At 67.4% G+C, this 54,215-nt stretch carries 57 protein-coding genes and 1 riboswitch (1 of these 58 running past the window's edge); of the genes, 31 read left to right on the plus strand and 26 right to left on the minus strand.

The genetic code is table 11. The annotated features are described in order from the left end of the window. The 8 genes from selB to ACFOMP_RS18715 all read right to left on the minus strand — a co-directional run. Positions 1 to 1,125 (minus strand): selenocysteine-specific translation elongation factor (gene selB, locus ACFOMP_RS18680; RefSeq protein WP_379033364.1); only part of this gene is annotated, 1,125 nt, incomplete at its 3' end. Then, entirely contained in the window at positions 1,122 to 2,456 is a 1,335-nt protein-coding gene (gene selA / locus ACFOMP_RS18685; RefSeq protein ID WP_379033367.1) for an L-seryl-tRNA(Sec) selenium transferase, read from the minus strand. The genes selB and selA, both read right to left, overlap by 4 nt. Next, the gene (gene fdhE, locus ACFOMP_RS18690; RefSeq protein ID WP_379033370.1) at positions 2,456 to 3,364 is read right to left on the minus strand and encodes a formate dehydrogenase accessory protein FdhE; all 909 of its coding nucleotides are present in this window, start codon (positions 3,362 to 3,364) and stop codon (positions 2,456 to 2,458) included. The genes selA and fdhE overlap by 1 nt, the downstream gene beginning before the upstream one ends. Positions 3,365 to 3,406: 42 nt before the next feature. Next, positions 3,407 to 4,093 (minus strand): formate dehydrogenase subunit gamma, encoded by a 687-nt coding sequence (locus ACFOMP_RS18695; RefSeq protein WP_019353303.1) that lies wholly within the window; start codon positions 4,091 to 4,093, stop codon positions 3,407 to 3,409. After that, complete coding sequence (gene fdxH / locus ACFOMP_RS18700) at positions 4,093 to 5,085, minus strand: formate dehydrogenase subunit beta (protein ID WP_379033374.1); 993 nt, start codon at positions 5,083 to 5,085, stop codon at positions 4,093 to 4,095. The genes ACFOMP_RS18695 and fdxH overlap by 1 nt, the downstream gene beginning before the upstream one ends. Next, entirely contained in the window at positions 5,082 to 8,165 is a 3,084-nt protein-coding gene (gene fdnG, locus ACFOMP_RS18705; protein WP_379033377.1) for a formate dehydrogenase-N subunit alpha, read from the minus strand. The genes fdxH and fdnG overlap by 4 nt, the downstream gene beginning before the upstream one ends. A gap of 161 nt (positions 8,166 to 8,326) precedes the next feature. Further along, entirely contained in the window at positions 8,327 to 9,403 is a 1,077-nt protein-coding gene (locus ACFOMP_RS18710) for a hybrid-cluster NAD(P)-dependent oxidoreductase (RefSeq protein WP_289894641.1), read from the minus strand. Beyond that, positions 9,403 to 10,641: an aromatic ring-hydroxylating oxygenase subunit alpha gene (locus ACFOMP_RS18715; RefSeq protein WP_379033380.1), complete on the minus strand. Its 1,239-nt coding sequence runs from the start codon at positions 10,639 to 10,641 to the stop codon at positions 9,403 to 9,405. Before ACFOMP_RS18715 ends, ACFOMP_RS18710 begins: the two co-directional genes overlap by 1 nt. A gap of 559 nt (positions 10,642 to 11,200) precedes the next feature. On the opposite strand from ACFOMP_RS18715, the gene ACFOMP_RS18720 reads away from it, so the two are divergent. From ACFOMP_RS18720 to ACFOMP_RS18750, 7 genes are all read left to right on the plus strand, one after another. Next, positions 11,201 to 11,647 (plus strand): CopD family protein, encoded by a 447-nt coding sequence (locus tag ACFOMP_RS18720; protein ID WP_379033383.1) that lies wholly within the window; start codon positions 11,201 to 11,203, stop codon positions 11,645 to 11,647. A 120-nt stretch (positions 11,648 to 11,767) separates the two neighbouring features. Continuing rightward, positions 11,768 to 13,039 carry a transcription termination factor Rho gene (gene rho, locus ACFOMP_RS18725; RefSeq protein ID WP_028711757.1) on the plus strand — a complete coding sequence of 424 codons (1,272 nt, stop codon included), beginning with the start codon at positions 11,768 to 11,770 and terminating at the stop codon, positions 13,037 to 13,039. Positions 13,040 to 13,055: 16 nt separating this feature from the next. Continuing rightward, entirely contained in the window at positions 13,056 to 14,315 is a 1,260-nt protein-coding gene (gene mnmE / locus ACFOMP_RS18730; RefSeq protein ID WP_379033386.1) for a tRNA uridine-5-carboxymethylaminomethyl(34) synthesis GTPase MnmE, read from the plus strand. An 8-nt stretch (positions 14,316 to 14,323) separates the two neighbouring features. Continuing rightward, on the plus strand, positions 14,324 to 16,183 hold the full coding sequence (gene mnmG / locus ACFOMP_RS18735) for a tRNA uridine-5-carboxymethylaminomethyl(34) synthesis enzyme MnmG (RefSeq protein WP_379033389.1): 1,860 nt from the start codon (positions 14,324 to 14,326) through the stop codon (positions 16,181 to 16,183). Beyond that, the gene (gene rsmG / locus ACFOMP_RS18740) at positions 16,183 to 16,767 is read left to right on the plus strand and encodes a 16S rRNA (guanine(527)-N(7))-methyltransferase RsmG (protein WP_379033497.1); all 585 of its coding nucleotides are present in this window, start codon (positions 16,183 to 16,185) and stop codon (positions 16,765 to 16,767) included. Before mnmG ends, rsmG begins: the two co-directional genes overlap by 1 nt. Continuing rightward, entirely contained in the window at positions 16,760 to 17,536 is a 777-nt protein-coding gene (locus tag ACFOMP_RS18745) for a ParA family protein (protein WP_379033392.1), read from the plus strand. The genes rsmG and ACFOMP_RS18745 overlap by 8 nt, the downstream gene beginning before the upstream one ends. Positions 17,537 to 17,545: 9 nt before the next feature. After that, positions 17,546 to 18,424, plus strand: coding sequence for a ParB/RepB/Spo0J family partition protein (locus ACFOMP_RS18750; RefSeq protein WP_289894647.1), 879 nt, complete (start codon positions 17,546 to 17,548; stop codon positions 18,422 to 18,424). An 88-nt stretch (positions 18,425 to 18,512) separates the two neighbouring features. Here ACFOMP_RS18750 and ACFOMP_RS18755 read toward each other — a convergent pair whose 3' ends face one another. Both ACFOMP_RS18755 and hrcA read right to left on the minus strand, forming a co-directional pair. Further along, the gene (locus ACFOMP_RS18755) at positions 18,513 to 19,058 is read right to left on the minus strand and encodes a nucleotide exchange factor GrpE (protein ID WP_289894648.1); all 546 of its coding nucleotides are present in this window, start codon (positions 19,056 to 19,058) and stop codon (positions 18,513 to 18,515) included. A 7-nt stretch (positions 19,059 to 19,065) separates the two neighbouring features. Then, the gene (gene hrcA / locus ACFOMP_RS18760; protein WP_289894649.1) at positions 19,066 to 20,121 is read right to left on the minus strand and encodes a heat-inducible transcriptional repressor HrcA; all 1,056 of its coding nucleotides are present in this window, start codon (positions 20,119 to 20,121) and stop codon (positions 19,066 to 19,068) included. An 86-nt stretch (positions 20,122 to 20,207) separates the two neighbouring features. On the opposite strand from hrcA, the gene rph reads away from it, so the two are divergent. The 14 genes from rph to ACFOMP_RS18830 all read left to right on the plus strand — a co-directional run bounded on the left by rph (position 20,208) and on the right by ACFOMP_RS18830 (position 31,633). Beyond that, positions 20,208 to 20,930, plus strand: a complete 723-nt coding sequence (rph, locus tag ACFOMP_RS18765) for a ribonuclease PH (RefSeq protein ID WP_289894832.1) — start codon at positions 20,208 to 20,210, stop codon at positions 20,928 to 20,930. Next, positions 20,918 to 21,523, plus strand: a complete 606-nt coding sequence (gene rdgB, locus ACFOMP_RS18770) for an RdgB/HAM1 family non-canonical purine NTP pyrophosphatase (protein WP_289894650.1) — start codon at positions 20,918 to 20,920, stop codon at positions 21,521 to 21,523. The genes rph and rdgB overlap by 13 nt, the downstream gene beginning before the upstream one ends. Next, positions 21,516 to 21,890 (plus strand): RidA family protein, encoded by a 375-nt coding sequence (locus ACFOMP_RS18775; RefSeq protein WP_289894651.1) that lies wholly within the window; start codon positions 21,516 to 21,518, stop codon positions 21,888 to 21,890. Before rdgB ends, ACFOMP_RS18775 begins: the two co-directional genes overlap by 8 nt. Beyond that, positions 21,887 to 23,095, plus strand: coding sequence for a radical SAM family heme chaperone HemW (gene hemW, locus ACFOMP_RS18780; RefSeq protein ID WP_379033398.1), 1,209 nt, complete (start codon positions 21,887 to 21,889; stop codon positions 23,093 to 23,095). Before ACFOMP_RS18775 ends, hemW begins: the two co-directional genes overlap by 4 nt. A 7-nt stretch (positions 23,096 to 23,102) precedes the next feature. After that, a complete protein-coding gene (locus ACFOMP_RS18785) occupies positions 23,103 to 23,456 on the plus strand; it encodes a YbaN family protein (RefSeq protein WP_289894653.1) in 354 nt (117 codons plus the stop codon). A 116-nt stretch (positions 23,457 to 23,572) separates the two neighbouring features. Continuing rightward, a complete protein-coding gene (gene gfa / locus ACFOMP_RS18790; RefSeq protein ID WP_379033401.1) occupies positions 23,573 to 24,157 on the plus strand; it encodes an S-(hydroxymethyl)glutathione synthase in 585 nt (194 codons plus the stop codon). Between the two features lie 119 nt (positions 24,158 to 24,276). Next, entirely contained in the window at positions 24,277 to 25,404 is a 1,128-nt protein-coding gene (locus ACFOMP_RS18795) for an S-(hydroxymethyl)glutathione dehydrogenase/class III alcohol dehydrogenase (protein WP_379033404.1), read from the plus strand. A gap of 75 nt (positions 25,405 to 25,479) precedes the next feature. Continuing rightward, positions 25,480 to 26,118 carry an ATP-dependent Clp protease proteolytic subunit gene (locus tag ACFOMP_RS18800; protein ID WP_379033407.1) on the plus strand — a complete coding sequence of 213 codons (639 nt, stop codon included), beginning with the start codon at positions 25,480 to 25,482 and terminating at the stop codon, positions 26,116 to 26,118. 13 nt (positions 26,119 to 26,131) lie between these two features. Beyond that, entirely contained in the window at positions 26,132 to 26,650 is a 519-nt protein-coding gene (locus tag ACFOMP_RS18805) for a GNAT family N-acetyltransferase (RefSeq protein WP_289894657.1), read from the plus strand. Further along, entirely contained in the window at positions 26,647 to 27,486 is an 840-nt protein-coding gene (gene fghA / locus ACFOMP_RS18810) for an S-formylglutathione hydrolase (protein ID WP_289894658.1), read from the plus strand. The genes ACFOMP_RS18805 and fghA overlap by 4 nt, the downstream gene beginning before the upstream one ends. A gap of 176 nt (positions 27,487 to 27,662) precedes the next feature. Then, positions 27,663 to 29,465 (plus strand): methanol/ethanol family PQQ-dependent dehydrogenase, encoded by a 1,803-nt coding sequence (locus ACFOMP_RS18815; RefSeq protein ID WP_379033411.1) that lies wholly within the window; start codon positions 27,663 to 27,665, stop codon positions 29,463 to 29,465. A 103-nt stretch (positions 29,466 to 29,568) separates the two neighbouring features. After that, positions 29,569 to 30,276, plus strand: a complete 708-nt coding sequence (locus ACFOMP_RS18820) for a c-type cytochrome, methanol metabolism-related (protein WP_379033414.1) — start codon at positions 29,569 to 29,571, stop codon at positions 30,274 to 30,276. A gap of 5 nt (positions 30,277 to 30,281) precedes the next feature. Then, entirely contained in the window at positions 30,282 to 31,094 is an 813-nt protein-coding gene (locus ACFOMP_RS18825) for a substrate-binding domain-containing protein (protein WP_289894659.1), read from the plus strand. Further along, the gene (locus ACFOMP_RS18830; RefSeq protein ID WP_379033417.1) at positions 31,091 to 31,633 is read left to right on the plus strand and encodes a PQQ-dependent catabolism-associated CXXCW motif protein; all 543 of its coding nucleotides are present in this window, start codon (positions 31,091 to 31,093) and stop codon (positions 31,631 to 31,633) included. Before ACFOMP_RS18825 ends, ACFOMP_RS18830 begins: the two co-directional genes overlap by 4 nt. On the opposite strand, the gene ACFOMP_RS18835 is transcribed toward ACFOMP_RS18830, so the two are convergent. Together ACFOMP_RS18835 and ACFOMP_RS18840 are read right to left on the minus strand one after the other, a co-directional pair. Next, entirely contained in the window at positions 31,614 to 32,531 is a 918-nt protein-coding gene (locus ACFOMP_RS18835) for a YncE family protein (RefSeq protein ID WP_379033420.1), read from the minus strand. The genes ACFOMP_RS18830 and ACFOMP_RS18835 overlap by 20 nt on opposite strands. Next, complete coding sequence (locus tag ACFOMP_RS18840; RefSeq protein WP_289894662.1) at positions 32,528 to 33,079, minus strand: SRPBCC family protein; 552 nt, start codon at positions 33,077 to 33,079, stop codon at positions 32,528 to 32,530. Before ACFOMP_RS18840 ends, ACFOMP_RS18835 begins: the two co-directional genes overlap by 4 nt. Before the next feature lie 201 nt (positions 33,080 to 33,280). Here ACFOMP_RS18840 and ACFOMP_RS18845 point away from each other — a divergent pair, with 201 nt between their 5' ends. The 7 genes from ACFOMP_RS18845 to mobA are packed head-to-tail and all read left to right on the plus strand — an operon-like array spanning position 33,281 to position 38,844. Continuing rightward, the gene (locus ACFOMP_RS18845) at positions 33,281 to 34,474 is read left to right on the plus strand and encodes an ABC transporter substrate-binding protein (protein ID WP_379033424.1); all 1,194 of its coding nucleotides are present in this window, start codon (positions 33,281 to 33,283) and stop codon (positions 34,472 to 34,474) included. An 8-nt stretch (positions 34,475 to 34,482) separates the two neighbouring features. Then, positions 34,483 to 35,454: a YVTN family beta-propeller repeat protein gene (locus tag ACFOMP_RS18850; RefSeq protein ID WP_019352292.1), complete on the plus strand. Its 972-nt coding sequence runs from the start codon at positions 34,483 to 34,485 to the stop codon at positions 35,452 to 35,454. A 27-nt stretch (positions 35,455 to 35,481) separates the two neighbouring features. Beyond that, a complete protein-coding gene (locus tag ACFOMP_RS18855) occupies positions 35,482 to 36,060 on the plus strand; it encodes a hypothetical protein (RefSeq protein WP_289894665.1) in 579 nt (192 codons plus the stop codon). A gap of 33 nt (positions 36,061 to 36,093) precedes the next feature. Continuing rightward, positions 36,094 to 36,813 (plus strand): ABC transporter ATP-binding protein, encoded by a 720-nt coding sequence (locus ACFOMP_RS18860; protein WP_379033427.1) that lies wholly within the window; start codon positions 36,094 to 36,096, stop codon positions 36,811 to 36,813. Next, positions 36,810 to 37,646, plus strand: a complete 837-nt coding sequence (locus ACFOMP_RS18865; RefSeq protein WP_289894667.1) for an ABC transporter permease — start codon at positions 36,810 to 36,812, stop codon at positions 37,644 to 37,646. Before ACFOMP_RS18860 ends, ACFOMP_RS18865 begins: the two co-directional genes overlap by 4 nt. Next, on the plus strand, positions 37,643 to 38,245 hold the full coding sequence (locus ACFOMP_RS18870; protein WP_379033430.1) for a hypothetical protein: 603 nt from the start codon (positions 37,643 to 37,645) through the stop codon (positions 38,243 to 38,245). Before ACFOMP_RS18865 ends, ACFOMP_RS18870 begins: the two co-directional genes overlap by 4 nt. Beyond that, positions 38,242 to 38,844 carry a molybdenum cofactor guanylyltransferase MobA gene (gene mobA, locus ACFOMP_RS18875; protein ID WP_289894669.1) on the plus strand — a complete coding sequence of 201 codons (603 nt, stop codon included), beginning with the start codon at positions 38,242 to 38,244 and terminating at the stop codon, positions 38,842 to 38,844. Before ACFOMP_RS18870 ends, mobA begins: the two co-directional genes overlap by 4 nt. Here the strand turns inward: mobA and ACFOMP_RS18880 are convergent. From ACFOMP_RS18880 to ACFOMP_RS18930, 11 genes are all read right to left on the minus strand, one after another. After that, entirely contained in the window at positions 38,841 to 39,572 is a 732-nt protein-coding gene (locus ACFOMP_RS18880; RefSeq protein ID WP_379033433.1) for an ABC transporter permease, read from the minus strand. The genes mobA and ACFOMP_RS18880 overlap by 4 nt on opposite strands. Further along, complete coding sequence (locus tag ACFOMP_RS18885; RefSeq protein ID WP_379033436.1) at positions 39,569 to 40,363, minus strand: ABC transporter ATP-binding protein; 795 nt, start codon at positions 40,361 to 40,363, stop codon at positions 39,569 to 39,571. Before ACFOMP_RS18885 ends, ACFOMP_RS18880 begins: the two co-directional genes overlap by 4 nt. After that, the gene (locus ACFOMP_RS18890) at positions 40,360 to 41,034 is read right to left on the minus strand and encodes a TenA family protein (protein ID WP_379033439.1); all 675 of its coding nucleotides are present in this window, start codon (positions 41,032 to 41,034) and stop codon (positions 40,360 to 40,362) included. Before ACFOMP_RS18890 ends, ACFOMP_RS18885 begins: the two co-directional genes overlap by 4 nt. Continuing rightward, on the minus strand, positions 41,031 to 41,987 hold the full coding sequence (locus ACFOMP_RS18895; RefSeq protein WP_379033442.1) for an ABC transporter substrate-binding protein: 957 nt from the start codon (positions 41,985 to 41,987) through the stop codon (positions 41,031 to 41,033). Before ACFOMP_RS18895 ends, ACFOMP_RS18890 begins: the two co-directional genes overlap by 4 nt. Next, positions 41,984 to 42,961, minus strand: a complete 978-nt coding sequence (locus tag ACFOMP_RS18900; protein WP_379033445.1) for a ThiF family adenylyltransferase — start codon at positions 42,959 to 42,961, stop codon at positions 41,984 to 41,986. Before ACFOMP_RS18900 ends, ACFOMP_RS18895 begins: the two co-directional genes overlap by 4 nt. Then, the gene (locus ACFOMP_RS18905; RefSeq protein WP_289894675.1) at positions 42,958 to 43,554 is read right to left on the minus strand and encodes a thiamine phosphate synthase; all 597 of its coding nucleotides are present in this window, start codon (positions 43,552 to 43,554) and stop codon (positions 42,958 to 42,960) included. The genes ACFOMP_RS18900 and ACFOMP_RS18905 overlap by 4 nt, the downstream gene beginning before the upstream one ends. Next, positions 43,551 to 44,315 (minus strand): thiazole synthase, encoded by a 765-nt coding sequence (locus tag ACFOMP_RS18910; protein ID WP_379033449.1) that lies wholly within the window; start codon positions 44,313 to 44,315, stop codon positions 43,551 to 43,553. Before ACFOMP_RS18910 ends, ACFOMP_RS18905 begins: the two co-directional genes overlap by 4 nt. Position 44,316: 1 nt before the next feature. Beyond that, a complete protein-coding gene (thiS, locus tag ACFOMP_RS18915; protein WP_024842860.1) occupies positions 44,317 to 44,514 on the minus strand; it encodes a sulfur carrier protein ThiS in 198 nt (65 codons plus the stop codon). Continuing rightward, entirely contained in the window at positions 44,498 to 45,475 is a 978-nt protein-coding gene (locus ACFOMP_RS18920; RefSeq protein WP_289894677.1) for an FAD-dependent oxidoreductase, read from the minus strand. The genes thiS and ACFOMP_RS18920 overlap by 17 nt, the downstream gene beginning before the upstream one ends. Then, entirely contained in the window at positions 45,472 to 46,299 is an 828-nt protein-coding gene (gene thiD, locus ACFOMP_RS18925) for a bifunctional hydroxymethylpyrimidine kinase/phosphomethylpyrimidine kinase (RefSeq protein ID WP_289894678.1), read from the minus strand. The genes ACFOMP_RS18920 and thiD overlap by 4 nt, the downstream gene beginning before the upstream one ends. Before the next feature lie 72 nt (positions 46,300 to 46,371). Continuing rightward, positions 46,372 to 46,476, minus strand: a riboswitch (TPP riboswitch). A 75-nt stretch (positions 46,477 to 46,551) separates the two neighbouring features. Next, positions 46,552 to 47,718, minus strand: coding sequence for a nucleotide sugar dehydrogenase (locus ACFOMP_RS18930; protein ID WP_289894679.1), 1,167 nt, complete (start codon positions 47,716 to 47,718; stop codon positions 46,552 to 46,554). A 159-nt stretch (positions 47,719 to 47,877) separates the two neighbouring features. On the opposite strand from ACFOMP_RS18930, the gene ACFOMP_RS18935 reads away from it, so the two are divergent. Continuing rightward, entirely contained in the window at positions 47,878 to 48,480 is a 603-nt protein-coding gene (locus tag ACFOMP_RS18935) for an HAD family hydrolase (protein WP_379033454.1), read from the plus strand. A 121-nt stretch (positions 48,481 to 48,601) separates the two neighbouring features. After that, positions 48,602 to 49,405, plus strand: coding sequence for a glycosyltransferase family 2 protein (locus tag ACFOMP_RS18940; RefSeq protein ID WP_379033457.1), 804 nt, complete (start codon positions 48,602 to 48,604; stop codon positions 49,403 to 49,405). On the opposite strand, the gene aroQ is transcribed toward ACFOMP_RS18940, so the two are convergent. The 3 genes from aroQ to ACFOMP_RS18955 are packed head-to-tail and all read right to left on the minus strand — an operon-like array spanning position 49,402 to position 52,438. Continuing rightward, on the minus strand, positions 49,402 to 49,836 hold the full coding sequence (aroQ, locus tag ACFOMP_RS18945) for a type II 3-dehydroquinate dehydratase (protein WP_379033460.1): 435 nt from the start codon (positions 49,834 to 49,836) through the stop codon (positions 49,402 to 49,404). The two genes, ACFOMP_RS18940 and aroQ, sit on opposite strands and share 4 nt — an antisense overlap. 27 nt (positions 49,837 to 49,863) lie before the next feature. Next, positions 49,864 to 50,565: a response regulator transcription factor gene (locus ACFOMP_RS18950; protein WP_289894683.1), complete on the minus strand. Its 702-nt coding sequence runs from the start codon at positions 50,563 to 50,565 to the stop codon at positions 49,864 to 49,866. Then, positions 50,558 to 52,438, minus strand: a complete 1,881-nt coding sequence (locus tag ACFOMP_RS18955) for a PAS-domain containing protein (RefSeq protein WP_379033463.1) — start codon at positions 52,436 to 52,438, stop codon at positions 50,558 to 50,560. The genes ACFOMP_RS18950 and ACFOMP_RS18955 overlap by 8 nt, the downstream gene beginning before the upstream one ends. A gap of 112 nt (positions 52,439 to 52,550) precedes the next feature. Between ACFOMP_RS18955 and ACFOMP_RS18960 the strand changes: the two genes are divergently transcribed. Beyond that, positions 52,551 to 54,215: the 5' portion of an AMP-binding protein gene (locus tag ACFOMP_RS18960; protein WP_379033466.1), read on the plus strand. Its footprint extends 312 nt past the window's final position; 1,665 of the gene's 1,977 nt are visible here — the first part of the coding sequence; the start codon lies at positions 52,551 to 52,553; the stop codon falls past the right edge of the window.

The following is a 54,215-nucleotide window of genomic DNA, read 5'->3' on the forward strand; positions in this document are numbered from 1 at the left end:
CAGCGCCATGGCGCGCAGCAGCGCCAGCCGCTCGGGCCGGGCGCGGCGGCGGGCGGGCGGGCGCAGGTCGATCAGGCTGCCGCCGCCGATGGTGCGCCGGGCCGAGGTGTCGCGCAGAATGAAGCGCTCGCCCCAGGCGGCGGCGACCGGGCGGTCGAGGACGATCTGCGCAAGGCCGGTCGCGCCGGGGGCGATGGGGCCTTCCAGCGGCACGATGCGGGCGCCTGTCTCGGCCGCGCCCAGATGCAGGCGGGCGGGAAACCAGGTGGCCAGCGGCTTCGGCTCGCTGTCGAGCACCCGCAGGTTGACGTCGATGCGCTGGGTCGGGGCGTGCAGGGCGGGGTCCAGCACCACGTCGCCGCGATGGATCGCCTCGCGCGTCACGCCCTCGCCAGCCAGGTTCAGCGCACAGCGCTGGCCGGCCAGGCCGGCGTCGGCCTTGCGGTTCTGGGCGTGGATGCCGCGCAGCCGGGCGGCCAGTCCCGAGGGGCTGACCGTCACATGGTCGCCAGCCGCGACCCGGCCGGAAAGCACGGTGCCGGTGACGACGGTGCCGGCGCCGGCCAGCGTGAAGCTGCGATCGACGGCCATGCGGAAGCGCGCGCCGGTGGCGCGGGTGGCGGTCTGCGCCTCGGCCTCGGCCAGGGCGGCGCGCAGGGCCGCGATCCCGGCGCCGGTCAGGGAGGAGACCGGAAAGACCGGCGCGCCGGCCAGGCCGGTCGGGGCCAGCAGCGCGGCGATCTCGGCGGTCAGCGCGACGATGCGGGCCGGCTCGGCCAGGTCGGCCTTGGTCAGCGCGACGAGGCCGCGGGTGATGCCCAGCAGGTCGAGGATCGCCAGATGCTCGCGCGTTTGCGGCATGATGCCGTCATCGGCGGCGACGACCAGCAGGGCAAGGTCGATGCCGCCGGCGCCGGCCAGCATGGTGTGGACGAATTTCTCGTGCCCCGGCACGTCGACGAAGCCGGTGACGCGACCGCCGCCCAGGTCGGCATAGGCGAAGCCCAGCTCGATGGTGATGCCGCGGGCCTTTTCCTCGGCCAGCCGGTCGGCATCGGTGCCGGTCAGCACCTTCACCAGCGCGGTCTTGCCGTGGTCGATATGGCCGGCGGTCCCGACGATCATGCCAGCGCGTCGAGCAGCGCCGCGTCATCCGGCAGGCAGCGCAGGTCGAGGATCAGCGCGCCGTCATGGATGCGGCCGATGATCGGGGTCGCGAGGCCGCGCAGCCGTTCGGCCAGCGCCTCGGGCCGCGGCGTCAGGGCCAGGCCGGCGCTGGGGATGGTCTCGGTCGGCAGCGCGCCCGAGCCGATCTGGCTGGCGCAATCAATGACCGTGGCCGCGCAGCCCAGGGCCTCGGCGACGCGCGGCGCCAGCCGTTCGGCCTGGGCACGGATCTCGGCCTGCGGGCGCGACAGCAGGCGCAGCGTCGGCAGGCGCGCGGCCAGACGGTCGGGATCGCGGTAGAGGCGCAGCGTCGCCTCGGTCGCGGCAATGCGGATCTTGTCGAGGCGCAGGGCACGTTTCAGCGGGTTGCGGTTGATCGCCGCGATGATCGCGCGCCGGCCGACGATGAAGCCGGCCTGCGGACCGCCCAGCAGCTTGTCGCCGGAAAAGGTCACCACATCGGCGCCCTCGGCCACCGCCTCGGCCACGGTGGGCTCGGGCGCGAGACCCCAGCGGCGCAGATCGACCAATGTGCCCGAGCCAAGGTCGTTGACCATGGGCAGGCCCGCCGCATGGGCGAGGGCGGCCAGTTCGGGGGCGGGCACCTCCTTGGTGAAACCCTCGATGCGGTAGTTCGAGGTGTGGACCTTCATCAGCAGCCCGGTCTCGGGGCCGATGGCCTCGCGGTAGTCGCGGGGATGGGTGCGGTTGGTGGTGCCGACCTCGCGCAGCCGGCAGCCGGCCTGCTCCATGATCGCCGGCATCCGGAAGGCGCCGCCGATCTCGATCAGCTCGCCGCGCGACACCACGGCCTCGCGGCCGCGGGCCAGGGTGTTCAGCACGATCAGCACGGCGGCGGCGTTGTTGTTGACCACCGTGGCGTCCTCGGCCCCGGTCAGCTCGCACAAGAGCCCGCGCAGATGGCTGTCGCGTTCGCCGCGGCCGCCGCTGTCGAGGTCGAATTCCAGCGCCGCCGGGGCGCGCATGGCGATGGTGGCCGCCGCGACGGCCGCCTCGGCCAGAAGCGCCCGGCCGAGGTTGGTGTGCAGCACGGTGCCGGTCAGGTTCAGCACCGGGCGCAGCTTCGATTGCGCCTGCGCTGCCAGCCGGGCTTCGATCCCGGTCAGGATCGCCGCGTCGTCCGGCAGCGGATCGGGGCGCGCGGCGCGGATCGCGGCCAGTTCGGCCCGCAGCGCCTTCGTCACCGGCGCCCGGCCATGCGCGGCGATCAGCGCCCCGCAATCGGCCAGCAGCCGGTCCACCGAGGGCAGCGCGCGCAGGCCGCTCATCAATAGCCCGTCAGGAACGGGTTGAAACCGCCGCGCTTCCACTCGGTCTCGCGCATCATCAGATCAAGACCCAGGCTCGCCACATCGTCTGCTACAACTTCCAGGGTAGGGTTTTTGTTCTGATACAAAATCTTGACCCATTGGCCGCATTCCCGGCAGCATTCGGCCTTGACCGTCGCCTCTTCGGTCTCGACCGAGCGATAGATGATGCCCTTGGTCGAGCCGCAGCGGGTGCATTTCACCCGCACCTCGTTCCAAAGCGTCTGGCAGGTGGCGCAGGAGCAATAGCGCGCGCCCTCGGCGCCGATGCTTTCGGTGACGAGGCTGGCGACCGGGCGGCCGCCGCAGGCCGGGCAGGTGCCGGTACGGATCGGCACCAGCTTGTCCTCGGGCAGGACCGAGGCGGCAAGCGCCGCCACGACCTGAAGCGCGGCGGCGGCGAAAAGATGCGGCGCCACGCTGTCCTCGGGGATGGTGTCGGACAGCAGGTTCGCCATCACCCAGTCGCGATCCGCAGGCCCGGCGGCGCGCAGGGCGGAAAGCGCCGCCCGCGCCGGCTGCGGCATCTCGATCGGCTCAAGCAAGGCCGACAGCCGGTCCATCGCCTGCGCCAGCGCCGCCCGCATCTCGCGGCGGTCGAGCGGCGGCATGCGCGCGGCGCGGGCAAGCTCGACCCGCTCGGCCGCCGGCGGCGCGGGCGGCGGCAGCGTGCGCGCCAGTTCCGCCTGCGCCCGGCAGATCGCGGCCAGGAAACGCAGATAGGGCGCCAGATTGGCATAATGCCCGGCGAGGAAATCGAAACGCTCGGCACGGGTCAGGAACACCGCCTCGGGGTCCGGCAGCCGCGCCAGGGGAACCTTGGCGACGCCGCCGATCATCGAGGGGTCGGGTTTGGGACTTGCTGACATCGCTTCCTTTGGGCCGACCGGCCACCTTTGGGCTTGCTTGCCTTACTCTGCCGGGCCGCGGCCTTCGCGTCCAGCCAGTTCACGCAGCCATTTGCGGTGATGGCGCCAGGCCCAGCCGCCGGTGACGGTGCCCTTCGTCATGGCGCGGATGGTGCCGCGGGTCCAGAACGCCGCATAGACATGCAGGATGAAGACCAGGATGATCGCCACCGCCGCCAGCGAATGCACCAGCACCGCCCAGCGCCGCAGCGGGATCGAGACGAGATGCGGAAAATACTCCTCCCAGATCATCACGCCCGAGACGATCAGCACCAGGATCAGCGCCGACATCGCCCAGAAAACGAATTTCTGCCCGGCATTGTATTTGCCCAGTTCGGGCAGCTTCTCCTCCTCGCCCTTCATCACCTCGCCGATATGCTCGACCCAGGTCACGTCCTCGGGACGCGGCAGGTTCAGCCGCCAGAGCTGCAGGAACAGCACCAGGAAGCTGAAGAACAGCAGCACGCCGACGAAGGGATGCAGCCAGCGCGTGGCCTGACCGCCGCCGAACAGCGCCGTCAGCCCGTAAAGCGAGGGGTGGAACAGCGCCATCCCCGAGACCAGCAGCACGATCAGGCTGGCCGCGGTCAGCCAGTGGTTCGCGCGGGTGAAGCCGCGATAGCGGCTGACCGTCACCGGCGCCCTGGTTTCGATATGGTCGCCCGGTTGCGAATAGAAACGCTTTTCCATCACACCCTCTCGGTCCCGGCGGGGGGATTGCTGTGATCGACCAGCTCCTCGGCCTCGCGCTCGTCCAGCGGCGACACCTGGTTGGCGCGGGTCAGAAGCCCGTGCAGGACCGAGCCGACGGCCGCCACGCCGATGGCAGCCAGGCCGACGGTCTTGGTCACGCCCTTCCAGCCGCGCACCACCGGCGAGATCTGCGGATCCTCGGGCAGGTCGGAATAAAGCGAGGGCTGGTCGGCATGATGCAGCACATAGAAGACATGCGCGCCGCCGACGCCCTGCGGGTCGTAGATGCCGGCCTTGTCATAGCCGCGCGACTTCAGATCCTCGACCCGGGCCTCGGCATGGGTCAGCATGTCCTCCTTGGTGCCGAAGACGATGGCCTGGGTCGGGCAGGCCTTGGCGCAGGCCGGGCCCTGTCCCACCGCCACCCGGTCCGAGCAGAGCGTGCATTTGTAGCTGCGATGGTCGGTCTTGCTGATCCGGGGTATGTTGAAGGGGCAGCCGGTGATGCAATAGCCGCAGCCGATGCAGTTCTCGTGGATGAAATCCACGATGCCGTTGGAATATTGCACGATGGCGCCGGGGGCCGGGCAGGCCTTGAGACAGCCCGGATCGGCGCAATGCATGCAGCCGTCCTTGCGGATCAGCCATTCGAATTCGCCGCTTTCCGGGTTCTCGTATTCCGAGAACCGCATCAGCGTGAACATCTCGGGCGTCAGGTCGTGCGGGTTCTCATAGACGCCGGTGTTGTAGCCGATCTCGGGTTCGGTGTCGTTCCATTCGGCGCAGGCCGCCTGGCAGGCCTTGCAGCCGATGCATTTCGACACGTCGATCAGCTTGGCCACCGGCGTCAGCTCGCGCTCGGGCGGCGGCAGATCGGGCATGGCCGAGGCGCGGACCACGTCGCCCGGCCCCAGATTGGCCTTCATCGGCTGCACCGGCGGGTTCGAGACCGCGGTGCGCGGACTGTCGAGGTTGGGGTCCATCGTCATGACACGGCCTCCCCTTCAGCGGGTTCGATATTGACGAGGAACGCCTTGAACTCGGGCGTCTGAATATTGGCGTCGCCGACGAAAGGCGTCAGGCTGTTCGGCCCGAAGCCCTTGCGCGCCGCGCCGGTGAAGCCCCAGTGCAGCGGAATCCCGACGATATGCACGGTCTTGCCGTCGCAGGTCAGCGGCCGGATGCGTTTCGTCACCACGGCCTTGGCCCAGACCTCGCCGCGGTTCGACCAGACCCGCACCTGCCCGCCGCGGGCGATGCCCTTCTCGGCCGCCAGTTCCTCGCTGATCTCGACGAAGAATTCCGGCTGCAGCGCCGCGTTGATGCGGTTGTGCTTGGTCCAGAAGTGGAAATGCTCGGTCAGCCGGTAGGAGGTGGCGACGAAGGGAAAGGCGTCGCTGGTGCCGAGCTGCTTCAGATCCTCCTCGAAGATCCGCGCCGCCGGGTTGCCCAGCAGCTCGGGGTTCAGCGGATTGGCCACCGGGCTCTCGAAGGGTTCCATATGGGTCGGGAACGGCCCGTCCACCATCAGCTTGCGCACGAACAGCCGGCCGGTGCCCTCGTTGGTCATGATGAAGGGCATCACCTCCTCGGGCCGGGCGGTCGGGGCGATGTCGGGCACGTCGTAGCCCGTCCATTTCTCGCCGTTCCATTCGATCAGCTTGCGGGCGGGATCCCAGGGCTTGCCGGACAGGTCCGCCGAGGCGCGGTTGTAGAGGATGCGCCGGTTCGCCGGCCAGGAGAAGGACCAGTTCAGGAACGTGCCGGCATCGTCGGGGTCGGAATTGTCCCGCCGGGCCATCATGTTGCCGTCCTGGGTCCAGGAGCCGGTGAAGATCCAGCAACCCGACACGGTGGTGCCGTCGTCGCGCATCACGCCGAAATTCGGCAGCAGCTCGCCGGCCCGGACCAACAGCTTGCCGGGATCCTTGGGATCGTAGAGATCGGCCAGCGCCCGGCCGTTCATCTCCTGCGCCAGTTCCTGGGCGCTGGGTTCATTGGGATCCTTGTAGTCCCAGCTGAGATTGACGATCGGGTCGGGGAAGGGCCCGCCCTCGGTCCGGTAAAGCTCGCGCACCCGCTGGAACAGGTTGCCCATGATCCAGGTGTCCTGCCGCGCCTGGCCCGGCGGGGTCGCGCCCGCCCAGTGCCATTGCAGCCAGCGGCCCGAGTTGATCGTCGCGCCCTCGTCCTCGGCGAAGCAGGTGGTGGGAAGCTCGATCACCTCGGTCTGGATCGAGGCCGGGTCCACGTCGTTGTAGATGCCATGATCCTGCCAGAAGGCGGCCGTCTCGGTCTGCAGCGGGTCCATGACCACCAGCAGCTTCAGCCGGGACAGCGCCCGCGTGACCTTGGCCCGGTTGGGAAAGGACAGCATCGGGTTGAAGCCCTGGCAGAAATAGAGATTCACCTCTCCCTTGGCCATCATGTCGAACATGCGCAGGATGTCGTAGCTCGGCACGTCCAGCTTGGGCAGGTAGTCATAGGCCCAGTCGTTGCCGGCCGTGGCGGCATCGCCCCACATCGCCTTCTGGAACGAGACCATGAACTTGCGGTAGTTCTGCCAGTAGCTGGTCTGGCCCGGCCGCAGCGGCGCATTGCCCTTGGTGGACATATAGGTCTCGAAATCGACCTCGCTGTCGCGGGGGATGCTCAGATAGCCGGGGATCAGGTTCGACATCAGGCCGATATCGGTCAGGCCCTGGATGTTGGAATGCCCGCGCAGCGCGTTCACCCCGCCACCGCGCATGCCGATATTGCCCAGGATCAGCTGCAGCATCGCCATGCCGCGGATGTTCTGCGCACCCTTGGCGTGCTGGGTCCAGCCCAGGGCATACATCGAGGTCATGACCCGGTCCGGCGCCGAGCATTCGCCGATCGCCTGGCAGATGTGCAGGAAGCGGTCGCGGGGCGTGCCGGTCACGCGCTCGACGAATTCGGGGGTGTAGACCTCGACATGCGCCTTGAGCAGGTTCCAGACGCAGCGCGGATCCTGCAGGGTCGGGTCCACCTTGGCGAACCCGTCATCGCCCAGCTGGTATTCCCATTCGCTCATGTCATAGGCGCGCTTGTCGGCGTCATAGCCGTTGAACAGGCCCTCGCTCCAGCCATAGCCGTCCTTCACCAGGAAGGCGGCGTTGGTGTAGTGGCGGACATAGTCCCATTGCACCTTGTCGTTCTCGATGCACCAGCGGATCACGCCCATCAGGAAGGCGATGTCGGTGCCGGGGCGGATCGGGGCATAGTAATCCGCCACGCTGGCCGTGCGGGTGAATCGCGGATCGACCACGATCAGCCGGGCGCCGCGCGTGGCCTTGGCCTCGGTCACCCATTTGAAGCCGCAGGGATGCGCCTCGGCCGCGTTCCCGCCCATGACGATCACGAGGTCGGTATTCTTGATGTCGGTCCAGGCGTTGGTCATCGCGCCACGGCCAAATGTCGGGCCCAAACTGGACACCGTGGGGCCGTGTCAGACGCGTGCCTGGTTGTCGAATCCGACGATGCCCAGCGAACGGACGACCTTGTAGGTGGCCCAGGCCGTTTCGTTGGTGCTGCCCGAGGCGGCCAGGAAGCCGGTGGTGGTCCAGCGGTTGACGGTCTGGCCCTCGGCATTCCGTTCGATGAAGTTCGCGTCGCGGTCATCCTTGATGGCGCGGGCGATCTTGTCGAAGGCCTCGTCCCAGCTGATGTCCTGCCAGTCGCTGCCGCCGGGGGCGCGATAACGCGGCTTGGTGGCGCGGGTCTCGGAGCGGACGAAATCCTTCAGCGCCGACCCCTTGGGGCAAAGCGTGCCGCGGTTGGTCGGATGATCCGCATCGCCTTCGATATGGATCAGCTCGGCCTTTTCGCCGGCCTTCAGATCCCCCTTGGAATACATGATGATGCCGCAGGCGACCGAGCAATAGGTGCAGATGTTGCGGGTCTCGGTGGTCGAGGCCAGCTTGAAGGCGCGCACATGCGCCTGTTCCGCCGCCTCTGCTTCGCCGAAGCCCATGGCCCCCAGCGATGTCGCCGCGACGCCCGCACCCGCCAGTTTCAGGAAACCGCGGCGTGAGAGGTCGATATTCATCGGTGCCCCCTTTTGCCTGTCGAAGAGATAGGTACAGGGTCAGGATCACCCGGTATGGTAGACATGTCAAGCATTGCAAAGAAAAGGGCGGGCCTTTCGACCCGCCCGTTTTCCCCTGAAAAACAAGGGATTTCTGTCAGGCTTGCGTCTTGGCCGAGGACTCAGACCTCGACCGAGACGGCGCCGATCGGATGCGAGCAGCAGGCCAGGATATAGCCGTCCTCGATATCCTCGTCGGTGATGCCGCCGTTATGGACCATGTGCACCTCGCCGGCGGTCTTCCTGACCTTGCAGGTGCCGCACAGGCCGAAGGTGCAGCCCGAGGGGATGTTCAGCCCGTTGGCCTTGGCCACCGCCAGCACGGTATCGGTCTCGTGGCATTTCGCCACAACGCCCGAGCTTTCGAAGGTGATCTGCGCGGCGCTGTCCTCGTCGGGAATGACGTCCTCCAGCACCGGGGCCTCGGCCTCGTTGCGGATCGGGGCGCCGAAACTTTCCTGATGGTAATGCTCCATGTCGAAGCCGAGCGCGATCAGCATGTCGCGCACCGCCTGCATGAAGGGCTCGGGCCCGCAGCAGAACACCTCGCGCTCCAGATAATCCGGGGCCATCAGGCCCAGCATGATCTGGTTCAGCCGGCCGTGATAACCGTGCCAGGTGCGGAACGGGTCGGATTCCTCGATCGTGAAACGCAGTTGCAGGCCCGGCACCCGGTCGGCCATGCCCTCCAGCCGCTGGCGGAAGATGATGTCGCTGGGGCTGCGGGCGGCATGGACGAAGACGATGTCCGGCATTTCGCCCGAATCCCAGGCCCAGGTGGTCATCGACATCACCGGGGTGATGCCCGAGCCGGCCGAGATGAACAGGTATTTCGGCGCCTCGTGCCGCACGAAGGAGAAGATCCCCGCCGGCCCGAACGCCTTGAGCCGCATGCCCGGCCGCAGGTGGTCGATCATCCAGCGCCCGCCGACGCTGCCCGGCTGCGCCTTGACCGTGACCGAGATCGACAGCGGCCGCGACGGGCTGGAGCTGATGGTGTAGGTGCGCTGCACGTTGCCGCCGGGCACCGGCAGGTCGAGCGTGACGAACTGCCCCGGCTGATAATCGAACCAGGATCCGGAGGGCGCGCGAAAGGTGAAGGTGGCGGTGTCCGATGTCTCGGGCACCACCATCACGCATTCCAGCGGCTCGTCATCCTTCCACGGCTTGTCGCCGAATGCCTTGACCAGGACCGCCATTATTCCGCCGCCATCGCCGGGCTCGGGGACAGGCGATCCAGCATCTGCCGCACATACCAGTCGACGAAATGGATCACGCCCTCTTCCTGGCTGGGCGAATAGGGGCCGGGCTCGTAGGCCGGGGACAGGATGCCCTTCTGGTTCTCCTCGACCACGCGGCGGTCCTCGTCATTGGTCGCCAGCCAGACCTCGGTCAGCTTCTGCAGATCATAGTCCACGCCTTCGACCGCGTCCTTGTGGACCAGCCATTTCGAGGTCACCTCGGTCTCGGTGGGCGAGATCGGCAGCAGCCGGAAGACGATGGCATGGTCGGGCAGGAAGTGGTTCCAGCTGGACGGGAAGTGATAGAACATCAGGCTGCCGGCGTCGCTCCACGGGATCGTGCCCATGCGCCGGTTCACCGCCGCCTTGGTGGACATGGTGAAGCTTTCGGCATTGTTCAGCAGCGGCACGCGGGCGAAGCGCCATTGCATGCCCGGATCGTTCACGAAGCGCGCCGGCAGGCCGGCCTTGTCGCAGCGGTCCCAATGCGACAGGATCTCGGGCGAGGCGGCATTCGGCCCCTCCATCACCGTCATCAGCGGGTTGTCGGAATAGGTCCGGCACAGCGAGGGGTGGCTGCCGCCGCAATGGTAGCATTCGCGGTTGTTCTCGATCACCAGCTTCCAGTTGCCCTTCTCGACGATGGTCGAGGTGAAGGCCACCTTGGCGTTCGACAGGTCGCTGGCCCCGACATAATCGCGCAGATAGCTGCCAAGGTGCTCGAAATCCGGCGGATCGTCGGCCAGGCAGATGAAGACCATGCCGCCCTCGGTCCGGCAATGCACCGGCTTCAGGCTGAATTTCGACGGGTCGAAATCCGGCCCCATGTCGCGGGCGAACAGCAGCTTGCCGTCCAGGTCATAGGTCCACTGGTGATAGGGGCAGACCAGCTTGGGCGAGGAGCCGTTCTGCTTGGGACAGAGCCGCTGGCCGCGGTGGCGGCAGACATTGTGGAAGGCGCGGATCTGGCCGTCGCCGCCGCGCACGATCACGACGGGATAGGCGCCGATCTGCAAGGTAGCGTGGTTGCCGGTCTTGGGGATGTCGCAGGAGGGGATGGCGAACACCCATTCCCGATACCAGAGATTCTCCAGATCGGCGTGAAAGACGCCCTCGTCGCAGTAGAGGTCGCGGCCGAGCGAGAAGTTCTTCTGCCGGTTGGCGAGCGCGTTCAGGATTTCGGCTGTGTTCAGCATGGCATGATTCCGCTGGCTAAAGGGACGCTGTCTTCAGCATTGCACCCGTTTTGCGACTCGCAATTCTCTAAATGCGACGCTTGGGTGACGGAAACGAACCTCGGAGGGCTGCGGCGGCGCAGCCGGCGGGTTTTCCGGCCCTCGCGAGCCGGTTTCGACCGGGCCGTTCTGCATAAGCCTGTGGATAAGCCGCGGCGACTCGGGGGGCCGGTTCTGTGGAGCGTTCGCGTCCCCCGCCGGGCCGGTGGATGACCGGCCGGAACGGGACACGAACGGCGCCGGCTTCTCCACATGTCCAAAACCTGCGAGGAAGCTTCCACATGCTGTGGACAAGAAAAATTTTCACAAACTTATCCACAGAGCATGTTCCTGCAAAACATTGAAAATGGCTGATTTTTCTATTAACAGATCGTTAACGGGATTTTTCTCCCCAGACCGGCGAAGCTGGGGAACCTTGCCGTGAAACCAGGATGTCCCGTCATCCACAGGCCCAACAACAACATCATCTTCCTTTATCTTTATCCTTTTTTATTAGAGGAGATGGCCTCGGAGGTGTCCGATGACCGATTTCCTGGCTTCTGCTTACCCCTGGATCAAAGCCCTGCATGTCATGGCAGTGATTTCCTGGATGGCCGGGCTTTTCTATCTGCCCCGGCTGTTCGTCTATCATGCCGAGCGCGAGCATATCGGCCAGGAACCCGTACAATCTTTTGTAATCATGGAAGAAAAACTTCTTCGCATGATCATGAATCCCGCCATGGCGGTCAGTTGGGCCGCGGGTCTGGCGCTGGTTCTGACCCCGGGCATTGTCGATTGGACCATGGTTTGGCCCTGGAGCAAGGCCGCGGGCGTGCTGGGCATGAGCTGGTTTCACATGTGGCTTGCGGTCCAGCGCAAGGCGCTTCTGGCCGGGCGCGGGCTGAGCGGGCGGCGTTACCGCATGATGAACGAGCTGCCGACGCTTCTGATGCTGGTGATCGTGCTTTCGGTGATCGTGAAGTTCTGAAGAATTGACTCGCGGCCGGTTTCTTCCTATGTGAGGCCGGTCCGCCGTCCGGCGGGACTTTTCCAGACACAGTTTCCAGCGCGGACCGATGCCGTCGGGCGTCGCGCATATAGGCAAGCGATGACCGAAGAACGTCTCAATCTGTCCGATCTCAAGGCCAAGAGCCCGGCCGATCTGCTGTCCATGGCCGAGGAATGGGAGATCGAGAACGCCTCGACCATGCGCAAGGGCGAGATGATGTTCTCGATCCTGAAGGAGCATGCCGAGGAAGGCTTCGAGATCGGCGGCGACGGCGTGCTCGAGGTGGTGCAGGATGGTTTCGGCTTCCTGCGCTCGACCGAGGCGAACTATCTGCCCGGCCCCGACGATATCTATGTCAGCCCCGACATGATCCGCCAGCATTCGCTGCGCACCGGCGACACCGTCGAAGGCGTGATCCGCGCCCCCGGCGAGAACGAGCGCTATTTCGCCCTGACCAAGGTCGAACGGATCAATTTCGAGCATCCCGAGAAGGCCCGCCACAAGGTCGCTTTCGACAACCTCACGCCGCTCTATCCGAACGAGCGGCTGAAGATGGAAATCGAGGATCCGACCATCAAGGACCGTTCGGCCCGGATCATCGACCTGGTGGCGCCGATCGGCAAGGGCCAGCGTTCGCTGATCGTGGCACCGCCGCGCACCGGCAAGACCGTTCTGCTGCAGAACATCGCCCATTCGATCGAGAAGAACCATCCCGAATGTTACCTGATCGTGCTGCTGATCGACGAGCGGCCGGAAGAGGTGACCGACATGCAGCGTTCGGTGAAAGGCGAGGTGATCTCCTCGACCTTCGACGAACCGGCCAGCCGGCACGTCGCGGTCTCGGAAATGGTGATCGAAAAGGCCAAGCGCCTGGTCGAGCATAAACGAGATGTTGTGATCCTTTTGGATTCAATCACAAGACTTGGTAGGGCGTTCAACACCGTGGTGCCGAGTTCCGGCAAGGTTCTGACCGGCGGCGTCGATGCGAACGCGCTGCAGCGGCCGAAGCGGTTCTTCGGCGCGGCGCGCAACATCGAGGAGGGCGGTTCGCTGACCATCATCGCCACGGCGCTGATCGACACCGGCTCGCGCATGGACGAAGTCATCTTCGAGGAGTTCAAGGGCACCGGCAACAGCGAGATCGTGCTGGACCGCAAGGTCGCCGACAAGCGGGTCTTCCCGGCGATGGACATCCTCAAGTCCGGCACCCGCAAGGAAGAACTGCTGGTGGATGCCAAGGATCTGCAGAAGACCTATCTGCTGCGCCGCATCCTGAACCCGATGGGCACCACGGATGCGATCGAGTTCCTGATCTCGAAGCTGAAGCAGACCAAGACCAACAGCGAATTCTTCGACTCGATGAACGCCTGACGGCGCGGAGGATGCGGTGGACACGATCTTTGCCGAGGCGACGCCTCCCGGTCGGGGGGGCGTTTCCGTTGTCCGCCTGAGCGGACCGCAGGCGCGCGCCGCGCTGGAATCTCTGGTCGGTCCGGTTGCGGCGCCTCGCGCGGCGGTACTGCGGGCGGTGCGCGATGGCGAGGAGCTGATCGACCGCGCCCTGGTGCTGTGGTTCGAGGAGGGCCGCAGCTTCACCGGCGAGCAAGTCGCCGAACTGCACCTGCATGGTGCGCCGGTGATCGCCAACCGGCTGTCCCAAGCCCTGTTGGCGCGCGGATTGCGCCGGGCCGAGGCGGGGGAGTTCACCCGCCGGGCCTTCCTGAACGGCCGTATGGATCTGGCCGAGGCCGAGGGGCTTGCCGATCTGCTATCGGCCGAGACCGAGGCGCAGCGCAAGCTGGCGATGCGTGCCACCGAGGGGGAACTGGGGCAAAAAGCCGATCTGCTGCGGGCTGCCCTGGTCCGCGCCGGGGCGCTGATCGAAGCCAGCATCGACTTCGCCGATGAGGAGGTTCCGGAGGAGGTTCCCGAGGAGGTCTTTGCGCTGATAAAAACGGTCTGCACCGAGATTGGTGCGCTGCTGGCGACCTATCCGGCCACCGAACGGCTGCGGCAAGGCTACGAGGTGGCGATCATCGGACCACCGAATGCCGGAAAATCCACATTGCTGAACCGGATCGGCCAGCGCGAGATCGCCTTGGTGTCGGACATTGCCGGTACGACCCGCGACATCCTGGAGCTTCGCACCGACTTGCGCGGTCTTCCGGTCACCTTCCTGGACACGGCCGGCTTGCGCGAAAGCGAGGATCCGGTCGAAGCGATGGGCGTGGCCCGGGCCATGAAACGGGCGCAGGCGGCAGATCTGCGGATTCATCTTTCGTCAGCCGATGGGGCGACCGAGGTGTTGGGCGCAGATGATATCGTGGTGCAATCCAAGGCCGACCTGACGCCCGGAACCGGCAGGTCCATATCCGGTTTGACCGGGGAAGGGGTCGCGGAACTGCTCGACCTGGTTTATGATCGGCTGCGGGTCAGGGCGGCTGATTCCGGTCTGGTCGGGCACAAGCGGCAGGCGGAAGCTCTGGAACGCGCCTTGGCGGCGCTGCAGGTGGATGGCACTATGCCACCGGAATTTCTGGCCGAAGCGCTGCGTCAGGCGGCTCAGGCCTTGGCGATGATGGTGGGTCGGGTCGGGGCCGAGGATTATCTGGACGAGATCTTCAGTTCGTTCTGTATCGGAAAGTAAGGTTTCACGTGAAACATTTCGACGTAATCGTGATCGGCGGCGGCCATGCCGGGGTGGAAGCGGCGATGGCTTCGGCGCGCATGGGTGCTCAGACGGCACTGGTGACGATGAAACGCGATGATATTGGCACCATGTCTTGCAATCCGGCCATTGGTGGCCTGGGCAAGGGCCATCTGGTGCGAGAGATCGACGCGCTGGACGGCGTCATGGGGCGGATTGCCGATGCGGCGGGCATCCAGTTCCGTCTGCTCAATCGCCGTAAAGGGCCGGCGGTACAAGGACCGCGCGCGCAGGCCGATCGCAAGCTGTATCGGACGGCGGCGCAAGAAGTTGTTGAAAATCAACAAGGATTGACTCTGATCTTGGGCGAGGCGGCGGAACTGATCCACGAAGGCGGACAGGTTCTTGGCCTGCGACTGGCGGATGGAGACGAGCTTAGCTCCCGCCAGGTGATCCTGACCACCGGCACTTTTCTCAACGGGCTGATTCATATCGGCGAGGTAACGCGCGCCGCCGGCCGCTGGGGCGGTGCGCCCTCGGTCAGCCTTGCCGAATCGCTCCGCCCGCTTTCGCTGCCGCTGGGCCGGTTGAAGACCGGCACCCCGCCGCGCATCGACCGCGCCAGCGTCGACTGGGAAAGTTTGGAACGGCAGCCGGGCGATGCGGATCCGGTGATGTTCTCCTATCTGAACGCTGTGCCGCAGGTGCCGCAGATCAGCTGCGCCATTACCCATACCAACGCCGAGACGCACCGGCTTATCCGGGACAATCTGGATCGTTCCGCCATGTATGGCGGCCGCATCGACGGCGTCGGACCGCGCTACTGCCCATCGATCGAGGACAAGATCGTCCGCTTCGCCGACAAGGATTCGCATCAGATCTTCCTTGAACCCGAAGGGCTCGACAGCGATCTGGTCTATCCGAACGGCATTTCCACCTCGCTGCCGGAGGAGGTGCAACTGGCCTATGTGCGATCGATTCGTGGCCTCGAACAGGCGCGCATTGTCCAGCCGGGCTATGCGGTTGAATATGATTACGTCGATCCACGCGCACTCAGCCCGGCGCTGGAAGCCAAGTCGCTTGCCGGCCTGTTCCTTGCCGGGCAGATCAACGGCACGACCGGCTATGAGGAGGCGGCCGCGCAAGGTCTGGTGGCGGGTCTGAACGCGGCATTGAAGGCGCAGGGTCGGGCGATGCAGCATTTTAGCCGCTCGCAAAGCTATATCGGCGTGATGATCGACGATCTGGTCAGCCGCGGCGTCAGCGAACCCTATCGGATGTTCACTTCGCGCGCCGAATTCCGGCTGTCCCTGCGGGCGGACAACGCGGATCAACGCCTCACGCCGTTGGGAATCGAGCTGGGCTGCGTCGAAGAGCGTCGCCAGCAGGCGTTTCAGGACAAGATGCATCGCTATCATATGGCACGAAGCCGGGCCGAGGCGATCTCTTTTACGCCCTCGGAACTGGCGCGCCAGGGCATCGAGGTCCGTCAGGATGGTGCGCGCCGCAGTCTGTTCTCGCTGCTGGCACAGCAGGATATCCTGCAAGATCAAGTGCTTGCACTGGATGACGCACTCTCTGGCCATGATGCGCGGACCATCCGGCAGGTCGCCACGGATGCGCTCTATCATCAGTATACCGAGCGCCAGGGCCGCGACGCCGAGATGTTGCGCAAGGAGGAAGCCGTGCGGATTCCGCCGGGCTTCGACTATCGGGCATTGTCCGGGCTTTCCAATGAGCTGAAATCCAAGCTGGAAACGCTCCGGCCTGCGACGCTTGCAGCGGCATCGCAGATCGAGGGCATGACCCCTGCCGCGCTTACCTTGATTCTGGCGGTCATTCGCGCCGGACAACGCCGCAGCGCATGATGAGTGTTTCACGTGAAACAGAGGAGCGGTTGGCCTGCTACGCCGCTTTGCTGCGGAAATGGAATCCGGCCATCAACCTGATTGCTTCGTCGACGGTCGGGCAAATCGAATCGCGCCATATCGCCGATGCTCGCCAGCTTGCGCTCTTGGCGCAATCTGCCACCGGCACCTGGGCCGATCTGGGAAGTGGCGGAGGGCTGCCGGGGATCGTTCTTGCGGTCTTGCGCGCGGATCTCGCCGTCAAGCTGATCGAGAGCGATCAGCGCAAGGCGGCATTCCTGCGCACCGTCATACGCGAGCTGAGCCTCGACAACGCCCAGGTGATCAACAAGCGTATCGAGGCGGCGGACCGGCTTGAAGCCGCCCAGATCAGCGCGCGGGCGCTTGCCCCGCTGGGCCAGCTCATGGCACATGTGGATCGTCACCTTCGCTCTGACGGCACCGCCTGGTTGATGAAGGGGCGGAACTGGCAAGCCGAGGTCAGCGAGGCGCAACGCGACTGGAAATTCGACATGAAAACCCATCCCAGCGCCACGGAACCGGACGCCGCCATTCTGGAAATTGCGAGAATTCGTCATGCCTGAAACCCGCATCATTGCCGTCGCGAACCAGAAGGGCGGGGTGGGAAAAACCACCACGGCGATCAATCTGGGCGCCGCTCTGGCCGAACAGGACCAACGCGTCATCGTCATCGACCTGGATCCGCAGGGCAATGCCTCGACCGGGCTTGGCGTTCCGCCGGAGGAGCGCGTCCTGACATCCTATGATCTGCTGACCGGCGACCAGCCGCTGGAGCAGACCCTGCATGACACCGATATCGGCAATCTGCGCATCGTGCCGTCGAATCGCGATCTGGCCTCGGCGGATTTCGAGCTGTCCAGCCGACCGGGCCGCACCCAGCTTCTGCGCCGCAAGCTGTCGCATCCCATTGAATCCGATTACATTCTTATCGATTGCCCGCCGGCCCTGGGATTGCTGACCGTGAATGCCATGGTGGCGGCGGATAGCGTTCTGGTGCCGCTACAGGCCGAGTTCTATGCCCTGGAAGGGCTGTCGCAGTTGCTGATGACCGTGCGCGAGGTGCGGCAGACCGCCAATCCCGATCTGCGGATCGAAGGCGTGCTGCTGACCATGTCCGACAATCGCAACAACCTGTCGCAGCAGGTCGAGGCCGATGCGCGCAGCACCTTGTCCGGTCTGGTCTATCGCACGGTGATCCCGCGCAATGTGCGCTTGTCCGAGGCGCCCTCGCATGCCATGCCGGTGCTGCAATACGATCCGAATTCCAAGGGAAGCACCGCCTATCGCGAACTGGCGAAGGAGTTCCTGTCCCGTCAACTCGCGACCGCCTAGGGAGGAAACATGTCCGATAACAAGCTGGAGAAGCGCGGCCTGGGCCGGGGTCTGTCGGCCCTGATGGCTGATGTGGACCTGATCCCCTCCGAGCGGCCGGCGCCGCGCCAGATGCTGCCGGTCGAGCAGATGACGCCCAATCCCGACCAGCCGCGGCGCAGCTTCGCGCCCGAGGCGCTGCAAGAACTGGCCGATTCGCTGAAGACTCGCGGCATGCTCCAGCCATTGATCGTGCGGCCGCATCCGACAGATCGCGGGCTTTACCAGATCGTCGCCGGCGAGCGGCGCTGGCGCGCGGCGCAGATCGCGCAGCTTCACGAAGTTCCGGTCATCGTCCGCGATCTCAGCGATACCGAGGTGCTGGAGGTCGCGATTGTCGAGAACATCCAGCGCGCCGATCTGAACGCCATTGAGGAGGCGGCCTCCTATCGACAGCTGATGGATCGCTTCGGCCATACCCAGGAACGGGTTGCCGAGGCGTTGAACAAAAGCCGCAGCCACATCGCCAACCTGCTGCGGTTGCTGAACCTGCCCGAGCAGGTGCAGGCCTGGCTCAAGGAAGGCAAGCTTACCGCCGGTCATGCGCGCGCGCTGATCACGGCGCCGAACGCGGTCGAACTGGCCCGCAAGGTGATCGAGAAGAACCTATCGGTGCGCGAGACCGAGGATCTGGTGCGGCGCCAGGCCGAAGGGGCAAAGCCCGCCGCGGCCAAGCCGCCCAAGCCGGAGAAGGATGCCGATACCCGTGCCCTGGAGGGGGACCTGTCGGCACATCTGAAGATGAAGGTGGCGATCAACCATGCCGGCGTGGATGGCGGGCAGCTGGTGATCACCTATCGCGACCTGGATCAGCTGGATCGGCTTTGCCAAGTTCTGGCAGGAAACTGAGCACATTTTGTATTTCTTGGGAATCTGAATACAAAATATGCGATTGTGAGGAAAAACCCCGGAAATTCCCGGGGTTTTCGCTTTCTGCTCAGCTCGCTTGGGTGGAGCTTACCCCGACCTTGGCCGGGCGCAGCAACCGGTCATGCAGCTGGAAGCCGTTATCCATGACCTGAATGATATTGCCGGCCATGGTGCCGGGCACCGGCGCCTCGAACATGGCTTCATGCATCTGCGGGTCGAAGCGGTCGCCGATGGCCGGGGTGATGACCTTGATGCCATGCTTGGCGAAGACGTTGTTCAGCTCGCGCAGCGTCAGTTCGACGCCCTCGATCAGTGCCGCCGCCGCGGCGCGCTGCTCCTCGCCGGCGGCTTCCAGCGCCCGGCTCAGCGCGTCATGCACCGGCAGCAGGTCGCGGGCCAGCCGCGAGCCGCCATATTGCTCGGCATCGCGGCGCTCCTTGTCCGCGCGTTTGCGGGCGTTCTCGGCATCGGCCAGCGCACGCATGAAGCGGTCGCGGTAGTCGTCCCGCTCGGCGATCAGCGCCTCGACATCGGGCGAGGGGGCCTCATCATCGGCCAGCGGGTCAATGATCTCCTCGTCCAGCGGGCTGCCGTTCGGGTTTTCCTTCGTCATGTCCTCATCATCCTTTCCGGCCAGAGATCATCCGGCCGACAAGCTGCGCAGTATAGTCCACGATCGGCACGATGCGGCCATAGTTCAGCCGCGTCGGACCGATGACGCCGACCGCGCCAACAATCTTTCGGTCGGCATTCATATAGGGCGAAACCACCAGAGAGGAACCGGAAAGTGAAAAAAGCTTGTTCTCGGATCCGATGAAAATGCGCACGCCTTCGCCCTGTTCCGCCAGTTCCAGGAACTCGGCGATGTCGCGCTTGCGTTCCAGGTCGTCGAACAGCGTGCGGATAAGGTCCAGATCGGCCAGTTCATCCGCCAGAAGATTGGCCCGGCCGCGCACGATCAGCCGCGGATCGCTGCTTTCGCCGTCCCACAGCGCCAGTCCCGAGGCCACCAGTTCCGCCGCGATGCTGTCCAGCCTTTGCCGGCTCGTCTCGATCTCCTGCGTCACGCTGCGGCGCAGCTCGGCCAGGGTGCGACCTTCGGTCACGGCGTTCAGGAAGTTCGCCGCCTCGCGCATCGAGCTGGCGGTCTGGCCCGGTGGCGGGGCGAACACCCGGTTCTCGACCCGGCCGTCGGCAAAGACCAGCACCACCAGCGCCCGGTCGGGGGCAAGGCTGACGAACTCGATATGCCGCACCGGCGCCTCTTGCTTGGGCATCAACACCAGCGAGGCGCCGTGGGTCAGCGCCGACAGCGCCGTGCTGACCCGGTCCAGCATGGCGCCGGTATCGCCGCTGTCCTGGCCCAGCGTCTCGTCGATCATCTCGCGGTCGCTGGCCGAGACCGGCCCGGCCTCCATCAGCCCATCCACGAACAGCCGCAGCCCCAGCTGCGTCGGCAGCCGCCCGGCCGAGACATGCGGGTGATCCAGCAGGCCCAGATGTTCCAGGTCCTGCATGACATTGCGGATGGTGGCGGCGCTGACCTTTTCGGTCATGTCGCGGGTCAGGGTGCGCGAGCCGACGGGCTCGCCCGTGGCCAGATAGGCTTCGACCACGCGGCGAAACACTTCGCGCGAGCGGTCGTTCAGAAGGGAAAGCAGCGGAGTTTCAGACATCGGCGTTCTGTTGCGGGCGTTCACGGGTTGCGGTCATGGGCGTCGGACCTGTATCTGAACGGCAAAACCCCCGAAAGGAATGAATGATGCGCCCCTCTGGCCGGAATTTAAGTGATATGCGCCCGATTTCAATCGAAACGGGCATCATGCGCCATGCCGAGGGTTCTTGCCTGATCTCTTGCGGCGATACCCGCGTGCTCTGCTCGGCCACCATCGAGGACAAGGCGCCTCCTTTCCTCAAGGGCTCGGGGCAGGGCTGGGTCACGGCGGAATACGGTATGCTGCCGCGGGCCACCAACAGCCGCAACCGGCGTGAGGCTGCGGCGGGCAAGCAATCCGGCCGCACGCAGGAGATCCAGCGCCTGATCGGCCGCGCCTTGCGCGCCGGCGTCGACCGCCGCGCCCTGGGCGAGCGGCAGATCGTCATCGACTGCGACGTGATTCAGGCCGATGGCGGCACCCGCTGCGCCGCGATCACCGGCGGCTGGGTGGCGCTGCGGCTGGCGGTGAACAAGCTGCTTCAGGCCGGCATCGTCACCAGCGACCCGATCATGGACCACGTCGCCGCGGTGTCCTGCGGCATCTATGCCGGCCAGCCGATCCTGGATCTGGACTATGCCGAGGACAGCGAGGCCGGCACCGACGGCAATTTCATCATGACCGGGGCAGGGCGGCTGATCGAGGTGCAGATGTCGGCCGAGGGCGCCACCTTCTCGCGCCCCGAGATGAACCAGCTGCTCGATCTGGCCGAATCCGGCATCGCCGAGCTGGTCCGGGCCCAGAACGAGGCCATGGCATGCGCAAGCTGACCGAAAGGAAACTGCTGGTCGCCACCCATAACCAGGGCAAGCTGGACGAGATCCGCGCCATGATGGCCCCGCATGGCATCGAGGTCACCTCGGCCGGCGAGATGGGCCTGCCCGAGCCGCCCGAGACCGAGTCGAGCTTCATCGGCAATGCCCGCATCAAGGCCCGCGCCGCCATGCAGGCCACCGGCCTGGCGGTGCTGGCCGATGACAGCGGCATCACCGTGGACGGGCTGGACGGCGCGCCCGGCGTCTATACCGCCGACTGGGCCGAGACCCCGCAGGGCCGCGACTTCATGCAGGCCATGACCCGCACCTGGCGCGAGCTGGACGAGCGCGGCGTGCCCGAGCCGCGCACCGCCCAGTTCCGCGCCACCCTGATCCTGCTCTGGCCCGACGGCCACGAGGAGATCTTCGAGGGTGTGGCGCCCGGCCACCTGGTCTGGCCGCCGCGCGGGCAGCAGGGCCATGGCTACGACCCGATCTTCGTGCCCGAGGGCCATGACGTGACCTATGCCGAGATGGCGCCCGAGCGGAAGAACGCCATCAGCCACCGCGCCCGCGCCTTCCGCAAGCTGGAGGCGCTGTTTGCGTAGGATCTCGACCGGATCGCCCTTCGAATCGGCGCTCGGCTACAGCCGCGCTGTGGTGAAGGGGCCGTGGTGCTTCGTCTCGGGCACCACCGGTTACGATTACGCGGCGATGGCGATGCCCGACAGCGCCGCCGATCAGGCGCGCAACGCCTTCGCCACCATCTTCGCCACCCTGGCCGAGGCCGGATTCGCACCCGCCGACATCGTGCGGGTGCAGTACACCATCACCGACCCGGCGATCCTCGACGCGATCACGCCGGTTCTGGGCGAGGCGATGAAAGATGCGTTACCGGCCGCCACCATGGTTGTGGCCGGGCTGATCAGACCCGAGATGAAGATCGAAATCGAAGTCACCGCGCTGAAGGAATGACCCTGGACCTGCCAGCCGCCCCCCCGCCGGACCCGGCCACCGGCCCCAGCCTGTCCGACGACTGGCGGGCCGGGGGCTTCGCGCTTTACGTCCATTGGCCCTTCTGCGCCGCGAAATGCCCCTATTGCGATTTCAACAGCCATGTCGCCGCCAGCATCGACCAGCCGCGCTGGCTGGCCGCCTATCGCGCCGAGATCGCCCGGCTGGGCCGCGAATTGCCCGGCCGGGTGCTGAACAGCATCTTCTTCGGCGGCGGCACCCCCAGCCTGATGGCGCCGGAAACCGTGGCCGGGGTGATCGAGGCCGCCCGCGCCGCCTGGCCCTTTGCCAATGACATCGAGATCACCCTGGAGGCCAACCCGACCAGCGTCGAGACGGGCCGTTTCCGCGCCTATGCCGACGGCGGGGTGAACCGCGTCTCGATGGGCGTGCAGGCGCTGAACGACGATGACCTGCGCCGGCTCGGGCGGATGCATTCGGCGGCCGAGGCCCGCGCCGCCTTCGACATCGCCCGCGACTGTTTCGCGCGCGTGAGCTTCGACCTGATCTATGCCCGCCAGGACCAGGACCGCGCCCATTGGCGGCGCGAGCTCAGCCAGGCGCTCGGCATGGCGGTCGATCACCTCTCGGCCTATCAGCTCACCATCGAGCCGGGCACCGCCTTCGGCGCCCGGCACGCCAAGGGCGGGCTGAAAGGCCTGCCCGACGACGACCTGTCCGCCGACCTGTATCTGGACACGCAAGAGATCTGCGCCACGGCCGGGATGCCAGCCTATGAGGTTTCGAACCACGCCCGGCCCGGGGCGGAAAGCCGGCACAACCTGGTCTATTGGCGGCAGGGGGACTGGGCGGCGGTGGGGCCGGGGGCGCATGGCCGGCTGACGCTGGCCTCGGGCCGCTGGGCGACCGAGGCGCATCCGGCGCCGGGCGCCTGGCTGGACGCCGTCGAGAGCCGCGGCCATGGCGACAGCCGGCGCGAATTGCTCGACCTGTCCGACCGGGCGCTGGAATATCTGCTGATGTCCATGCGGCTGGCCGAGGGCATGGAGATCGCCCGCTATCTCGCCCATGGCGCCCGGCTGCCGCGGCAAAGGGTCGAGGACCTGGCCGGGCTCGGCCTCGTGACCCTGGGGCCCGAGCGGCTGGCGGCGACGGCGGCCGGGCGCCCGGTGTTGAACGGTATCCTGCGTGAACTGGCGGAATAACAACAAGATGCGTTACCTTTGGCTCGCCACCGGCTGGCTGACCCTGTCGGTGGGGGTGATCGGGGTTTTCCTGCCGGTCATGCCCACCGTGCCCTTCCTGCTGGTCGCGGTCTGGGCCTTCGCCCGCTCCTCGCCGCGACTCGGGGCGCGGATCATGCGGCATCCGAAATTCGGCCCGCCGATCCGGGCCTGGCGCAAGGGTGGCATCATCAGCCGCACCGCCAAGATCTGGGCGGTCGGCGCCATGGCCTGCGGCGTCGGCTGGACGATCCTGCTGGGCCTTGATCCGCGGCTCATCGCCGTGCAGGCGGCGGCCTGCACCGCCGTCGGCATCTGGCTGGTCAGCCGTCCCGAAGCCTGACCCGCCGGGGCCGGCAGCGGCGCGGCGGACAGCGATTACAACCTTTTGCCCACTTGCGGGCGACCGGCCATGGCGCGAACCTCGCCCCATCTAGGTTCGCGGGGAGGATTAGGACCATGGTTGATACCTCTGGGGTGAAGATTCATCCTGCCGTCGATAACGGCATCAAGCCGGCGCAGCCCGGGTTTTCCGGCGGCACGCTGCATTGCAAATGCACCTCGAACCCGGTGCGGGTCGCGGTGCGGGCGCAGACCGCGCATAATCACGTCTGCGGCTGCACCAAGTGCTGGAAGCCGGACGGCGCGATCTTCTCGCAGGTGGCGGTGGTCGGCCGCGACGCGGTCGAGGTGCTGGAAGGCGCCGGCAAGCTGGAGATCGTCAATGCCGAGGCGCCGATCCAGCGCCATCGCTGCAAGGATTGCGGCGTGCACATGTATGGCCGCATCGAGAACAAGGACCATCCCTTCTACGGGCTGGATTTCGTCCATACCGAACTGTCGGACGAGAATGGCTGGTCGGCGCCGGAATTCGCCGCCTTCGTCAGCTCGGTGATCGAATCGGGTGTCGATCCCAGCCGCATGGACGGCATCCGCGCCCGCCTGCGCGAACTGGGGCTCGAGCCCTACGATGCCCTGTCGCCGCCGCTGATGGACGCCATCGCGACGCATATCGCCAAGCGATCTGGCGCATTGCCGGCTTGACCGGGACCGCCTCGGCAGGGATCAACTTCGGGGGCCGGTTTACCGGCCCCTGTGCCATGAGACGACTGTGACATGAGAAGACCAAGGCCGTCGCGGCCCATATGCAAGGAGAGCAAGCCATGAGAACACGCGCCGCCGTCGCCCTGGAGCCCGGGAAGCCGCTCGAGGTCATGGAGGTCAACCTGGAAGGCCCCAAGGCCGGCGAGGTGATGATCGAGATCAAGGCCACCGGCATCTGCCACACCGACGATTTCACCCGCTCGGGCGCCGACCCCGAGGGCATCTTCCCCGCCATCCTGGGCCATGAGGGCGCCGGCGTGGTGGTCGAGGTCGGCCCCGGCGTCACCTCGGTCAAGCCGGGCGACCATGTCATCCCGCTTTACACCCCGGAATGCCGGCAGTGCCCGTCCTGCCTGTCGCGCAAGACCAACCTTTGCACCGCGATCCGCGCCACCCAGGGCCAGGGCCTGATGCCCGACGGCACCACGCGCTTCTCGATGCTCGACGGCACGCCGATCTATCACTACATGGGCTGCTCGACCTTCTCGAACTACACCGTGCTGCCGGAAATCGCGGTGGCCAAGGTGCGCGAGGACGCGCCCTTCGACAAGATCTGCTATATCGGCTGCGGCGTCACCACCGGCATCGGCGCGGTGATCAACACCGCCAAGGTCGAGATCGGCGCCAAGGCGGTGGTCTTCGGCCTGGGCGGCATCGGGCTCAACGTGCTGCAGGGCCTGCGCATGGCCGGCGCCGACATGATCATCGGCGTTGACCTGAACGACGACAAGAAGCCGATGGCTGAGCATTTCGGCATGACGCATTTCATCAACCCGAAGAACTGCGAGAACGTGGTGCAGGAGATCGTGAACCTGACCAAGACCCCGTTCGACCAGATCGGCGGCGCCGATTACAGCTTCGACTGCACCGGCAACGTCAAGGTGATGCGCGACGCGCTGGAATGCACCCATCGCGGCTGGGGCCAGTCGGTGATCATCGGCGTGGCGGCGGCCGGGGCGGAAATCAGCACCCGGCCGTTCCAGCTGGTCACCGGCCGGGTCTGGAAGGGCACGGCCTTCGGCGGCGCCCGCGGCCGCACCGACGTGCCGCAGATCGTCGACTGGTACATGGACGGCAAGATCGAGATCGACCCGATGATCACCCACACCCTGACGCTGGACGAGATCAACAAGGGCTTCGACCTGATGCATTCGGGCGAATCCATCCGCTCGGTCGTCCTTTACTGATCGTAAAGGCCTGCTTAGTTAAAAGGACGGCGGGGGCGGGCGACCGTGCCCGCCGTCAACATGAAAGGACCGATCATGGCAAAGCATTTCCACCTGGACGACGATGACGACGACGATGACGACGAGCGCCGCCAGGAGGGCCAGAAGGACGAGGGGCTCGGCCTGCCCGAGGGGGACAAGATCGGCAAGCTCTATTTCAAGTCGCGCACGGTGATCGTCGCCGGGCCGATCACCGACAAGCTGGCGCAGCGCACCGTGGCGCATCTGCTGGCCCTGGCCGAGGACAGCGACGCCCCGATCAACATGCTGATCTCCTCGCCCGGCGGCCATGTCGAATCCGGCGACATGATCCATGACGTGATCAAGTTCATCCGTCCGACCGTGCGCACCATCGGTTCGGGCTGGGTCGCCTCGGCCGGGGCGCTGATCTTCGTCGGCGCGGAGAAGGAAAACCGCTACTGCCTGCCCAACACCCGCTTCCTGATCCACCAGCCCTCGGGCGGGATCGGCGGCACTTCGACCGACATGATGATCCAGGCCGAACAGGTCCGGCTGATGCGCGACCGGCTGAACCAGATCTTCGCCGAGGCCACCGGCCAGAGCATCGAGCGGATCGAGAAGGACACCCAGCGCGACTTCTGGCTGAACACGCAGGAGGCGCTGGATTACGGCCTGCTGGGCAAGGTCATCCGCTCGGTGGACGAGCTGAAATGACGGGCCTGCGCTGATGGGGGGCGGGACAGGCACCCTGATCCGTCCCGCCACGCCTTCCGACCACGAGGCGATCTGGACGATCCTGGAACCCGTCTATCGTGCGGGCGAGACCTATTGCATCCCCCCCGACATCGCGCGGGACGAGGCGCTGGCCGATTGGTTCGCCGCGCCCTTCACCGTCTTCGTGGCCGAGTTGGACGGCCGGGTGCTGGGCACCAGCCATGTCGGCCGGAACCGCCCCGGCCCGGCGGCGCATGTCGCCAATGCCAGCTTCGCCACCCATCCCGACGCGCGCGGCCGCGGCATTGCCGGGCGGCTGGTCGCCCATGCCAAGGATTGGGCGCGGGCGCAGGGTTTCCGGGCGATGCAGTTCAATTTCGTCGTCTCGACCAATGCCGATGCCGTTCATTCGTGGCAGAAGGCCGGTTTCGATATTGTCGGCCGGCTGCCCGGCGCGTTTCTTCACCCCAGGCATGGCTATGTCGATGCGCTGGTCATGTTCCACGATCTGACGAAAGGGAATGAGCCATGAGTCTGGCCTATGAGACCGTATCCGAGAACCGCAGCTTCGGCGGCATGCAGGGCGTCTATCGCCACCAGTCGCAGGCCACCGGCACGCCGATGACCTTCGCCGTCTACCTGCCGCCGCAGGCCGAACACGGCAAGGTGCCGGTGCTGTGGTACCTGTCCGGCCTGACCTGCACGCATGAGAACGCCATGACCAAGGCCGGCGCGCAGGAATGGGCGGCGGAATACGGCATCGCGCTGATCTTTCCCGACACCTCGCCGCGCGGCGAGGGCGTGGCCAATGACGAGGCTTACGACCTCGGCCAGGGCGCCGGCTTCTATGTCGATGCGACCGAGGCGCCCTGGGCGCCGCATTTCCGCATGTGGCATTACATCACCCACGAGTTGCCCGAGCTGGTCTTCACCAATTTCCCGCTGGACCGCGACGCGCAGGGCATCACTGGCCATTCCATGGGCGGCCATGGCGCGCTGACCATCGCCATGACCTTCCCGGAACGCTACCGCTCGGTCTCGGCCTTCTCTCCGATCGCCAATCCGACCGAATCCGACTGGGGTCGCAAGCAGTTCCAGGCCTATCTGGGCGCCGACCGCTCGGCCTGGGAAAAGCACGATTCGACGCTGCTGATGCGCGAGAAGGGCTATCCGGGCGAGGTGCTGGTCGACCAGGGCGCCAATGACCAGTTCCTGGACCTGCTGAAGCCCGAATCCCTGGCCCATGCCATGGCCGAGCGTCGCCAGCCCGGCGAATTTCGCATGCATCAAGGCTATGACCACAGCTATTTCTTCGTGCAGACCTTCATGGCCGACCACCTGCGCTGGCACGCCGAGCGGCTGGCCTGACCGGCTGGGGTCGATCCGGGTGATCGACCCCATACCAATTGCCGATTTTCCCTAATACTTTCGTCTCAGCACCCGATCGCGCTCGTTGACGCAAATGCGGTCGGGTCCGAACCTTCCGACATGAAGGTGCGGGCGTGCGAGGAGTGGCGCCAGCACCGATATGGGAGGGAAAATCCATGAAAAAACTAATGAATGGCGCCTGTCTCGCGCTGCTCATGTGCGGTTCGGCGGCGATGGCCAACGAAAGCGTCCTGGCCGAGATCGCCAAGCCCCAGCAATGGGCGATCCAGACCGGCGATTACGCGAACACGCGCTACTCGACCTTGGACCAGATCAACAAGGACAATGTCAAGGACCTGCGCGTCGCCTGGACCTTCTCGACCGGCGTGCTGCGCGGTCATGAGGGCTCGCCGCTGGTGATCGGGGACGTGATGTATGTCCACACGCCGTTCCCGAACAATGTCTTCGCGCTGGACCTGAACGACAACGGCAAGATCCTGTGGCGCTATGAGCCGCAGCAGGATCCGAACGTCATCGCGGTGATGTGCTGCGACACGGTGAACCGCGGCCTCGCCTATGCCGACGGCATGATCCTGCTGTCGCAGGCCGACACCACCGTCGTGGCGCTGGACGCCAAGACCGGCGAGGCGAAATGGTCCGCCAAGGTCGGCGATCCCGCCATCGGCGAGACGCTGACCGCCACGGTCATGCCGGTCAAGGACAAGGTCATGGTCGGCATCTCGGGCGGCGAATACGGCGTGCGCGGCCGCATGACGGCGCTGAACCTCAAGGACGGCAGCGTGGCCTGGAAGGCCTATTCCACCGGCCCGGACGAGGAAATGCTGGTCGATCCGGAAAAGACCACCCATCTGGGCAAGCCGATCGGCAAGGACAGCTCGCTGCAAAGCTGGGAAGGCGACCAGTGGAAGATCGGCGGCGGCACGATCTGGGGCTGGTTCTCCTATGATCCCGACCTGAACCTGATCTATTACGGCACCGGCAACCCCTCGACCTGGAACCCGGCGCAGCGTCCGGGCGACAACAAATGGTCGATGACCATCATGGCCCGCGATGCCGATACCGGCATGGCGAAATGGTTCTATCAGATGACGCCGCATGACGAATGGGACTTCGACGGCGTCAACGAGATGATCCTGACCAACCAGCAGATCGACGGCAAGGACCGCAAGCTGCTGACCCATTTCGACCGCAACGGCCTGGGCTATACCATGGACCGCGAAACCGGCGAGCTGCTGGTGGCCGAGAAGTTCGATCCGGTGGTGAACTGGACCACTGGCGTCGACATGGACCCGAATTCGGAAACCTATGGCCGTCCGGCCGTGGTCGCCGAATACTCGACCGACCAGAACGGCGAGGACGAGAACACCACCGGCGTCTGCCCGGCGGCGCTCGGCTCCAAGGACCAGCAGCCGGCGGCCTTCTCGCCGCAGACCAACCTGTTCTATGTGCCGACCAACCATGTCTGCATGGATTACGAACCGTTCCGCGTCGCCTATACCGCCGGCCAGCCCTATGTCGGCGCCACCCTGTCCATGTATCCGGCGCCGAACAGCCATGGCGGCATGGGCAACTTCATCGCCTGGGACAACACCAAGGGCGAGATCAAGTGGTCGCTGCCCGAACAGTTCTCGGTCTGGTCGGGGGCCTTGGCCACCGCCGGCGGCGTGGTCTTCTACGGCACGCTGGAGGGCTATCTGAAGGCCGTGGACGCCGAGACCGGCAAGGAGCTTTACAAGTTCAAGACCCCGTCCGGCATCATCGGCAACGTGATGACCTATGAGCATGGCGGCAAGCAGTATATCGGCATCCTCTCGGGCGTCGGCGGCTGGGCGGGCATCGGCCTTGCGGCCGGTCTGACCAACCCGAACGAAGGCCTGGGCGCGGTGGGCGGCTATGCCTCGCTGTCGCAATACACCGAACTGGGCGGTCAGCTGACCGTGTTCGAGCTGCCGGGCTAATACTTTGGTGCAGAAATACGAACTGTGACCTCGAAACGTGCCGCCCAAGGGGTACCTTGGGCGGCGCCATCATCTTCGGGTGACAGCCCAGGGAGGAACATTCATGACCAGCAAGATGACCGCCAGTCTGATGGCGATCTGCATCGCCTGCGCGACGGGTGCCATCACCCAGACGGCCATTGCTCAGACCGCTGCTGAACCTGCCACCGAACCCGCAACCGAAACTCCGCCCGCCCAGGCCGGGGCGGGGGCCGCTGCCGCCACCTCGGGCGACGCGGCGCCGCAAGCCGCGCCCGCAGCCGCCCCGGCCGCCGGCGAGGAGGATCTCGAGGTCAAGGCCGAGGGCGGCAAGCTCGTGCTGCCGAACGGCCAGGACATCACCCCCGATCGCATGGAGAACGGCCGCTGGTACACGGCCGAGGACATCCCGACCTTCAAGATCGCCGAGGACGGGACGGTGGATTACGCGACCTTCTCGGGTTACCGCCGCTATTCGGCGGAATGCCATGTCTGCCACGGTCCGGACGGCGAGGGCTCGACCTATGCGCCGGCGCTGAAGAATTCGGTGCTCAAGCTCGACTATTACGGGTTCCAGGAAATCGTGGCCTCGGGCAAGCAGGACGTGAACACGGCCGCGAACCTGGTCATGCCGGCCTTCGGGACAAACAAGAACGTCTGGTGCTATATCGACGACATCTATGTCTATCTGCTGGCGCGGGGCGTGGGCGACCTGCCGCGCGGCCGTCCGGCGAAGAAGGAAAGCAAGTCCGATGAATTCACGGCGCAGGAAGATTCCTGCATGAACGGATGAGGATGATGAAACGGGCGCTCACCCTTGCCGCCCTGCTGGCCTGTGCCGCGCTGCCCGCGCCGGCGCAGGTCGCCGACCTGCGCTCCACGACCGAGTTCCGGGTCTGCGCCGATCCCGCCGCCGTGCCGATGTCCTCCGAGGACGGGTCCGGCTTCGAGAACCGCATCGCCGAGCTTTTCGGAGAGAAGCTCGGCCTGCCGGTGGTCTATACCTGGTTTCCGCAAGGCTCGGGCTTCATCCGCAAGACCTTGCGGGCCGGGGTCTGCGATGTCGTCATCGGCTATGCCCAGGGTGATGAGCTGGTGCAGAACACCAATCATTATTACACCTCGGCCTATGGCATCGTGACGCGCAAGGACAGCCCGCTGGCCTCGGTCGACATGCTCGAGGATCCGGCGCTGAAGGGCCATCCGATCGGCGTGGTCGCGGGCACGCCGCCGGCGACCAACCTGGCGCGGGCGGGGCTGGCCAAGGACATGCGGGGCTGGGATCTGTTCGTGGACCGCCGGGTCGAGAATCCGGTGGGCGACATGCTGGCGCAGGTGAAGTCGGGCGACTTGGCGGCGGCGGTGATCTGGGGCCCGCTGGCCGGGCCGCTGGTCAAGCAGGACCCCGAGCTGCAATTCACCCCGCTGCTCAAGGAAACCACCGGGCCGCGCATGTTCTACCGCATCACCATGGGCGTGCGCCTGGGCGAGGATGTCTGGAAGCGGCAGTTGAACAGCCTGATCCGCCGCCACCAGGACGAGATCGACGCGATCCTGCGCGACGCCGGGGTGCCGCTGCTGGACGATTACGGCAAGGCGCTGAAACCATGAAACGGCTGGGGGCGGTGCTGGCGTTGCTTCTGGCCGTCGCCGCCCCGGCCCAGACCTTGGCGCAGGTGCCCGAACCCAAGGGGTTCCGCGGCGAGCCCTATCGCGCCGAGACCCCGGCGACTCTGGCCGGCGCGCAGGTGATCGACGCGGCCGAGGCGATGCGGCTGCATGCCCGGGGCGTGCCCTTCATCGACGTGCTGCCGCGCCAGGCCCGCCCCGAGGGCCTGCCCGAGGGCACGCTGTGGAATGCGCCGCCGCATCTTTCCATCCCCGGCGCCACCTGGCTTTACGACACCGGCTACGACCGCATCGCCCCGCCCGAGGAGGCGCGGCTGCGCAACGGCCTGACCCGGCTGTCCGGCGGCGACAAGGCGGCGCCGATGGTGATCTTCTGCAAGCGCGCCTGCTGGATGAGCTGGAATGCCGGCAAGCGCGCCGTGGCCCTGGGCTATACCGGCGTGCTGTGGTTCCCCGACGGCGTCGAGGGCTGGCAGGAACAGGGCGGCAGCCTGGAGCCGGTCAGTCCTGCCGGCCCGTGAAGGCGCCGAAGGCGCGCGGGCCGTCCGGCAGCGCGATCTCGCGCGTGATCTCCAGGCTGGCGGCGTCGATCCAGACCAGCGTGTTGCTGTCCCAATGCGCCACCACCACGCCCGAGCCATCGGGCAGGGGGGCGATGCCCTCGGGATAGTCGCCGGTCTCCAGCCGGTCCACGACCTTCAGCGTGACGGGGTCGAAGACCGTCACCGTGCCGGCATATTGGTCGGTGACGAAACCGCGCCCGCCGGCAAAGGCGATGCCATAGGGGTGGCTGCCGGTCGGCACCTGGCCGATACGCTTGCCGGCCTGCGGGTCGATCACGCTGACCGTGTCGCCTTGCACATCCGCCGACCACAGCCGCCCGCCGTGAAAGGCCACCGCATAGGGATGCGTGCCGGTGGCGACGCGGGCCTGCAGCGCCCCGGTTTCGGCATCGTAGATCGAGACCCGGTCGTCGTCGCGATCCGCCACCGCGACCAGCCGGCCGTCGCTGGCCACCCCGGCCGGCGCGCGGCCGGTCGGCACCTGCCACAGCTCGCGCAGTTCGGCATCCAGCCGGATCAGCCGGCCCTGATACCATTCGGTGACGAAGAGCCCGCCATCGGGCGCCAGCGCGATGCCGAAGGCGCCCTCGGGCAGGGCGCGGCCGCCGATCACCTTGCCGGTTTCGTCCAGCACCGTCAGCCCGCCGGTCTCGGCGGCGATGACATAGGCGCGGCCCTGCGCCGGGTCATAGGCCACCGGCGCCGGCGCGCCCGGCACCGCCGCCTCGGCCAGCACCGCGCCCGAACCCAGGTCCACGACCGAGACCGCATCGGCGTTCTGCGAGGTCACGAAGGCCAGATCGGCGGCGCCCGCCGGCGCCGCCGCCGCCAGCAACAGGATCAGCGGGCGGATCATTCCGCCTTGCCGAACCTTTCCGCCAGCGCGTCGAGCCCGGCCTGATAGACCCCGGTCACCGCCTTGATCGCCGCCTCGTCGTTCTGGTCGGCGGGCGGGTTGTTGTTGGGATAGCCGCGATAGAAGCCGCCCTTCCAGGTGACCAGCGCCTTGCCGCCCTCGTCCTTGACGCAAAGCGTCGAGGCATAGTTGGTCACCGGCAGCACCGATACCTCGACCTTCTCGATGCGATAGGCATAGCAGCGCTTTTCGGGCTGCCATTTCGACAGAAGCTCGGTGATGGTCGGGTCGCCGCTGTCGGCCTTCAGGTGCAGCACGCGCTCGGACTTTTCGGGCTGGTCGGTCGAGCCGTCGCCGGCGATCTCGGTCTTGGCGATGGCGGGATGCCAGCTCATGTCGTCGAATTTGCCGATCACCGCCCAGACCTCGTCGGGCGTCGCATCCAGTTTCTGGTCCAGCTCGAGCTTGAGCCGGACCGGGCCATGGGCCTGGGCCGCGCCGGCCAGCGCCATGGTGGCAGCCAGGGTCAGGGCCAGAACTCGGGTCATTATCGCTTTCCTCCTCGCGAGGGGCAGCCATGCCGACCTCCTCCGGGGTCGGTGCGCCCAGTATGGGGCGACCATGCGCCCAAGCCGGCGGCCGCGTCCATAAGACAAACGTATCGGGTGATTTTCCCCGCCCGGGCCCGGGTGCTTTGCCGGGTTGGCGCTGGCGCTTTTGCCCGCCATGATACCGGGGGGAGGAAAGCCATGAAAGGCAGAATCATCATACTTTCGGCTGGGTTGGCCTTGGCGGGCCCGGCGCTTGCGCAGGACTCCGCCGCCGGCGGGGCGCAGACCGTGCGCGCCGCGGTGCTGCGTGTGGACGTGCCGCGCCTGCCGCCGATCTCGCGGCTGGACACCCGCGCCGAGGATCTGGGTTTTGCCGGCGCCCGGCTTGCCATCGAGGACAACGACACCACCGGCCGCTTCATGGGCCAGGATTTCGAGGCGCTGGAGGTCGCCGCCACGCCCGAGACCGCCCCGGCCGAGATGGACAAGCTGCTGGCCCAGGGGGTTCCCTTCATCGTCACCCTGGCCGGTGATGCCGATACCCTGGCGCTGGCCGATCAGGCCGGCGACCGGGCGCTGGTGCTGAACGCCGGGGCGCGCGGCGATGCGCTGCGCGGCAAGGATTGCCGGATCAACGTCATCCATACCGCGCCCAGCCACGCCATGCTGGCCGATGCGCTGGCGCAGTTCCTGATGTGGAAGAAATGGCCGGACTGGTTCCTGATCGCCGGCAGCCACCCCGAGGACGTGGCGCTGGCCGATGCCTATCGCCGGGCCGCGACCAAGTTCGGCGCCAAAATCGTCGAGACCCGCACCTATGAGGATACCGGCGGCAGCCGGCGCAGCGACAGCGGCCATGTCCAGGTGCAAAAGCAGATGCCGGTCTTTACCCAGCGCGCGCCGGACCATGATGTGCTGATCGCCGCGGACGAGAACGACGTCTTCGCCAACTGGCTGCCCTATGAGACCTGGGATCCGCGCCCGGTCGCCGGCTCGGCCGGGCTGGTGCCGCGCAGCTGGGCGCCCTCGCTGGAAGCCTGGGGCGCGACGCAGTTCCAGAACCGTTTCGAGGAGCTTGCCGGCCGCCCGATGCGCGAGGAGGATTATCAGGTCTGGCTTGCCCTGCGCATGATCGGCGAAGCCGCGACGCGCATGCAAAGCACCGAACCCGCCAAGCTCAAGGAATTCATGCTGTCCGAGACTTTCGAGGTGGCGGGCTTCAAGGGCCAGAAGCTGACGATCCGCGACTGGGATCACCAGCTGCGCCAGCCAATCCTGCTGGCGACGCCGACCGTGACCGCCTCGGTCAGCCCGCAGGACCAGTATCTGCATCAAAGCTCGGCGCTGGATACCTTGGGCATCGACCGTCCCGAAACCGAATGCAAATTCTGAGGTGAACGATGAAAGCTGCAACCGCCGTCCTGACCTCGGCCCTGTGCCTGGGTTTCGCGCTGCCGGCCGCCGCCAACCGGGTCTTCGTCAGCAACGAAAAGGGCAATGACGTCACCGTGCTCGACAGCGAGACGCTGGAGGTGATCGGCACCTATCCGGTCGGCGCCCGCCCGCGCGGCATCACCATCAGCCCCGACGGGAAAGAGCTTTACGTCTGCGCCTCGGATGACGATCTGGTGCGGGTGTTCAACCCCGAGACCATGGAGGAAACCCACACCCTGCCCTCGGGCCCCGACCCCGAGCTGTTCGTGCTGCACCCCTCGGGCAACCCGCTCTATATCGCCAACGAGGACGACAACCTGGTCACCGTGGTCGACACCCAGACCCACAAGATGCTGGCCGAAATCCCGGTCGGCGTCGAACCCGAAGGCATGGGCGTCAGCCCCGACGGCAAGGTGGTGATCAACACGTCGGAAACCACCAACATGGCGCATTTCATCGACAGCGAGAGCTTCGAGATCTTCGCCAATGTGCTGGTCGATTCCCGCCCGCGCTTCGCGCAATACAACGATGCCGGGACCAAGCTCTATGTCAGCTCGGAAATCGGCGGCACGGTCAGCGTCATCGACCCGGCGAGCCAGCAGATCACCAGGAAGATCAGCTTCGAGATCCCCGGCGTCCTGCCCGAGGCGATCCAGCCGGTCGGCGTGCGGGTGACCAAGGACGGCAAGAAGGTCTTCGTCGCGCTGGGCCCGGCGAACCGCGTCGCGGTGATCAATGGCGAGACCGACGAGGTCGAGGACTACCTGCTGGTCGGCCAGCGCGTCTGGCAGATGGCCTTCACCCCGGACGAGAAATACCTGTTCACCACCAACGGCAATTCCAACGATGTCTCGGTGATCGACGTGGCCGCGAACAAGGTCGTCAAATCCGTCCCCGTGGGCCAGCAGCCCTGGGGCGTCGTCGTCGCGCCGAACTGACCGCATCCAGAGGGAGGAGAGAACCACATGGCCCGTTTGCTGACCGTCCTGCTGATCATCGCAGGCCTTGCCGCACCCGCCGCCGCGCAGGAGCAGAAACCCGAACCCAAGCCCGAGACCGCCGCCGAGGCGCCGGCTGACGCCCCGGCCGAGGCCGATGGCGACGAGGAAGGCGAGGAAGAGGAGGGGGGCGGGACCGCCACCGATGCAGGCGTGCACGAGGCCGGCGCCAAGTTCGACTACGGCTTCTCGGGGATGCTGGCGCGCGACAACCGCACCCAGCTGGCGCCGCTGACGCTGGCCTCGGGCAAGCCGGTGGCGACGGCGGAATACAAGCTGAAATCCGGCGGCTTCTACCGCATCGACATCAATGCGGACGGCAGCCAGGAGCTGGCGCTGTCGGGTGGCGACTTCTTCCGCGCCATCTGGATCAATGAGGTGGTGATCAACGATATCGAGATCCGGCCGATGGGCGTGCATTCGCTGGAATTCGACGATGCCGGCACCGCGACGATCAGCTTCGTCGCCATCGTTCCGGGCCGCTACACGCTGTCGATCCCCGGCTCGCACGGGGAAACCCAGCAGGCCGTATTCAACATCCAGTAAGAAAGGGGGGCGGAGTCGGCTCCGCCCTGCCAGATGCCGCAGGACGCGCTTTCCATCCAGAATGTCAGCCACAGCTTCGGCCGCGTCGCCGCGCTGAAGGACGTGTCGCTGGCCGTGCCGCGCGGCGGCTTCACCGCGCTTCTGGGCGTGAACGGCGCCGGCAAGACCACGCTGTTCTCGCTGATCACCCGGCTTTACGACAACACCTCGGGCCGGATCGAGGTCGCCGGCCACGACCTGCGGCGCGAGCCGGGCGCGGCGCTGGCGCGGCTGGGGGTGGTGTTCCAGTCCCGGGCGCTGGATGCCGACCTGACCGTGGCGCAGAACCTGGACTATCACGCCGCGCTGCACGGCATTCCCCGGCGCGAGGCCCGGGCCCGCGCCGCCGAGGTGCTGGCTCAGGTCGGCCTGTCGGACCGGCTGGACGCGCGGGTCTCGGCGCTGTCGGGCGGCCAGAGCCGCCGGGCCGAGATCGCCCGCGCCCTGATCCACCGCCCCCAGATCCTGCTTCTGGACGAGCCGACGGTCGGCCTTGACGTGAAATCCCGCGCCGAGGTGGTGGCGCTGACCCGCGCGCTGACGCGCGGCGGGGTCTCGGCGCTTTGGGCCACGCATATCCTGGACGAGATCCGCCCCGAGGACGGGCTGGTGATCCTGCACAAGGGCCAGGTGCTGGCCAGCGGCCATGCCGGCGCCATCGGCGGCGACGACCTGACCGCCGCTTTCCTGCGCCTGACCGGAGAGCAGGCATGAGCGCGCCTGATCCCACCGGGCCCCGCCTGACGCCGCGCATGTGGCTGACCGCCTTCCTGGGCATCGCCCGGCGCGAGACCCTGCGCTTCGTCAACCAGCGCGGCCGCTTCCTGGCGGCGCTGGTCCGGCCGCTGGTCTGGCTTTTCATCTTCGCCGCCGGGTTCCGGGCGGTGCTGGGCCTGTCGATCACGCCGCCCTACCAGACCTATGTGCTTTACGAGGTCTATGTGACCCCCGGCCTTTGCGCGATGATCCAGCTGTTCAACGGCATGCAGTCGTCGCTGTCGATGGTCTACGACCGCGAGACCGGGGCGATGCGCACCCTGCTGGTCAGCCCGTTTCCGCGCTGGTTCCTCTTGGCCAGCAAGCTGGTGGCGGGGGTGATCGTCTCGATCATCCAGGTCTATACCTTCCTGGCCATCGCCTGGTTCTGGGATGTCGAGCCGCCGCCCATCGGCTATCTGGCCGTGCTGCCGGCGCTGCTGCTTTCGGGGCTGATGCTGGGGGCGATGGGGCTGTTCCTGTCTTCGGCCATCCGGCAGCTGGAGAATTTCGCCGGGGTGATGAATTTCGTGATCTTCCCGATGTTCTTCGCCTCGACGGCGCTTTACCCGCTGTGGCGGATGAACGAAAGCTCGACGCTGCTGCACGACATCTGCGCGGCCAATCCCTTCACCCATGCGGTTGAGTTGATCCGATTTGCCCTTTACGGACGCTTCGATCTTCTGTCCTTTTCGGTGGTGTCGGGTTGCCTGATCCTGTTCTTTGCGGGGGCCGTATTCATGTATGATCCGGCCAAGGGGCTCTGGGCCCGGCGAAAGGGGGGAGCATGAGATACCTGGTTCTGGCGCTTTGCCTTGCCGTGACGGCGACGGCGACGGCGGCGCGGGCGGAAAGCGGCACCGATCCCGACTGGCCCTGCGTGCAGCGCAAGCAGCCGCATCTGTCGCTGGGCCAGATGTGGTCCGGGCCCGAGCCGGACGAGACCGCGCGCGAACTGGCCCGCACGCCCGAGATCGCGGCGCTGGCCGACCGGCTGGAACAGCGCCGTCTGCCGCTGGCCGAGGCCGAGGCCGAGATCGCCGAATTCGCCAAGAGCGCCGACAACCGGCAGTTGACCGCGCTGATGGTGGCGATCTTCGACCGGATCGACCCGCATCGCGCCGCGCTGATCGCGGGGATCGCGCGCTATGGCAACAAGCAGGTGGATCTGGCAAAGCGCATCCAGGGTCACCGCGACAAGATGGAGACGATGCAGAAGGCCGAGGCGCCCGATTTCGATGCCATCGACGCCGAGGAACAGCAGCTCGACTGGGATACCCGCATTTTCCAGGACCGCCAGCAGGCGCTGACCTATGTCTGCGAGACGCCGGTGATCCTGGAGCAGCGGGTCTTTGCCCTGGCCCGCGCCATCGCCGCGGGGCTGCAATGACCCTGCCGCCCGCCGTGATCCTGGCCGGGGGCCTGTCCACCCGCATGGGCGGCGGCAACAAGGCGCTGCGGATGTTGGCGGGCGAGACCCTGCTGGCGCGGGTGATCGCGCGCATCGGCCCGCAATGCGGCGCGCTGGCGATCAACGCCAACGGCGACCCGGAACAGTTCGCCGCCTATGGCCTGCCGGTGATCGCGGACGGTTTCGCGGGCTTTGCCGGGCCGCTGGCCGGCGTGCTGGCCGGCATGGACTGGGCGGCGGCCGCGGGCGCCGAAAGCGTGGTCAGCGTCAGCGTCGACACGCCCTTCCTGCCCGAGGATCTGGTGCACCGGCTGCGCGAGGCCAGGGGCCGCAGCGGCCTTGCCATCGCCGCCAGCCCCGACGAAAGCGGGCGGCTGCGCGACCATCCGACCTGCGGGCTGTGGCCGGTGGCGCTGGCCGGCGCGTTGCGGGCGGCGCTGGAATCCGGCCTGCACCGCATCGGCCAGTTCGCCGCCGCCTATGATCCGGGCCGGGCGGTCTTCGACAGCCGGCCGGTGGACCCGTTCCTGAACCTGAACACGCCCGAGGATCTGGCCCGCGCCGCCCGGCTGGCCTAGACGCCGTAGCGGCGCAGCAGCTGGTGCAGGGCCATCGCGACCGCCCGGGCAAAGATCACCGTCATCACCGACAGCACCAGCAGCGCGGCGAAGACCAGGTCGGTCTTCATCCGGCCATTGGCATGGATCATCAGTGCGCCCAGGCCGCGGGCGCCGCCGACCCATTCGCCGATCACCGCGCCGATCGGCGCATAGACCGCCGCCAGCCGCAGCCCGGTGGCGAGGCCCGGCAGCGCCGCCGGGATGCGCAGGTGGCGCATGATGCGGATGCGGCCGGCGCCCATGATCCGGGCCAGGTCCAGCGCCGCCTGCGGCGTGCGCATCAACCCGTCCAGAAAGGCGCTGGCCACCGGGAAGAACACGATCAACACCGTCATGGCGATCTTGGGCGCCATGCCGAAGCCCAGCCACAGCGTCAGGATCGGCGCCAGGGCGAAGACCGGGATGGTCTGGCTGAAGGTCAGGATCGGCCGCAAGACGCCGGTCAGCTTCTGCGAAAACCCCATCGCCACCGCCAGGCCCGCGCCGAGGGCCGAGCCGAGCGCGAAGCCCAGCACCACCTCGGCCAGGGTGAAGCCAGCATGGCGGGCGATCTCGGCCCGGTTCAGCCACAGCGATTCCGCCACCGCGGCGGGCGAGGGCAGCAGAAAGGGCGGCATGCCCGCCAGCCAGATCACGCCCTGCCAAAGCGCCAGCACGGTCAGGATCAGCGCGGCAACGGTCCTCATGCCATCATCCCCCGCATCAGCTCGGCCTGCAGCGCCAGGACTTCGGGCGCGTCATAGGGGCGGGCGGCGGCTTGCGGGCGCGGTATCGGGACCGGCCATTCGCTCAGCCCCTGTTCGCGCAGCAGCAGGATGCGGTCGCCCAGCCGCGCCGCCTCGGCCGGGTCGTGGGTGACCAGCAGCACCGTGCGGCCTTCCAGCAGCCTTGCCGCCAGATCCTGCATCTGCGCCCGGGTGCGGGCGTCGAGCGCCGAGAACGGCTCGTCGAGCAGCACCAGCGGCCGGTCCTCGAACAGGGTGCGGGCCAGGGCGGCGCGCTGGCGCTGGCCGCCGGACAGGTTGGCGGGCAGGTGATGGGCGCGGTCGGCCAGGCCCACGGCCGCGATCAGCGCCGCGGCGCGGGCGGCGGGGTCGGCCCGGGGCTCCGTCCCGCGCCGCGGCGTCCCATCGACGGGGCTGCCGCGGCGTCCCCCGGGGTATTGCGGCAACGAAGACGCCCGCAACGTGCCGCGCAGCCGCGCGCCCAGGGTGACATTGCCGGTCACGTCCAGCCAGGGGATCAGGCCGGGATCCTGCGCCATCAGCGCCACGGGCTGGTCGCGCGTCACTTCGCCCTGGAAGCGGGCGCCGGTCTCCAGCCCGGCGATCAGCCGCAGGATGGTGGATTTTCCGACACCCGAAGGGCCCAGCAGGCAGGTCCAGCCCGCGCCGTCCAGCCGCAGGTCGACCGGGGCGAAAAGCGGCGCCCCGCCGACCCAGGCGCGGCCGCGGACCGAGGCCGCGGCGGCGGTCATGTGCCGCCCAGTTCCCAGAAGGCGACCTCGAGCCGGGTGGCGGTGGCGAAACGATCCGACAGCGCGGCCCAGCGGGGGCTTTCCTCGGGGGTCGCACCCAGCCGCTTGCGGATGGCGCTGTCCAGAAGCGCCCCGGCCGAGACGCAGGCGGCCTGGTATTCGGCACCGGCATAGGTGTCGATCCATTCGCGATAGGGCGTGTCCGGCGCCGCCTCGGCCGCCAGCCGCAGCCCGATCTCGCCATAGCCCAGCACGCAGGGCATCAGCGCCGCCAGCAGGTCGAGGAAATCGCCGGAATAGCCGGATTCGAGCACATAGCGGGTATAGGCGATGTTGGTGATCGCCTCTTGCGCATTGGCCAGCACCTCGGGGCCCATGCCGGCGCGGGCGCAGGTCTGCACATGCAGGCCCATCTCGTGATCCAGAAGCGTGTGGACGGTGGCGGAACAGGCCCGCATCTCGTCGAGATCGCCGGCCTTGACCACCGCGAGCGCCCAGGCGCGCGAGAAGTTCTGCAGGAACAGGTAATCCTGCACCAGATAGGTCAGGAAGCCGGATTGCGGCAGCGTACCGTCGCGCAGACCCTCGACGAAGGCGTGGCGGGTATAGGCGTCCCAGTCGGGCTGGGCCGCCGCCCGCCAAACCGCGAAGGCGTGGCCATAGCCGCTCATTCCGCCGCTCCCATGTCCGCCGCTCCCACGTCCAGCGCCAGATCCGAGACCGGCAGCACGCTGTCGATCAGCCCGGCGTCATGCAGGAATTGCTCGAACCGGGCATAGCGGCCCTGGTCGAGCGCCGCCGGCGATTGCGAGAAGCGCGGCAGGGTCTCCTTCCAGGCCTCGGCGTTCAGCTCGTCCTTCAGGTCGGGCGCGGTGGCCGAGAACAGCGCCCAAGATTCGTCGGGATGGTTGACCATGTATTGCGCGCCGCGTTCGACCGCATGCAGCAGCCGGCGGGTGCGGTCCAGGTCCAGATTGGCCGGGTTGACGATGAAGATGAGCTCGTCATAGGTCGGCACGCCCTGTTCCTCGACGAAGAAGCATTTGCCCTCGGCCCCTTCCAGCCGCATCTGCGTCAGCTCGAAATTGCGATAGGCGCCGATGGTGGCATCGACCTGGCCGGCGATCAGCGCCGGCGAAAGCGACCAGTTCACGTTGATCATCTCGACATCGTCCATGGTCAGGCCGGCGGTCCCGAGGATCTGGCCGACCAGCGCCTCTTCGACGCCCGAGACGGAATAGCCGATCTTCTTGCCCTTGAGGTCGGCGATCTCTTGCACCGGGCCGTCGGCCTTGACCATCAGGCAGTTCAGCGGCGTCGCGACCAGCGTGCCGACGCGCTTCAGCGGCAGGCCCTCATGCACCTGCAGGTGCAATTGCGGCTGGTAGCTGATGGCGTAATCGGCCTTGCCGGCGGCGACCAGTTTCGGCGGGTCCGAGGGATCGGCGGGGGCGACGACCTCGACCTCCAGCCCCTCGTCCTTGAAGAAGCCCTTCTCCTGGGCGACGATGATCGGGGCATGGTCGGGGTTCACGAACCAGTCCAGGATCAGCGTGACCTTGTCCTGGGCCAGGGCGGGCTGGGCCAGCAGGGCGAAGGCGGCGGCAAGGGTCAGATGTTTCATCGGTCGTCGTCTCCAAGGGCTAGAAGGGTGATCTCGCCGTCCCAGCGGCGGGAAAGCGCGTCGGCGGCACGCCAGGAGCGCAGGCCGGAACGGCAGGCCAGCACCACGCGCTGGCCGGGTTCGGGCAGGGGGCCGGTGGCGCCGTAGCCGGGGATGCGCAGCGCCTGCGGCGTGGCCTTGCGCGGCGCCTCGTCCTCGGGGCGCAGGTCGATGACCAGATCGGCCGCGCCGATCTCGTCGCGGGCGATGAAGCGCGGGCCGGTCGCCTCGGGCGCGGCGTCGAAGCGGAACTGGGTGAAGCGGCCATTGTCGAAGCGGACGAACTCGCCCAGCGGCGAGGGGGTGGTGCCCAGAAGCAGCCGCAGCGCCATCTGCGCCTGGATGCAGCCGAGCATCCCCACCACCGGGCCCAGCACGCCGGCGGTGGCGCAGGTCTGGCCGCTGTCGGGCGGGTCGGGGAACAGCGCGCGCAGGCTGGGGGCGCCCCCGCGCCGCTTGTCACCGCAGAAGCCGCCGACATAGCCCGCAAGCCCCAGCGCCGAGGCCGAGACCAGCGGCTTGCCCGCCGCCAGGCAGGCATCCGAAAGCGTGTAGCTGGCGGCGTAGCTGTCGGCGCAATCCAGAACCACATCCGCCGCCGCCGCCAGCGCCGGCGCGTTCAGGGGGGTCAGGCGGTCGGCCAGCGCCTCGATCTCCACCGCAGGGTTCAGCCGGGCCACGGCCTGCGCGGCGGCGCGGACCTTGGGCAGGCCGACATCCTTCATGCGGTAAAGCGGCTGGCGGTGCAGGTTGGTTTCCTCGACCGTGTCGGGATCGACCAGGGTGATGCGGCCGATGCCGCTGCCTGCCAGGTATTGCAGCACCGGCACGCCCAGCCCACCGGCGCCGACGATCAGCGCATGGGCGGCACCGATGCGTTCCTGCCCCTCGGCGCCGATCTCGGGCAGGACCATCTGCCGGACATAGCGGTTCATGCCACCACCCGCAGCCATTCGCGGATGCGGCCCTCGGGGTCGGGGTTGAGCGTGATGTCGGTCACCGCCGAGGCCAGGTCGGCGCCGGCGGCGAAGGCTTCGCGGGCGCGCTCGGGGGTGACGCCGCCGATGGCGACCAGGGGCGTCGCGCCGACCAGCTTGCGCCATTCGCGCACCCGGTCCAGCCCCTGCTGTTCCCATTTCATCTTCTTCAGGATCGTCGGCCAGACCGGCCCCAGCGCGATGTAATCCGGCTTCAGCGCCAGCGCCCGGTCCAGCTCGGCATGGTCGTGGGTCGAGACGCCCAGCCGCAGCCCCGCCCGGCGGATCGCCGGCAGGTCGGCCGTGTCCAGATCCTCCTGCCCCAGATGGATGAAGTCGCAGCCCAGGTCGATGGCGGCCTGCCAGTGGTCGTTGACGACCAGCGTGGCGCCGTGTTCGCGGCACAGTTCCTGGCACAGCGCCAGCTCGCCCAGAAGCCGGGCCGGCGGCTGATCCTTGATGCGGATCTGCACCAGCTTCACGCCCAGCGGCAGGGCGCGGTGCAGCCAGTCGCTGCTGTCGAAGATCGGGTAAAAGCGCGGCAATCTCATCCCAGCACCGCCATGCCGAAAAGGGGGGTCGAGGGCGCGGCCATGTCGCGGGCCTCGATCGGGTTGGCGCCATGCGCCAGTTGCCCGGCCTCGATCGCCAGGGCCATGGCCCGGGCCATGGCCACCGGATCGCCGGCCTTGGCGACGGCGGTGTTCAGCAGCACCGCGTCATAGCCCAGCTCCATCGCCTGCGCCGCGTGGCTGGGCAGGCCGATGCCGGCATCCACCACCAGCGGCACATCGGGGAAATGCGCCCTGAGGCTGCGAAGGCCATAGGGGTTGTTCAGCCCCCGGCCCGAGCCGATGGGCGCGCCCCAGGGCATCAGCACCGCGCAGCCCGCATCCAGCAGCCGGCCGCAGACCGACAGGTCCTCGGTGCAATAGGGAAACACCTGGAAGCCGTCTTCGGACAGCAGCCGCGCCGCCTCGACCAGCGCCATCACGTCGGGGCAGAGCGTGTCGTCGTCGCGGATGACTTCCAGCTTGATCCAGGGGGTCCCGAACAGCTCGCGCGCCATCTGCGCGGTCGTCACCGCCTCGCGCACCGAATGGCAGCCGGCGGTATTGGGCAGGACGGGGACGCCCAGCTCCTTGATAAGCCGGTGGAAATCCTGCCCGGCGCCGCCTTCGCGCCGCAGGCTGACCGTGGCGATGCCGGCGCCCGAGGCGCGGAACGCCTGCGCCATGATGGCGGGCGACGGGTATTGCGCCGTGCCCAGCATCAGCGGGCTTGCGACTTCGGTTCCGTAAAAGACCGGCATTTCAGCCCCCCTGCATCGGCGCCACGACTTCCAGCGCGTCGCCATCCTTCAGCGTGGTTGCGGGCCGGGCGGCGGCGGGCAGGAAGGCGCCGTTCAGCGCCGTCGCCACCTTGGCCGCGCCCAGACCGATCTCGGCCAGCGCGTCCTGCACGGTCGGGCCGGTCAGGTCGCGCGCCGCTCCGTTAAGGGTGATCTTCATCCATGAACTCCGGTTTCCGGCCCTCGATAAGGTAGTCGGCGGCCATGCGGGCCACGGCGGGGGCCAGAAGATAGCCGTGGCGGTAAAGGCCGTTTGCGTAAAGCGTGTCGCCGCGCCGGCGCAGGCGGGGCAGGTTGTCGGGAAAGGCCGGTCGCGCATCCGAGCCGAGCTCCAGGATCTCGGCCTCGGCAAAGCCGGGATGCAGGGCATAGGCGGCAGAGAGCATCTCGACCGCCGAGCGGGCGGTGACGCGATACTTGCCGCCCGTCTCCAGCATGGTGGCGCCGATCATGTAGACGCCATCCCCTCGCGGAACAAGATATAGGGGGATGCGCGGATGCAGCAGGCGGATGGTGCGGGTCAGCGTCACCTCGGGGCAGCGGATCACCAGCATCTCGCCGCGCACGCCGCGCAGGTCGGGAAGCTGGTCGCGGGCGGCCAGGCCGCGGGCATCGACCACCATGCCGGCGGGCGTGCCCTCGGTTTCGATGCGGATGCCCTGCGCCTCGAGCCGGTCGCGCAGGGCCAGCAGCGCGGCGCGCGGGTTCAGATGCGCCTCGGTGGCGAAATGCAGCCCGCGCGGGAAGCGGCCGGCCAGTTCCGGCTCGAGCGTCGCGATGTCGTCGCCGCTCACCGGCCGATGCGTCTGGGTCAGGCGGGCGAAGCGGTCGAGTTCCGCCCGATCGCGCGACGGCGCCAGCACCAGCGTGCCGCGGCGGATGACCTCGGCGCCCTGCGCCTGCCACCAATCGGCGGCGTCGAGGCCGAGCCGCAGCACCACCGGTTCGGCGCTTTCGGCCTCGCAATAGGGCGCCAGCATGCCGCCGGCGCGCCAGCTGCAGGCCTGCGAGCCGGGTTTGCCGGCCGGGTCGATGATCCGGGGCAGGGTGCCGCGCGCCGCCAGTTCGGTGGCGATACACAGCCCCATCACCCCGGCGCCCAGAATGGTGATCGCAGTCATGTCCGTCTCCAGAGCGCGTGGAAATGATGCACCGGGCCATGGCCCAGCCCCACCGACAGCTCATCGGCGGCGGCGATGGCGCCTTGCAGCCAGCCATGGGCGCGGGTCACGGCATCGGGCACCGTCATGCCCTGCGCCAGCCCCGCCGCGATGGCCGAGGACAGCGAGCAGCCGGTGCCGTGGGTGTTGTGGGTCTGCTGGCGCGGCGCGGTCAGGACCAGCGGCTGCGGCCCGACCAGCAGGTCGGTGCAGGTATCCTCGGTCGCGTGGCCGCCCTTCATCAGCACATGGGCCGCACCGAGGGCGCGGAGCGCCTCGCCCTGCCGGCGCATCGCTTCGGGCGTCGCGGCGGGATCGCGCCCCAGAAGCTGCGCCGCCTCGGGCAGGTTCGGGGTCAGCACCGTCGCCAGCGGGATCAGCTGCTCGCGCAGCGCCGCGACCGCTGCCTCGGCCAAGAGCGCGTCGCCGGATTTCGCCACCATCACCGGGTCCAGCACCACCGGCACCGGGTTGTCGGCCAGCAGCGCCGCCAGCCGGTCGGCGACGACTGTGATCACATCCGCGCCGCCGACCATGCCGATCTTGACGGCGCGCACCTCGAGATCGCCGAAAACCGCGTCGATCTGCGCCGCGACCATGGCGGGGCTGACCGCCTCGACCGCCGCGACGGTGCGGGTGTTCTGCGCGGTGATCGCTGTGATCACAGAGGCGCCATAGACGCCGAGGGCCGAGAAGCTTTTCAGGTCGGCCTGGATTCCGGCGCCGCCGCCGCTGTCCGAGCCGGCGATGGTCAGCGCGATGGGATAGGGCTGCAATCCCGACATGGCCCGCCTTTCATGCGCCGGGCTGCCGGGCGTCGGGAAAGGGGACGGGTGGCGGCCGATGCACGGGTTCTGCCGCGACACTCTACCCTTCCCTCCGCCGGCATGACCCGGATCAGGTTCGATGGGTCGGTGCCCGGCACCTCTCAGCCCCGTCGCGGGACTCCCCAAGTGTATAAGTCGTGCGCGGGACACTAGGCCTTGGCCGCCGGCTTTGCAAGGGCCGGTTCCGGTCGGCCGGTTCCAGTCGGCGGGTCAGTCGCGGCCGAACAGGTCGCGGGTGTAAACCTTGTCCCGCACGTCGGCCAGCTCGGGCGACTGGCGGTTGGCGATGATCAGGTCGGCCCGGGCCTTGAAGGCGTCCAGGTCGCGCACCACCGGGCTGTTGAAGAAATCCTCGCCGGTCAGCACGGGTTCGTAGACGATGCAGGGGATGCCCCTGGCCTTGATCCGCTTCATGATGCCCTGGATCGAGCTGTCGCGGTAATTGTCGGAACCCGCCTTCATCACCAGCCGATAGACGCCGACCAGCCGGGGCTTGCGGGCGATGATCTGCTCGGCGATGAAATCCTTGCGGGTGCGGTTGCTGTCCACCACCGCCGCGATCAGGCTTTGCGGCACCTGGTCGTAATTGGCCAGCAATTGCTTGGTGTCCTTGGGCAGGCAGTAGCCGCCATAGCCGAAGCTGGGATTGTTGTAATGGTCGCCGATGCGCGGGTCGAGGCCGACGCCCTCGATGATCTCGCGCGGGTCGAGACCGCGCGCCACGGCATAGCTGTCCAGCTCGTTGAAATAGGCGACGCGCATGGCAAGGTAGGTGTTCGAGAACAGCTTGATCGCCTCGGCCTCGGTCGAGCCGGTGAACAGCACCGGCATGTCCTTGCGGATCGCGCCCTCGGCCAGCAGCTCGGCCAGCCGCTGCGCCGCCGGGCCGTGGTCGCCGACCACGATGCGCGAGGGATGCAGGTTGTCGTAAAGCGCCCGCCCCTCGCGCAGGAATTCGGGCGAGAACAGGATGCCCGCATGGCCGGTCTCGTCCCGCATGCGCTGGGTGAAGCCCACCGGCACGGTGGACTTGACGACGATGGTGGCTTGCGGCGCGTGGCGGCGGGCCAGTGCGATCACGCTTTCGACGCTGGAAGTGTCGAAGCGGTTCGAGCGCGAATCGTAATTCGTCGGCGTGGCGATGATGACGAATTCCGCCCCCGCCAGCGCCTCGGCCGCGTCGTCGGTCGCGCGCAGCTTCAGCGGTTTCCCGGCCAGCCAGGCCGAGATGTCGGCATCCTCGATGGGCGAGCGGCCCCCGTTCACCTGGGCCACCCGGGCGGCGTCCACATCCAGCGCCATGACCTGGTGATGCTGCGCCAGCAGCACGGCGACCGACATGCCCACATAGCCCAGCCCGGCAACCGCAATCGTCATCTGTTCCGCCTTCCTGCGTTTCGCACCGGCTTAGCACGGGTTACGGCCCTGCAGAAGCGGGTGCGTGCCCGGCCGGCAGATCGGCGCCTTTGTCATGGATCGTGCGGCCTTTCCCGATTAGATGGCGGCAGCAGAGCCGAAGGCGAGGAAAGGCAAGCGATGAAACACGTGATCTTCGACCTGGGCGGGGTGCTGATCGACTGGGATCCGGCCCTGGCCTTTGCCGATGTCTTCACCGACCGGGCGGCGGCCGAGGCCTGGATGGAGCGCATCGGCTTCCCGGCCTGGAACCGGCTGCAGGATGGCGGGCGCAGTTTTGCCGCGGGGCTGGCCGCCGCCCGCGCCGAACATGGCGACGCGGCGCGGCATCTCGAAGGCTATCTGGCGGGGTTCCCCCTGACCATCGAGAAGACCATCCCGGGCAGCTGGGAGATCGCCGAGGCGTTGCTGGCGCGCAATGTCGCGCTTTACGCCATCACCAACTGGGCGGCCGAAACCTGGCCCCATGCGCTGGAGCTGCATCCGCGCCTGGGCAGCCTTTTCGCCGATATCGTGGTGTCGGGTCAGGTCGGCGCCCTGAAGCCGGCGCCGGCGATCTTTCGGTTGCTGATGGACCGAAACGGGCTGCTGCCGGCGGACTGCATCTTTGTCGATGACAGCCCCGCCAATGTCGAGGGCGCCCGGGCGCTGGGCATGGACGGCATCCATTTCACCGACGCCGAGGCGCTGGGCGCCGAACTGGCCCGGCGCGGGCTGTTCTAGGCGCCGCGGCCGCTGTCAGCGAACTGTAAGCCAGGGGCCTATAAGTCGCCGGGACCGCGCTGTCCCGGCAGCCGCGGCCTGCCTGCGGGCGGAAAAGACGACCAACTGAGGGAAACCCCGCGTGACGCTTGTCATAACCCTGTCCTCGATCCCGTCTCGCTTCGCCGAGCTGGGGCCCACCCTGCGCTCGGTGCTGAACCAGCAGGTGCCGCCCGACCAGGTGCGGCTGTACATTCCCCGGCGCTATCGCCGCTTTCCGGACTGGGACGGCGCCTTGCCCGAGGTGCCGCGCGGCGTCAGCATCCACCGCACCGACGAGGATTTCGGCCCTGCCACCAAGATCCTGCCGGCGGTGCGCGATTTCGCCGGCCAGGATTGCGAGCTGCTGCTTTGCGACGACGACCGCATCTATGACCGCGGCTGGACCGCACGCTTCCTGGCCGCGCGGCGCGCGCATCCCGATTGCGTCATCGCCGAGGCGGGCGGCTTCGTTCCCGGCCATGAAGGCACGGTCCAGCCCCGCGCCCTGCCGCGCCGCAAGGGTTGGGGATACCGGCTGCTGCGGCTGGCGACGCTGGGCCTGCGCAAGCCCGCGCCCTGGCTGGGCTCGGGTCATGTCGATATCTTCAAGGGCTATGGCGGCGCCATGCTGCGCCCGGCATTCATGCCCGACAGCGCCTTCGACATTCCCGAGTTGCTGTGGACCGTCGACGATCCCTGGCTGTCGGGCAACCTGGCGCTGAACGGGGTCAGGATCTGGCTGAACGCCGAGGGCATCACCCCGGGCGAGCGCCGGGTGGCCCGTTGCGACGCGCTGCTGCATTTTTCCTGGCAGGGCAAGGGCCGCGGCCCGGCCAATGGCGCCTGCTACGATTGGTTCCGCCAGAATCGCGGCATCTGGGGGCCGGCGGGCGCCGCCCCCTAGCCGACCAGCTTGGCGACGTGGCGCAGCGCCAGCAGGTAGCCGTGGATGCCGAAGCCGGCGATCACCCCCTCGGCGCGCAGGCTGACATAGGAATGGTGCCGGAAGCTTTCGCGCTTGTGGACGTTCGAGATATGCACCTCGATCACCGGCCCGTCGAAGGTGTTCAGCGCGTCGAGGATCGCGACCGAAGTATGGGTGAAGGCGGCCGGGTTGATGACGATGGCCTGGGCCTTCAGCCGCGCCTGGTGGATCAGGTCGATGATGGCCCCTTCGTGGTTCGACTGGTGGAAGGCGATGTCGAGCCCCAGCTCGGCCCCCAGCGCCTTGCAGTCGCGCTCCACGTCGGCCAGCGTGGTGCTGCCGTAGATCTCGGGCTGGCGCTGGCCCAAGAGGTTCAGGTTCGGGCCGTTCAGGACAAAGACGGTGGGCATGGCATTCTCCGCAAGGATCGGGGCAATCTAGCCCAGTTCGGCCAGAAAGATATAGCCCGCGCCGTAGATCGTCTTGATCAGGCGCGGGTTTTTCGGATCCTCGCCCAGCTTGGTGCGCAGGCGCGAGATGCGCACGTCCATCGCCCGGTCGAAACTTTCGCCCGCCGTGCCGCCCAGCGTCTCCAGCATCTGCGCGCGCGAGATCAGCCGGCGCGGATTGTCGAGAAACAGCCGCAGCACCTCGGCCTCGGCATGGGAGATCGGCGTCTCGGCGCCCTCGGGCGAGGTCAGGGTGTAGCGGTCGAAATCCGCCGCCCAGCCGGCAAAGCGGATCTGCTGGCGGCCGGGGCCGGTCTCGCGCTGCGGCTTGCGCAGGCGGGCGCGGATGCGGGCCACCACCTCGGCCGGCTCGAAGGGCTTGATGATGTAGTCGTCGGCGCCCAGTTCGAGGCCCGTCACCCGGTCCTGCACCTGCGCCCGGCCCGAGATGATGATGATCGCCGCGCCGGATTCGCTGGCCAGCCGGTGCACCAGCGCCAGCCCGTCGCGGTCGGGCAGCCCCAGGTCGATCAGGCAGGCATCGGGCTGGATGCGGCGCAGCGCCGCCTCGAATTCGGTGGCGCGGGCGAAGCCCACGGTGCGGAAGCCCGCCTCCTCCAGCGCGGCGGACAGCAGGCGGCGGATTTCGGGCTCGTCGTCGAGGATGGCGATCAGGGGGGCGTCAGTCATCGGTCTCTGCCATGGCCACGGCCAGTTCGGTGTCGCCAAAGGGCTTGGTCAGGACCGGCCCGTCAAGCCCCGATCTGCGCGGATCGCCCGGCGGCAGCGCCGTCATCAGGATCAGCGGCAGGCCGCGGCCCCGCAGATCGGCGCCCGAACCGTCGCCCAGTTGCAGGTCGGACAGGATCAGCGTCAGGCCGGGAAGATCGGTCAACCCGCGCGCCTCGGACAGCGAGCCGGCCTCGATCACCGAATGGCCCTGGGCGGTCAGCATCTCGCGGATATGGGCGCGGATGGCGTCGTCATCCTCGACCAGCAACACCAGATGCGGGCGGACGGCGCGCAGCGGCAGGCGGATGGTGACCCGCGCGCCACCGGCCTCGGCGTTGGACAGCCGCAATGTGCCGCCCGACAGCTTGATCTGGTCATAGACCATCGACAGGCCCAGGCCGGTGCCGCGGCTGCCCTTGGTGGTGAAGAAGGGCTCGGTGGCCCGCGCCAGCGCCACGGCCGAGAAGCCGGGGCCGGTATCGGTGACCGCGATTTCCAGCCAGCGCCCGGCGGGCCGGATCTCGACGGTGATCCGGCCCCGGCCCTGCATGGCGTCGCGGGCGTTCAGGATCAGGTTGAGCAGCGCGTCCTGCAGCGCGCCGGGATCCAGCATCACCCGCGCCGGCAGCTCGCCGATGCGGCTGTCCAGCGCCACGCCCGCGCCCAGCGTCGGCCGGGTCATCGCCGCCAGATCGTCCAGCATGGCGCGCAGCCCGACCGGCTGCGGCTGGTGCTCGCGCCGTCCGGTCAGCGCCGCCATGCCGTCGAGCAGCCGCACCCCGCGCCGGGCGGCGGCCAGCGTCGCCTGCACGTCCTCGGCCTGTTCCGGCGGCAGCTCGGCGCGGGCCAGCCGGCCCTGCAGGCCCAGGATGATGGTCAGCAGGTTGCCGAAATCATGCGCCAGCCCCGAGGTCATCTGCGCCGCCACCGCACGCTTCGCCGCATGGGTCAGCGCCTCGCGCGCCTGCACCTCGGCGGTGACGTCGGTGGACAGGATATAGACGCCGCGGCCGTTCTGGTCCGGGGTCAGCGCGATGCGGATGCGCCGGCCCGATGGCGGGTGGGTGATCTCGAACACCTGCGGCTGGCCGGCGATGGCGCGATCCAGATGCGGGCGGATGCGGGCGAAGGTCTCGGCCCCCAGCACCGTTTCGCATTGCCGGCCGATGATCGAGGCGTCTGAGCCGGGAAACACCATCGAGATCTGGTTGTTCGAGAAGGTATAGCGATAGTCGCGATCCATATGCGCGATATGGGCCGGGACCATGGCGGTGACATGGCGGGTGCGCGCCTCGGATTCGGTCAGGATGCGCTTGGCCTCCTCCAGCGCGGCATTGGTCGCGGCCAGCGCCCGGTTCGCGGCCGACAGCCGCTCGGCATGGTCCAGCACCAGTTCCGACAGCTCCTCGGAGCGGGCGCGCAGCAGTTCCTCCTGCCGCTTGATCTGGGTGATGTCGGTATAGACCGCGATCCAGCCGCCCTGCGACAGCGGCGCCCCCTCGACCGAGATCCAGCGACCGTCGGCGCGCTTCCTTTCCATGTAATGCGGCTGGAAGGTGCGGGCCTGGTCGACGCGCTCGCGGATCGCGGATTCGGGGTCGTCCTGCGGCCCGTATTCGCCGCGATGCACCAGGTAGCGGATGGTGTCCTGGAAGCTGGCGCCGGGCCGGGTCAGTTCGTCCGGCAGGCCGAACATCGCCTGATAGGGACGGTTGCAGACCGCCAGTCGCAACTCGGCGTCGAAGATCGAGATCGCCTGCTGGATCAGGTTCAGTCCCGAACGCGTCAGTTCGGCGTGCCGGTCGTTCGAGGGCATCTCCAATCCTGGCATTGCGCGGTCCCTGTAACAATTCGTAGGATTCGGGAAAAACTGACGCAAGAATTGCCGCTGTAAGCTGTGATTGCCAGAGGGAAGAGGAGTCCGGACGGCAAGGGGAGGAACCATGCAGAACGCTGAGGCGGCCCAGGCCGGTTTGCAGTCTATCCCAGCGTTGCTGGCGCGCAATGCCGAACGGTTCGGCAACCGGCCGGCCTATCGGGAAAAGGAATTCGGGATCTGGCAAAGCTGGACCTGGGCCGAGGCCGCGGCCGAGATCCGCGATCTGGCGCTGGGCTTCCTGGTGCTGGGGCTGAACCGGGGCGATCATGTCGCCATCATCGGCCGCAACCGCCCGGCGCATTACTGGGCCATGGTCGCGGCGCAGATGTGCGGCGCGGTGCCGGTGCCGCTGTATCAGGACGCGGTGGCCGACGAGATGGCCTATGTGCTGGACCATTGCGGCGCCCGCTTCGTCATCTGCGGCGACCAGGAACAGGTGGACAAGGTGCTGGAGGTGGGCGAACGCGCCCCCTCGGTCGAGCATATCGTCTATACCGACAAGCGCGGCATGCGGAAATACGACCATTCCCACATGAACGCGCTGACCGACGTGCAGGCCGAGGGCCGCGCCGCCGCGCAGCGTCTGGGCCATGAGGTGGACGCGCGCATCGCCGCGTTGGGCTATGACGATACCTGCGTGATGCTGTATACCTCGGGCACCACCGGCAAGCCCAAGGGCGTGGTGCTGTCGAACCGCAACATCATCGAGACCGGCCGCAACACCGCCACCTTCGACCATCTGACCGAGCGCGAGGAAGTGCTGGCCTATCTGCCGATGGCCTGGGTCGGCGACTTCATCTTCTCGGTCGGGCAGGCCTATTGGGCCGGCTTCACCGTGAACTGCCCCGAAGGCGCGCATACGATGATGACCGACCTGCGCGAGATCGGCCCGACCTATTTCTTCGCCCCGCCCCGCGTCTTCGAGGGCCAGCTGACCTCGGTGATGATCCGCATGGAGGATGCCGGCCGCATCAAGCGCTGGCTGTTCCGGCATTTCATGGAGGTCGCGCGCCGCGTCGGCCCGGCGCTGCTGGACGGCCGGCCGGTCGGCGGACCGGACCGGCTGCGCTATGCCTTGGGCAATCTGCTGGTCTATGGCCCGCTGAAGAACACCCTGGGCTATTCCCGCATCCGAGTGGGCTATACGGCGGGCGAGGCGATCGGTCCCGAGATCTTCGATTTCTACCGCAGCCTCGGCATCAACCTGAAGCAGCTCTACGGCCAGACCGAGGCCTCGGTCTTCATCACCCAGCAGCCGGACGGGCAGGTGCGCTCGGACACCGTCGGCGTGCCCTCGCCCGGGGTGGAGCTGAGGATCGCCGAGAATGGCGAGGTCTTCTATCGCTCGCCCGGCACTTTCGTGGAATATTACAACAATCCCGACAGCACCGCCTCGACCAAGGATGCCGAGGGCTGGGTGGCGACCGGCGACGCCGGCTTCTTCGAGGAAGGCTCGGGCCATCTGCGCATCATCGACCGCGCCAAGGATGTGGGCCGCATGGCCGACGGCCGGATGTTCGCGCCGAAATATGTCGAGAACAAGCTGAAATTCTATCCCAACATCCTGGAGGCGGTGGTCTTTGGCGCCGGGCGCGGCATGTGCACCGCCTTCATCAACATCGACCTGACCGCGGTCGGCAACTGGGCCGAGCGCAACAATATCGCCTATGCCAGCTATCAGGAACTGGCCGGCCATCCGCAGGTCTATGCCACGATCAAGGACCATGTC

The organism is Paracoccus simplex (assembly GCF_042648325.1).
Taxonomy (GTDB): domain Bacteria; phylum Pseudomonadota; class Alphaproteobacteria; order Rhodobacterales; family Rhodobacteraceae; genus Paracoccus; species Paracoccus simplex.

What these genes read in the sequence shown, in the direction of transcription:
- selA (WP_379033367.1), bottom strand. Translation starts at nt 2,456, where the DNA reads ATGAGCGGCCTGCGCGCGCTGCCCTCGGTGGACCGGCTGCTGGCCGAT.
- fdhE (WP_379033370.1), bottom strand. Translation starts at nt 3,364, where the DNA reads ATGTCAGCAAGTCCCAAACCCGACCCCTCGATGATCGGCGGCGTCGCC.
- ACFOMP_RS18695 (WP_019353303.1), bottom strand. Translation starts at nt 4,093, where the DNA reads ATGGAAAAGCGTTTCTATTCGCAACCGGGCGACCATATCGAAACCAGG.
- fdxH (WP_379033374.1), bottom strand. Translation starts at nt 5,085, where the DNA reads ATGACGATGGACCCCAACCTCGACAGTCCGCGCACCGCGGTCTCGAAC.
- ACFOMP_RS18710 (WP_289894641.1), bottom strand. Translation starts at nt 9,403, where the DNA reads ATGGCGGTCCTGGTCAAGGCATTCGGCGACAAGCCGTGGAAGGATGAC.
- ACFOMP_RS18715 (WP_379033380.1), bottom strand. Translation starts at nt 10,641, where the DNA reads ATGCTGAACACAGCCGAAATCCTGAACGCGCTCGCCAACCGGCAGAAG.
- ACFOMP_RS18720 (WP_379033383.1), top strand. Translation starts at nt 11,201, where the DNA reads ATGACCGATTTCCTGGCTTCTGCTTACCCCTGGATCAAAGCCCTGCAT.
- rho (WP_028711757.1), top strand. Translation starts at nt 11,768, where the DNA reads ATGACCGAAGAACGTCTCAATCTGTCCGATCTCAAGGCCAAGAGCCCG.
- rsmG (WP_379033497.1), top strand. Translation starts at nt 16,183, where the DNA reads ATGAGTGTTTCACGTGAAACAGAGGAGCGGTTGGCCTGCTACGCCGCT.
- ACFOMP_RS18745 (WP_379033392.1), top strand. Translation starts at nt 16,760, where the DNA reads ATGCCTGAAACCCGCATCATTGCCGTCGCGAACCAGAAGGGCGGGGTG.
- ACFOMP_RS18750 (WP_289894647.1), top strand. Translation starts at nt 17,546, where the DNA reads ATGTCCGATAACAAGCTGGAGAAGCGCGGCCTGGGCCGGGGTCTGTCG.
- ACFOMP_RS18755 (WP_289894648.1), bottom strand. Translation starts at nt 19,058, where the DNA reads ATGACGAAGGAAAACCCGAACGGCAGCCCGCTGGACGAGGAGATCATT.
- hrcA (WP_289894649.1), bottom strand. Translation starts at nt 20,121, where the DNA reads ATGTCTGAAACTCCGCTGCTTTCCCTTCTGAACGACCGCTCGCGCGAA.
- rph (WP_289894832.1), top strand. Translation starts at nt 20,208, where the DNA reads ATGCGCCCCTCTGGCCGGAATTTAAGTGATATGCGCCCGATTTCAATC.
- rdgB (WP_289894650.1), top strand. Translation starts at nt 20,918, where the DNA reads ATGCGCAAGCTGACCGAAAGGAAACTGCTGGTCGCCACCCATAACCAG.
- hemW (WP_379033398.1), top strand. Translation starts at nt 21,887, where the DNA reads ATGACCCTGGACCTGCCAGCCGCCCCCCCGCCGGACCCGGCCACCGGC.
- ACFOMP_RS18785 (WP_289894653.1), top strand. Translation starts at nt 23,103, where the DNA reads ATGCGTTACCTTTGGCTCGCCACCGGCTGGCTGACCCTGTCGGTGGGG.
- gfa (WP_379033401.1), top strand. Translation starts at nt 23,573, where the DNA reads ATGGTTGATACCTCTGGGGTGAAGATTCATCCTGCCGTCGATAACGGC.
- ACFOMP_RS18795 (WP_379033404.1), top strand. Translation starts at nt 24,277, where the DNA reads ATGAGAACACGCGCCGCCGTCGCCCTGGAGCCCGGGAAGCCGCTCGAG.
- ACFOMP_RS18800 (WP_379033407.1), top strand. Translation starts at nt 25,480, where the DNA reads ATGGCAAAGCATTTCCACCTGGACGACGATGACGACGACGATGACGAC.
- ACFOMP_RS18805 (WP_289894657.1), top strand. Translation starts at nt 26,132, where the DNA reads ATGGGGGGCGGGACAGGCACCCTGATCCGTCCCGCCACGCCTTCCGAC.
- fghA (WP_289894658.1), top strand. Translation starts at nt 26,647, where the DNA reads ATGAGTCTGGCCTATGAGACCGTATCCGAGAACCGCAGCTTCGGCGGC.
- ACFOMP_RS18815 (WP_379033411.1), top strand. Translation starts at nt 27,663, where the DNA reads ATGAAAAAACTAATGAATGGCGCCTGTCTCGCGCTGCTCATGTGCGGT.
- ACFOMP_RS18820 (WP_379033414.1), top strand. Translation starts at nt 29,569, where the DNA reads ATGACCAGCAAGATGACCGCCAGTCTGATGGCGATCTGCATCGCCTGC.
- ACFOMP_RS18825 (WP_289894659.1), top strand. Translation starts at nt 30,282, where the DNA reads ATGAAACGGGCGCTCACCCTTGCCGCCCTGCTGGCCTGTGCCGCGCTG.
- ACFOMP_RS18830 (WP_379033417.1), top strand. Translation starts at nt 31,091, where the DNA reads ATGAAACGGCTGGGGGCGGTGCTGGCGTTGCTTCTGGCCGTCGCCGCC.
- ACFOMP_RS18835 (WP_379033420.1), bottom strand. Translation starts at nt 32,531, where the DNA reads ATGATCCGCCCGCTGATCCTGTTGCTGGCGGCGGCGGCGCCGGCGGGC.
- ACFOMP_RS18840 (WP_289894662.1), bottom strand. Translation starts at nt 33,079, where the DNA reads ATGACCCGAGTTCTGGCCCTGACCCTGGCTGCCACCATGGCGCTGGCC.
- ACFOMP_RS18845 (WP_379033424.1), top strand. Translation starts at nt 33,281, where the DNA reads ATGAAAGGCAGAATCATCATACTTTCGGCTGGGTTGGCCTTGGCGGGC.
- ACFOMP_RS18850 (WP_019352292.1), top strand. Translation starts at nt 34,483, where the DNA reads ATGAAAGCTGCAACCGCCGTCCTGACCTCGGCCCTGTGCCTGGGTTTC.
- ACFOMP_RS18855 (WP_289894665.1), top strand. Translation starts at nt 35,482, where the DNA reads ATGGCCCGTTTGCTGACCGTCCTGCTGATCATCGCAGGCCTTGCCGCA.
- ACFOMP_RS18860 (WP_379033427.1), top strand. Translation starts at nt 36,094, where the DNA reads ATGCCGCAGGACGCGCTTTCCATCCAGAATGTCAGCCACAGCTTCGGC.
- ACFOMP_RS18865 (WP_289894667.1), top strand. Translation starts at nt 36,810, where the DNA reads ATGAGCGCGCCTGATCCCACCGGGCCCCGCCTGACGCCGCGCATGTGG.
- ACFOMP_RS18870 (WP_379033430.1), top strand. Translation starts at nt 37,643, where the DNA reads ATGAGATACCTGGTTCTGGCGCTTTGCCTTGCCGTGACGGCGACGGCG.
- mobA (WP_289894669.1), top strand. Translation starts at nt 38,242, where the DNA reads ATGACCCTGCCGCCCGCCGTGATCCTGGCCGGGGGCCTGTCCACCCGC.
- ACFOMP_RS18880 (WP_379033433.1), bottom strand. Translation starts at nt 39,572, where the DNA reads ATGAGGACCGTTGCCGCGCTGATCCTGACCGTGCTGGCGCTTTGGCAG.
- ACFOMP_RS18885 (WP_379033436.1), bottom strand. Translation starts at nt 40,363, where the DNA reads ATGACCGCCGCCGCGGCCTCGGTCCGCGGCCGCGCCTGGGTCGGCGGG.
- ACFOMP_RS18890 (WP_379033439.1), bottom strand. Translation starts at nt 41,034, where the DNA reads ATGAGCGGCTATGGCCACGCCTTCGCGGTTTGGCGGGCGGCGGCCCAG.
- ACFOMP_RS18895 (WP_379033442.1), bottom strand. Translation starts at nt 41,987, where the DNA reads ATGAAACATCTGACCCTTGCCGCCGCCTTCGCCCTGCTGGCCCAGCCC.
- ACFOMP_RS18900 (WP_379033445.1), bottom strand. Translation starts at nt 42,961, where the DNA reads ATGAACCGCTATGTCCGGCAGATGGTCCTGCCCGAGATCGGCGCCGAG.
- ACFOMP_RS18905 (WP_289894675.1), bottom strand. Translation starts at nt 43,554, where the DNA reads ATGAGATTGCCGCGCTTTTACCCGATCTTCGACAGCAGCGACTGGCTG.
- ACFOMP_RS18910 (WP_379033449.1), bottom strand. Translation starts at nt 44,315, where the DNA reads ATGCCGGTCTTTTACGGAACCGAAGTCGCAAGCCCGCTGATGCTGGGC.
- thiS (WP_024842860.1), bottom strand. Translation starts at nt 44,514, where the DNA reads ATGAAGATCACCCTTAACGGAGCGGCGCGCGACCTGACCGGCCCGACC.
- ACFOMP_RS18920 (WP_289894677.1), bottom strand. Translation starts at nt 45,475, where the DNA reads ATGACTGCGATCACCATTCTGGGCGCCGGGGTGATGGGGCTGTGTATC.
- thiD (WP_289894678.1), bottom strand. Translation starts at nt 46,299, where the DNA reads ATGTCGGGATTGCAGCCCTATCCCATCGCGCTGACCATCGCCGGCTCG.
- ACFOMP_RS18930 (WP_289894679.1), bottom strand. Translation starts at nt 47,718, where the DNA reads ATGACGATTGCGGTTGCCGGGCTGGGCTATGTGGGCATGTCGGTCGCC.
- ACFOMP_RS18935 (WP_379033454.1), top strand. Translation starts at nt 47,878, where the DNA reads ATGAAACACGTGATCTTCGACCTGGGCGGGGTGCTGATCGACTGGGAT.
- aroQ (WP_379033460.1), bottom strand. Translation starts at nt 49,836, where the DNA reads ATGCCCACCGTCTTTGTCCTGAACGGCCCGAACCTGAACCTCTTGGGC.
- ACFOMP_RS18950 (WP_289894683.1), bottom strand. Translation starts at nt 50,565, where the DNA reads ATGACTGACGCCCCCCTGATCGCCATCCTCGACGACGAGCCCGAAATC.
- ACFOMP_RS18955 (WP_379033463.1), bottom strand. Translation starts at nt 52,438, where the DNA reads ATGCCAGGATTGGAGATGCCCTCGAACGACCGGCACGCCGAACTGACG.